The following is a 56,133-nucleotide window of genomic DNA, read 5'->3' on the forward strand; positions in this document are numbered from 1 at the left end:
CGGGTCGCGCCCGGAGCGCCGGCGTACGGCCACTTCAACACTACCCCGCCCGGCGGCAGTTCGAGCCCGGACGCCAGGCTCAGCCGCAGCTGTTTGCCGTCGCGGCGCAAGCGATAGCCCAACTCGCCGTAAGGCGTGCGCAGGCCCTCGACCGACACGCCCTCGCCCGCCAGCCATTCGCCGGGCACGCCGGCGCCGATCACCAGCGCGCGGTCGCGGTCGCGCGTGTATGCGAACAGGTCCAGCGCCGAGCGCACGTAATCCGATTCGACCCAGGCGTGCGGCAGATCGCCGACGAAGAACGGCGTGCGCGGCGTGCGCGAGACCACTTCCGCCCACTGGTTCCAGGCCCGCGGCTGCTGGTCCTTGAAGAAGAACGCCAGCGCCTCGTGCGCGCGCTCGCGCCAACCCAGGCGGACGAAGCTGCCGATGGTGCGCAACTCGTAGGGGGTGTAGTCCTTCCACTGCCGGCGGCCGTCGCGGCGTTCGACGAACTCCTTCCAGTAACGTTCGAAGGTGTTGTGCAGCAAGCGCTCCGGCAACAACCCCTGCTCGCCGCCCGGCGCCAGGGCGATGGTGGTCGAGGTCGCGTCGAAATCGCCGAGCTCGGCCGCGCCCGGCAGGTAGTCGATCTTGTGCGCCTGCGCCGCGGTTTCCAGCGAGCGGTACAGGTCGGCGCGGAACTCGTCGCGCGCCGCGGCGAAGGCGCGCGCCTGCTCGTCCTTGCCCAGCCACTGGGCGATGTCCGCCGCGTCCTTGTAGCCGCGCAAGGCCCAGAAATTGTCCCAGTACGAGTGCATCGGCTTGGCCGAATAGCCCTCGTGGCTGATCGAGGCCGGCATCATCCCGTAGAAGGCCGGGTTGCGCGCGCGGTTCGCCTCGGTGCGCTCGCTCAGGCGCAACTCGTCCATGTAGCGCACCGCGCCGGCCACGTGCGGCCACATCGCTTCGAGCAGGGCGCGGTCGCGGGTGTAGCGATAGATCTCGGCGACGGTGAAGATCAGTTCGCCGTGGCTGTCGTTCTCCGGCACCGGGTCGCTGCCGCGGTCGTCGACGCAGCACGGCACCTTGCCGTTGTCGAACTGGTACGGCGCGTACCAACGCAGGAATTCCTCGGCCACATCCTCGCGCCCCATGCGCAGCAGGCCTTCGCCGATCATCGCGCCGTCGCGCACCCAGGCGCGCGCGTAGGAACGCGTGCCCGGCTGCAGGCGCGGGCCGACCCGGCTGATCAGCATGTGCGCCAAGCCGGTGCGCAAGGTGTCGACCACGTGCTGCCCGGCCTTGGGCACACGCAGCCTGACCCGGTCCAGCTTGTCGCGCCACGCCGCCGCGGTGCGTTCCTGCCACTGCGCCGCCAACGCCGGATCGCGCACCGGCCAGAAGCCGTCGCCACGCCTGGGCATGACCAAGGCGACTTCGCGGGTTTCGCCCGGCGCCAGCCGCATCGGGTACAGCAGCACCGCCGAGCCCAGCCCGGTCGGGTCGGTGACCGCGTCCTGGTCCGGCCACGGCGCCGGCGAACGCAGCCGCTCGACCGCCTCGCCGCTGTGCAGCGCGGTGGCGAAGCCGGCCGACACCGGCGTCAGCGATTGCAGCGCCGGCCGGCCGTCCACCGTCAGCGTGCCCGCGGCCAGGTCGAGCTCGAGCGCGCCGATCGCGCCGACGCCGCCGGTGGTGCTGAGGAACTGGGTCGGCGGATTGACCTGCAAAGGCCGCACCGCCAGAGCCAGGGTGGCGTCGCGCGCCTGCGCGGCGTCGTTGCGCAGCCGGTAGCGGGCGACGATGCGCTGGCCATCGCCGGGTGCGCCGAGATCGCGGGGGTCGCTGGGATCGCTGGACTGGGGCGCGAACGCGACGATGTCCAGATGCAGTTCGTCGGCCTTCCACGACACCGCCGGTATCGGCAGATAGCCGTCCTGCAGGCTCTGGCCGAGCTCGGCATCGGCCCAGGTCAGCAGCCGGCCATGCGCCGAGGCGCCGGCGCCGCGATCGCTCAACAGGAACGGTTCGACGCTGAAGCCGCCCTTGTTCGGCTCGATCGCGCCGTCCTCGCCGATCAGGCTCTGCACCGCGCCGCCGTCGGTGCCGAACAGGGTCCAGTACGGTTGCTCGCCGCTGAAGCCGCGCGGATAGCTGCCGCGCGGCGCGCGCTGGGCCAGTTGCCTGACGTAATCGTTCGGCGTCGCCGCGAACGCCAGCGGCTGCACGCTGATCTCGGCCAGGCCGAAGCCCAGTCCGTTGCCGTGCAGCGGCAGCAGGCGCACATACCGCGCCTCGCTCTCCGGCAGCGGCAGCAGGTCGCTGCCGCCGTTGCCGCCGCTGACCGCATAGGCTTCGCGCCAGCGCCGGCCGTCGTCGGAGAGCTCGATCCGATAATCCGAGGCGAACTCGTCGTCGGCCCATCGCAGGGCCAGGCCGCCGAACTCGCGCACCCGGCCCAGGTCCAGGGTCAGCGCGGGATCGGGCGCGACCTGGAAACCGGCGCGCCAGGCGGTGGCCGGATCGCCGTCGGTCGCGAACGCGGCGCGGCTGCCGCTGGCGCTGGAGGTCGCCGCTACGCGCCCGGTCAAAGGCGCGCCGTCGTCCTTGGCCAGAGCCTGGAAGCGCAGTTCGTCGAAGCACACCGAGCCCTTGCCGCCGACGCTGTTGTAGACGGTGAATTCGAGCTTGGCGCTGCGGCGCAGGGCCGGATCCGGCGCCGGCCCCCAGGCGCGGCTGATGTGGCGCTGCTTGTAGGCCACCGGCGTCCATTGCCTGGGGTAGACGTAGCGCGGCTTGTTGACCCACCACACGTTGTCGCCGCTGGCGTCGACCAGCTTGAACTGCAGGTCGTTGTCCGGCGAATCGCCGCGCAGGCGGAAATCGAAACGGTAGTTGTCCGGATACTCGATCGGCAGTTCGCGCTGCAGCCCGGCGTAACCGGACACGCCGTTGAAGTCGTAGTCCAGGCACAGGCCGCGGCCCTGCGCGCCGTCGACCGGACGCAGGCTCGCCCGGACCTGGTTGGACGTCACCACCGTCCACGGCGCCGCCGATTCGAAGCCGTCGAGCAGGCGCGACGCCCCCTGCGCCGCGGCCGACGCCGGCAGGCCGATCGCGGCCAGCAGCGCCAGCGCGCCGATCCGCAGCGGCCGCGCCGCTTCCGAGCGCGCGGCGACCGCCGCGCTGCCTAGTGTCGCCATCATTCGCACCTCTGTGCCGCGCCGTGCGCGGCCTGTTCGCGCACGCGGCGCGGTCGCGGCGGCGTCGGCCTCAGCCCTTGACGCTGCCCACCAGCAGGCCCTGCAGGTAGTAACGCTGCAGGGCCAGGAACAGCAACAGTACCGGCACCACGGTCACCACCGAACCGGCCATCATCATTTCGTTGTCCTGCACGTGCTCGCGCGACAGCGAAGCCAGCGCCACCGGCAGGGTCTGTAGGCTGTCGTCGCTGAGCACGATCAGCGGCCACATGAAATCGTTCCAGGCGCCGAGGAAGCTGAAGATCGCCAGGGTCACCAGGATCGGCCGCAGCACCGGCAGCACGATCTGGAAGAAGATCCGCCACTCGCCGGCGCCGTCGATGCGCGGCGCCTCCAACAGCTCGTCCGGGATCGAGCGCGCGTACTGGCGCACCAGGAAGATGCCGAAGATCCCGGCCATGCCCGGCACCACCGCGCCGGCGTAGCTGTTGATCAGGCCCATCTGCTTGAGCATCAGGAACAGCGGCATCATCGATACTTGGGCCGGGATCACCAGCGCCGCCAGCAGCAGCCGGAACACCCGCTCGCGTCCGGCGAAGGCGAGCTTGGCGAAGGCGTAGCCGGCCAGGGTGTTGAGCAACACCGCGATCGCGGTGACCAGGGTCGAGATCAGGAAGCTGTTGAGCAGGTAGCGGCCCATGCCCATGCGCGAGAACAGCTCGGCGTAGTTGTGCAGGGTCGGCGCCGCCGGCAGCAGCGGCGGCGGGAACGCGCTGGCCTCGCCCGGCTGCATCAGCGACACCGCGAGCATCCACAGCAGCGGCGCCACGCTTAGCGCAGCCAGCGCGATCAGCAGGCCGTTGACGATGGCCCGGGCCAGCCAGGCCGGCATGCCCGCCTCGTTCATTCGACCCCCTTGCGGCGCGCGATCCACATCAGCGCGCTGGTGGTCGCGGTCATCAGCACGAACAACAGGAAGGCCACCGCCGAAGCGTTGCCCAGGTTCCACCACTTGAAGCCTTCTTCGTACATCAGGTACAGCACGCTGACCGTGCTCTGTAGCGGGCCGCCCTGGGTGATCACGTAAGGCTCGGCGAACAACTGGAAATAGCCGGCCAGGGTCAGGATGCTGACCATCAGCAGCACCGGGCCGAGGATCGGCAGGGTGATGTGGCGGAACTGCCGCGCCGGGCTGGCGCCGTCGATGCGCGCCGCCTCGTACAGGTCCTCCGGGATCGCCTGCAGGCCGGCGAGGAAGATGATCATGTTGTAGCCGAAGTTCTTCCACACCGCGAACAGGATGATCGCCGGCATCGCCCAGTCCGGATCGCCGAGCCAATCCACCGGATCGATGCCGAACCGGCCCAGGCCCCAGTTGATCAGGCCGTAGCGGGTGTGCAGCAGATAGCGCCAGATCACCGCCACCGCGACCACCGTGGTCACCACCGGGGCGAAGAACGCGGTGCGGAACAAGGGCTTGAACCAGGCCAGGCGCGAATGCAGCAGCAATGCCGCGCCCAGCGACACCGCGATCGACAGCGGCACGCCGACCGCGACGAAGTACAGGGTGTTGCCCAATGCGCTCCAGAACAACGGGTTGCGCAGCAGGTTCAGATAGTTGTCGAAGCCGACGAAGCGCAGGTTCTCGCTGTGCGCCAGGGCGTAGATGTCGAAGTCGGTCAGGCTCAGCGCCAGCGCCGCCAGCACCGGCACGGCGAAGAACACCCCGATCACGCTCAAGGCGGGCGCGGCGAACACCCAGCCGGCGGTGGACGGCTTCATCCGCCCTCCCCGGCCGCATCGGCCTCGGCGCCGATGGTGCGCTGGTCGAGCATCCAGCGCCGCTTCTCCAGGATCCGGTCGGCGCGGCGGTCGAGTTCGGCCGCGGCCTCGTCGACGCTGAGCCGGCCGTTGGCCAGTTGCTCGCCGACCAGCTTGATCTCCATCGCGATGCGCTCCCACTCCGGCACTTTCGGCGTCGGCCGCGCGCGTTCGAGCTGGTCGCGGAACGCGTGCGCGTACGGGTCGGCGAGCAGCGCCGGCGCATTCCACGAGGCGCGCCGCGGCGGCAGGTTGCCGCTCAGGCCGTGAAAGCGCACCTGCACCTCGGGCTCGGACAGATACGCGATCAGTTTCCAGGCCGCATCCGTCTGCCGCGAGCCGCGGAACAGCACGAAGCTGGCGCCGCCGGCCACCGACGCGCCCGGGCCGTGCTCGCCGGGCAAGGGCATGGTCATCCAGCGGTCCTGCAGGTTCGCCGGCAGGCGCTTCTTGAACTCGGCGATGTTCCAGGGGCCGTTGACGTAGAAGCTGAAATAGCCGCGGCCGAACTCGTTCCAGACATTGGCGATCTGAGTGTTGCTGGCCAGCGGCGCCCACTTGCGGTCGAAGGCCTCGCGGTAGAACGCCAGCGCGCGCTTGAAACCGGGGCTGCGGAAATTGCCGTAGCGGCCGTTGTCGCGCAGCAGCGGATCGGGCGACTGGATGCCCAGGTTGAGCAGCGGCTCGGGCTCGTTGAGCGGAAACAGCACTGCGTAACGGTCCGGCCCGACCTCGCGCTTGATCGCGGCCATCGCCTGCCGCCACTCGGCCCAGGTCGCCGGCGGCCGCTCGATCCCAGCCTGAGCGAGCAGATCCTTGCGGTAGTACGGCAGGCGGGTCTCGACGTACCACGGCACCGCGTAGGTGCGGCCGTCGATCACGCCGGTGTCCCAGGCGCCGGCGAAGTAGTCGTCGCCGCGCGGGCCCGAGCCGCCGGCCAGGCGCCGATCCAGCGGCTCCAGCGCGTCGAGCAAGGCGAACTCGGAAATCCAGGTATTGCCGATCGCGCCCACGTCCGGCAGCGAATCGCCGGCGAACGCGGTCAGCAGCTTCTCGTGCGCGGCGGTGATCGGCAGTTGCTGCACTTCGACCCGCAGCTGCGGATTGCGCCGTTCGAACTCGGGAATCAGGCGCTGCACGACTTCACCCTCGAAGCCCATCGCCCAGAACTTCACCACCGTGCGCTGATCGTCGCGGCTCGAGCAACTGCCCAGCAGCAACGTAAGCACCATCGCCGCGATAATCCGCCACACCCACGCTACCCGCCGACGCCGCCAAGTCCATTCCCCTCTTTGAAAAAGGGTGAGAGCGTGCGCTAGCGAACCGAAGGTTCGCGCATGATCGAACGCCAGCAGGCTGTGCCTGCTGGCCGGACGGGCCAGGGGGGATTTGCTTTTGCATGACGCGTCACACAGCCGCATCGGCACCGCAACGCGTGCGCCGCCCATACGCCTGATGCCTGGCGCGCCCGCCCTCACGCCCTCATTCCGGTTTCGGCGCATTCTGCTTCGCCGGCGCGTTGCCGCGGTTGGCGCGCGATTCCGCCTCGCCCAGCGCGCGCGCCGTGGCCGGGTCGATGGTGCCGGACGGCTTGGCCGCCGGCGCGGCCTTGGCTTCGCCCGGCTTGGCCCCGTCCTTGCCCGACGCGGCGTCCTTCGGCGCCAGCCAGCCGCCCTTGAACCCGGCGCGCTGCAGGCCGCTGCGGATGTAGGGATTGCGCTTCATCACGTTCCACACGAACTCGTTGCGGTAGTTCGTGATCATGGTCAGGATCGGCCCCTGGTCGATGCCGATGTAGTCGCTGGCCACCCAGCCCTGGTCCGGCACCAGCCGCCCGGTCTTGAACGGGATGTCGTACTTGAAGCTGGGATTGAACGAATCCAGGAAGCCGTAGCTGGAATAGATGAACTCGCCGTAGCGCTCGTGCATCGACACCGTGGTCGGGATCACGATCTCCGGCGCGAACGGCAGCGAGGCGATCGCCGCGGTCGGGGCGATGGTGCCGTCGTCGAAGTTCTCGCGCAGGCCGGCGCCGCGCGCCGAGTAATGGCGGAACTGGCGCTGCTCGCCGCGATACTCCTGCAAGGTCTGCTGCGGGCCGTCGCTGGCGGTCAACCCCCACAGCTCGGGGCCGTAGTCCTCCCACTTCATCGGGTTGGCGATCGCGTAGGCGCGCTGGGCGTAGGCGGCGCGGCGGCTGTTCTCGAAATAATCGATCCCGCGCTCGCGCATGTAGTCGTCCTGGATGCCGCGGAAATCGATCCAGACATGGCTGTACTGGTGGCCGAACAGCGGACCGAAGGCCAGGAACTCCTCGCCCTGGTACACGCCCCAGACATCGTTGTAGGTGCGCGTCCACACCGTCCAGGCTTCCGGCTCGACCGGATGGGTCGGCGAACCCAAGGCCAGCACGTACAGCAGCATGGCCTCGTTGTAGCCCGCCCAGTCGTGCTTGATGAAGCCCGACTCGGGGAACCAGCCCATCGAGATCAGCGGCTTGTTCTGCTGCAGCCACTGCCAGTCCACCCGCTTGTACAGGGTGTCGGCGATCTCGCGGATCTCCTTCTCGCGCGCGTCGTCGCGGTCGTAGTAGGACTGGGCGAACAGCACGCCCATCATCAGCAGGCCGGTGTCCACGCTCGACAGCTCGACCCAGCTGTCGTAACGCTGGCCCTTCTGCATGTCGAGGAAGTGGTAGTAGAAGCCCTTATAGCTGCCCTTGCCGCTGGCCTGCGGGCCGCTGGGCAGGTCGCGCAGGAACTTGAGCGTGGTCAGGGTGCGGTCGACCGCCTGGGTGCGGCTGACCCAGCCGCGCTCGATCCCGATCGGGTACGCGGTCAGGGCGAAGCCGACCGAGGCGATGCTGGCGAACGGCCGCGACGGATAACGGTCGGGCGTCAGGCCGTTCTGCTCGTTGCTGGTGTCCCAGAAGAACTGAAAGGTGCGCTTCTCGATGTCGCGGAACAGCGGCGGCAGTTCCATCCGCTCCTGCTTCAACGGTTCCACCGTCACCGGTTCCGGCGTCACGATCGGCTGGGTCTGCGATTGCGTCTCGGGCTTCTTGCAGGCCGACAGCGCCAGCAACAGCGCGCCCAGGACCGCGAAGGAAACTGCTCGTGTTGCCGGCTTGACGCGTCGCATGAAAAACCCAAGACCCCTGTCTTTGATTGAATCGAACTCGAGGAAGCGGCGCCGGCCGCGATCGCGGCCGGCGCGCGCGGCGTTACCAGCTGAAGCCCATCGACAGCTTGAACATGCGCGTCGGCAGGATGATGCCGTCCTGGTGCTCGCCGAACTTGGCGTTCGGCGCGCCCAGGCGCCCGGCATAGGTTTCGTACTGGTTGTAGTTGCGCTCGTTGGTGACGTTGAGCAGGTCGCCGCGGATGCGGAACTTGATCCCGGCGCCGGTATCGAACTCCTTGCTCACCGCCAGGTCGAGCTGCTTGAAGCCGATCGTGTCGTCGGGCTTGAACTGGTCGGTGAAGCACTGGCCGTCGTTGCCGGCCGGCGCCTGCGAGCAATTGACGAAGTAGTAGCCGGTCGGGCTGGCCACGGTCAGCTTGCCCGAGAACGTCAGCCCCCACGGACCGTCGTAGATGCCGGTGGCGACCAGGCGATGGCGCGGCACGCCCTTGGCGTCGTGCCAGCCGAAGCCGGCCAGGCTGGGATGGTCGAGCGAGAACGACTCGCCGTTCTCGCGATTCTCCTCGGCGTCGGTCAGCGTATAGGCCACGGTCACGCCCCAGCCCGACTCGCGGGTGTAGGGCTTGTCGATCTTGACCAGCAGCGAATTGGCGCGGGTCTCGATGCCGTTGACGCCGAGGATCAGCGCGCGGCCGAAGCCCGGGATGCCGTTGCCGAACGGTGCGCCCCACTGCGCGCCCGGCGGATAGAACGAACCGTCGGGACGGCGGTTGCCGAGCAGGAAGGCGAAGCCGTCCTTGCTGACGATGCGCGACAGGCCGACGTCGGTCTGCCATTCGGTCTCGCCGATGGTCAGCGCGTTGCGCATGCCGATGCTGAACTGATCCGAGTACGGGGTCTTCAGATCGTTGTTGAGCAGGAACACCTCGCGGCCGTTGTTCGGATCCGCCGCGACCAGGGCTTCCAGCGCCGCGCGGTCGAAGTAGCGCGGATCGAAGGCCAGGCAGTCGCCGACGCCCGGGGTGCAGGCGTGGCCGGGCTGGTTGAAGCGGAACGAATAGGTCGGGAAGGTGCCCTTGGTGGTTTCCAGCTGCAGGTTGTTGAAGATGTTGCGGTCGTAGGCGCGGCCGGCGCCGCCGTAGATCACGTGGCGCTGGTCGGCGTTGAGATCGTAGGAGAAGCCCAGGCGCGGCTGGAACGCGTCCTTGAAGTTGCTGCGCTCGCGGCCGGTACTGATGTAGTCGTTGAGATCGATGCCGCCCCGAGCCAGAGTCTGGCGATAGCTTTGCCCGGCCGGCGCGCGCGGGTCCTGGCTGTTGAGCGCGGCGACCACGTCGGCCGGGGTGCGGTAGTCGGTGTAGACGTCGCTGGTCTCGTAATCCCAGCGGATGCCGAGGTTCAGGGTCAGCTTGTCGTTGACCTCCCAGTCGTCCTGGATGTAGATGCCGAACTGCTTGTTGCGCGACTCGACGCTGCCGTCGGCGATCCCCGGCAGGCCGGCGCCGAAGCGGACCAGGTAGGGCGCGCCCAGGTCGCGGTCGATGTCGTAGAAGAACTGCGGGTTGTAGGGGATCTGCTCGGCGGCGCTGATGTCGATGCGCTTGTACTTCAGCCCCATCTTGACCGTGTGGTAGCCGTGCCACTGCAGGTCGGTCAGGGTCAGGTCGTCCTGGAACGAATAGCCCTTCTGCGCCTTGTTCTGGAAATTCTCGCCGGGGCCGGCGTTGAGCACGCGCTTGCCGCCGTTGGAATCGACGTCGGCGCGGGTCAGCACGTAGCCGTTGCCGAAGGCGTTGGCGCGCGGGTTGTAGCTGGCGTCCTCGTAGGTCAGGTGGGCGTCGTTGATCCAGCCCTGGCCGGTGTACTGGTAGCGCAGATCCAGGCGCTTGTCGCTATTGTCCTTGGCGGTGCCGAACGGCACGGTGTTGATGCCGTCGACGCCGGTGATCTCGGTCTCGTCGCGGTACTTGCCGGTCAGTTCGAAATAGTGGTTCTCGCCGAGCAGCCAGTCGATCTTGGCGAAGTACAGGTCTTCCTTGAACGGCGCGTTGACGCCGCCGACCAGCGACTGGAACTGCGCCGGCAGCTGGGCCACGCCGACGCCCTCGCCGGGCTTGATCGTGAACGGCGTGTTGTATTCCTTGGCCTCGTAGGCGACGAAGAAGTGCGCGCGGTCGCGCAGGATCGGGCCGCTGAAGGAAACGCCGTACTGCTCTTCCTTGGAGTCGGTCTTGCGCCCGGCCTTTTCTTCGGCCGGGGTCGGCGAGCGCCACTTCTCGGCGGTGTAGTCCCAGAAGAAGTCGCCGTGGAATTCGTTGCCGCCCGAGCGCGTCACCGCGGTGATCGCGGCGCTGCTGAGCTGGTCGAACTCGGCCTTGTAGTTGGAGGTGATGACCTTGTATTCGCCGATCGCCGACTGCGGGAACGGGTTGCCGCGGGTGTCGTCCTGGCCGCCGACGCCGCCGGGCAGGACGTAGTTCTTCTGGCCGACGCCGTCGATGTAGACGTTGACCCCGTTGGAGCTCTGCGCGCCGCTGCGGATCGAGGTCGAGCCGTTGCCGGACTGGACGAACTGCACGCCCGGCACGGTGTCGGCGAAGGCGAGGAAGTTGCGCGTGCCCTGCGGCAGCGATTCGATCTGCTTGGTGCTGATGTAGGTCGCGTTCTCCGAGGTGCGCACCTCGGCCAGCGCTTCGCTGGTCACGGTGACCTTGTCCAGCTCGGTTGCCTCGCCAGCCGGCGCGGTCTCGGCGACGCCGCCGGTGGAGACGTTGAGCGTGGCCGACTGGCCGACCGCGACGGTGACGTTGCGCGAATTGGTCTTGCCGCCCGCGTCCACGTCGATGCGATAAGTGCCCGGCGGCAGGCCGGCCAGGGTGTAGTTGCCGTCGGCGCTGGTCTGCACCTTGCGGCTCAGGCCGCTGGCCAGGTTGGTCGCGGTGACGTTGGCGTTGGCGGCCGGGCCGGCGTCGCCGCTGACCACGCCGCGGATGGTCGCAGCGGTGCTTTGCGCCAGCGCGGCCGGCGCGGCCATCGCCAGGCAGCCGGCCAGGGCGCAGGCCAACAGGCTGCGGCCGGGTCTTTGCATCGGGTTACGCGGGGTCGTTGGGTTCATATGCTTTCCTCCCTCCAAGGAGCACGTACAGCAAGTCGTTGCGGTGGAGCGGCGTTTGTGTAATCGCTTACAGCCGCAGCCAAATTTTTTTCCGCGCGGATCAGCCGTCGCCCCCTCGACGCATGCCCGATTCGCGAACGATCAGTTCCGGCTGCAGCAGTTGCGTTTGCCGCGGTTCGTCGGTGGTTGGCGCCGCGTCCTGCGGCGCCGGGTCGGCGGTGAGCTTGCTCAACAACAGGCGCGCCGCCCGCGCGCCCAATTCGGCGATATTGACCCGCATGGTCGTGAGCGTCGGGTGCACATAGCGGGCCAAGGGAATGTCGTCGAAGCCGGCCACGGCGACGTCGTCGGGCACCTTCAGTCCGGCTTGCGCGAACGCGAACAAGCAGCCCAAGGCCATCATGTCGTTGGCCGCGAACACCGCATCGGGGCGTTGCGGCGCCGCCAGCAGCGCCTGTCCGGCGCGATGGCCGGAGGCTTCGTCGAACTCGCCCGGCAGCACCCATTCGGCGGCCTTGGGCAGGCGCCGCGCCAGCGCTTCGCGATAGCCGCGCAGTCGCTCGTGGGCGTCGTAGTTGGCTTCGGGGCCGGCGATGAAAGCGATCCGGCGGTGGCCGCAGTCGATCAGGTAGTCGACCATCGCCTGGGCGCCGCCGTAGTTGTCGATGCTCAGCGACATCGGCCCCGGCACGGCGTCCTGCGAATTGATCAGCACCACCGGCAGCGCGCTGTCGAGTTCCTCGGCGACGGTGGTCTGCGCCTGCGCGTACGGCGACATCACCAGCAGGCCGTCGACCCGTCCGCGCATCGCGCGCAAGGCCGCGACCTGCTCTTCCGGGCAGCCGTGGTAGCTGGACACCAGCAGGTGCAGGCGGTGTTCGCGCGCGATCTGGTCGACGCCGCGCACCAGTTCGGAGAAGAATTCGCCGTGCAGGTCCGGCAGGACCACGCCCAGGGTCTGGGTACGCCGGCTGCTGAGGCTGCGCGCCGCGGCGTGCGGCGTGTAGCGCAGATCGCGGGCCACGGCGAGCACGCGCCGGCGCACCTCTTCGGCGACGTTGCCGTGGCCGTTCAAGGTACGCGACACGGTCGCTACCGACACCTGCGCCGCGCGGGCGACGTCTTTGATCGTCACGCTCACCACGTTCCTGGACCGCCCCTCTCGCGGTGGGAAAGTGGGCCGACTGTAAACGTTTTCAGCCACGAGTGTAAAGCGCGCGTTAGCCGCGCCCTTCCGGGGCCATTATGCTGCGTCGCGGCAAAACCGTCGACGCTTCGATGCGGCCGATGATCGAAACCGCGCAGCGCGGCGCAGCGGCGCGGCGTGCGCGATCAGCGCGAGGCTTCGGCGGGCGTGCGCGCGCTGATCGCCAGCGCGTGGATATCGGTGTTCATCAACTCGCCGACCGCGGCATAGACCGCGCGATGGCGCGCGATCGGGCTGAGGCCGGCGAAGGCCTCGCTGACCACCGCGACGCGGAAGTGGCCGCGCCCGTCCTGGGCGCCGGCGTGGCCGGCATGGCGGTGGCTTTCGTCCTCGATCTCCAGCGCCTGCGGCGCTAGCGCGGCCTCGATCGCGGCGCGGATCGCGGCGACGCGCTGCTCGCGCGGCAAGGGGCCGGCGCTCACGGCAGCACCTTGCGGAACGGCCGCACCTCGACCCGCGCGTAGACGCCGGCCTCCACGTACGGATCCGCGTCGGCCCAGGCGCGCGCCGCCTGCAACGATTCGAACTCGGCCACGATCAGGCTGCCGCTGAAACCGGCCGGGCCCGGATCTTCGGCGTCGATCGCCGGGCACGGCCCGGCCAGCAGCAGGCGGCCCTGGTCGCGCAGCGCTTCCAGCCGCGCCAGATGCGCCGGGCGCGCAGGACCGCGCTTGGGCAGCGCATCGGCGACGTCGTAACCCTCGATCAGATACCACATGGCGACCAGCGACCTCGTAAGCGGGCAAGGCCCGCATTCTAACGGCGCCGCGCGCGCGACCGGCGGTGCCGGATGCGGCGCGTCGATGCCCTGCCCTCATCCGCCCCTGCGGGGCACCTTCTCCCGCAAGCGGGAGAAGGGAGGCACCAGCCCTCTTCCGCTCGCCCAGAAAAGACGCAACCTCGCACCAACCCCTCTCCCGCTCGCGCGCCCCTCTCCCGCTTGCGGGGTGAGGGGCTGCGCTTGCCAGCCACTGGCTCGCGCGGCACCGAATGCCCGAACGCCGTGCGTTCGGGCCGGGATGGGGTTGGGGTGAGGGCCGCGGCCCCTTCCGCGCTCCACCTGCCGCCGTCTCGCCGCCTTTCTCCCGACCCCAAACGACACGGCCCGCATCGTCGCCGATGCGGGCCGCGCTTCACGCCGGGTGCGACGAACTCAGGCGGTCATCGGCCGCTGCGCCTGCGCCTGGCTCGGCTGGGCAGCCTGCGGCGCCATCGCCGGCACGTCCTGCTGCAGCTTCTGGGTCGACTGCTCGACGGTCTGCTGCACCGCCTGATCGCGGTCGGCGAAGGCGCGGCGGTGGCCGGGGTCGGTCGGCTCGCCCTGGACCGCGAACAGGCCGGTGCCGCTGGCGTTGGGCACGACGTGGTCGATCCGGTTCATGCCGCTGACCCGCGCGTCGTAGGTCAGCGTGGCCGCGGCGCGCTCCAGGTCCTGGTGATTGCGGAACCCGCCGAGCTTCTCCAGGCCGGTCACCGCTTGCCGATACATGGCGTTGTCGGGGTGGTTGGCGTCCGACAGCAGCGGCGAGCGCGCCGGGTCGGCCGAACGCGCCGGCGCATCGGCGCGCTGGGCGTTGCGCAAGGCGTTGAAGGTGTCGCGGCCGACGATGCCATCGTCTTCCAGGCCGTGCGCGCGCTGGAAGGCCTGCACGGCCTCCTTGGTGCGCTGGCCGAACTTGCCGTCGGCGGTCAGGGCGTGGCCGGCCGCATCGCGGAAGCCGAGCTGGTTGAGGCGGTCTTGCAGGTTCTGCACGTCCGGACCGCGTTCGTCCTTGCGCAGCACGCCGTCGGCCATCGCCTCCGGGCGCGGCTGCGAGCCGTTGCCGCCCGGGCTGTGCACGCTGCGGCCGTTGCCGGACACGTCGCTGACCCGGGCCGGGCCGGTCAGGTTGTCCTGCGCCGGCGGGCGCCGGTCGGTGGTGATCGCGCCGCTGTCCAGGTCGCGCACGTAGCGCTCCATCTGCGGCAGGTAGCTGGTGTTGATGTCGATGTGGACGTGCTTGCCGAACGCGCTGGGATTGCCGTTGTTGAAGCCGCCCTGGATGCCGACCGACTGGCCGTACTCGATCCGGTCGCCGGCCTGCAGGTGGGTGTTGCGCAGGTCCAGGTGACGGTACTGGGCGATCATCTCGCGGTTCGGATCGCTGGCCGGACGGTCGTAGATCTGGACGATGCCGTCGCTGGGGTCGATCCGGCCGATGTAGCCGCTGGCGACCGCGGGCACGGCCACCGAACTGGAGCCGCCGGCCTGCAGGACCAGGTCCTTGGACACGTAGTAGTCGCCGTCGCGCGAGACGGTCGGGGTGCCGCGGTAGTTGCCGAGCAGCTCTTCGCGCTCGCCGTTGACCGTGCCGTAGACGCGGCCGCGTTCGTTGCCGCGGCTGGGGTGATGGCGCTCGAGGTCTTCGTAATCGTGGACGTGTTCCACATTACGGCCGACCGATTCGACGATCGAATATTTGGGCATCGTAACTTCTCCTTGTCGTTGGTGGTTCCGGGCTTCCGCTGTCGTTGCCGGCGACAGCGGCGGCAGGCGTCAGCGCAGCTGTTGGCTCAGCTGCCAGCACCCTTGTTCGAACGTGAATACATAGGCTTCCGGCGCCCCCTTGGTGCTGGCGACGTCGTCGTCCGGGGTGAATTCGGCGCGGACGAAATCGACCCGCATGCGGTCGCCGTCGAGCTTGCGCCGGCTGTCGATGCGTTCGAGCTGGCCGGGGTCTTTGCCCGGCTCGTCGTAGACCCACTGGCTGTCGACCAGGGCGATCCGGAACGGATCGGCCTGTTCGCGCGGCACGCTGCGGCCGGGCTTGGCCGGATCGCGCAGGTCGCGGAGCTCGAGCTGGGCGGCGGTATAGCCGGCGCGCACCGCCGGGTCCTGGACGTAGCGTTCGAAGAAGGCGCCGAAGCCGTCTTCGCTGCGCTGGCAGGCTTCGGCCGGCAGCGCGGGACGCGCGGCGGGCGCCGCGGCCGGGGCGGTCGCCGGAGCGGCCGGGGTGGTGTCCGCCGCGGGTGCGGCGGCTGCCGTCGCGGGCGCGGAGGCTTGCGGGGCCGCGGCCCGATCGCAGGCGGCCAGGCCCAACGCCGCGGCCAGCGCCAGGGCGAGCGTGGTGGCTTCCTTCATCTCAATACCAGTCCGTAGGTTGTTCCCCGTGGCACAGTCTAATCGCAGTGCGGCATGCGCGGGAAACCCCGGCCCGCCTGGGCCGGCGCCGCCGGTCCGTGGCGGCGGCGTTCAGGCCGGACGCTGGACAGTGCCGGCCCCAGCCCTTACCCTAACTGTCAATTGCCCCAGGCCAGCTGCAGCGGCCCGTCGCGACCGGCCCCACCCCGTCGCCACGTTCAGCACCCGTACTCCCACGCACACCATCGGTGCGCCGGTACGCCGTGCCAAGCTGCAGTGCACCGGCCGGCGCCCGCAACCTCCTCCGCCTGAGACCGTCGCCCCGCGCGCCGGCAGGCCGGGACCGTTCGGGCCAAAGCACACGACTTTTGAGTGGCCCGTAGCACCCGTAGGGAACCCGATCCGGTCTTCGCACGACCCCGGGCGGCGTCCCGATGCGGCCCTGCGCCGCAAGCCTCGTCGCAACTGCAGTGCCCACGGCCCGGAGGGGCCGGCCTCGAATGACCAACGATTCCGCGCCCGCCGCGACCGAACCCACGCCAGCGCCGACGCCGCCGCAGCAGCAGGAAATGCCGCTGGCGGTGGTCCACGGCCAGCCGGTTCTGCAGATCCCGCAGGATCTGTATATCCCGCCGGACGCGCTGGAGGTCATCCTGGAGGCCTTCGAGGGCCCGCTCGACCTGTTGCTGTACCTGATCCGCCGGCAGAACCTGGACATCCTCGACATTCCGGTGGCGGACATCACCCGCCAGTACGTCGACTACATCCAGGCCATGCACGAGATGCGCTTCGAGCTGGCCGCCGACTATCTGGTCATGGCCGCGATGCTGGCCGAGATCAAGTCGCGCATGCTGCTGCCGCGCGCGCCCAACGAGGAAGGCCTGGAGGAGGACCCGCGCGCCGAACTGGTGCGCCGCCTGCAGGAGTACGAGCGGTTCAAGAAGGCGGCCGAGGACATCGACACCCTGCCCCGCCAGGACCGCGACACCGCGCCGGTGCAGGCCTTCGTGCCGGACCGGGCCGCGGTCAAGCTGCCGCCGCCGGTGGAGCTGCGCGAGATGCTGCTGGCCCTGCACGACGTGTTCAAGCGTGCCGAGCTGTACACCCAGCACGCGATCAAGCGCGACGCGCTGAGCGTGCGCCAGCGCATGGGCGAGCTGCTCACCCGCATGTCCGACGGCGTGTTCCATCGCTTCGAGACCTTGTTCACGGCCGAAGAGGGCCGGCTCGGGGTGGTGGTCACCTTCCTCGGCCTGCTGACCCTGGCCAAGGAACAATTGATCGAGATCGTCCAGGACGGGCCGCTGGCGCCGATCTACGTCAAGTCGCTGGCGCTGATGACCGACCCGGCGGAAATCGAACTCAGCAGCGAGTTCGACGACGCCGCCAACGACGAACAGGCGCCATGACCGCATCCGCGCCGACGCCCTCGGCTTCGACTTAAAGGCTTTATCGCTTTATCGCTTTCCCGATTCCCCATTCCCGACTTCCCCGGCCCGCATGGACCAACTTCTAGTCACCCGCATCGTCGAAGCCGCCCTGCTCGCGGCCAACCAGCCGTTGACGCTGGCGCAACTGCATGCGCTGTTTCCGGAAGACCAGCCGCCGCCGCCGGACAGCGTCGAGACCGCGCTGCAGACCCTGCGCGAAGGCTGCGCCGAACGCGGCGTGGAACTGGTCGAGGTCGCCTCCGGCTTCCGCTTCCAGGTCCAGGCCGACGTGCACGCCTGGGTCGCCCGGCTGTGGACCGAACGCCAGACCCGCTACACCCGCGCCACCCTGGAAACCCTGGCCCTGATCGCCTACCGCCAGCCGATCACCCGCGGCGAGATCGAACAGGTGCGCGGGGTCGCGGTCAGCAGCAACATCATCAAGGCGCTGGAAGAGCGCGAGTGGATCCGCGTCGTCGGCCACCGCGACGTGCCCGGCAAGCCGGCCCTGTTCGGCACCACCAAGGCCTTCCTCGACTATTTCGGCCTCAAGCGCCTGGACGACCTGCCGCCGCTGTCCGAACTCAAGGACATCGGCGAGCTCGAACCGCAGCTGCCGCTCGACGGCGCGCCGATCGCCGCCGGCGGCATCGCCACCGGCGACGGCGAAGCCGGCGCTGAGGGCGCCACCGGCGTCGGCGAGGCCGCCAACCAGGACCAGGCCGACAGCGACGACGACGCGGCCGCCGAAGACGACGCCGAAGCGGCGCCCGCGGCCGAAGCCGGCGAAACCGGCGCAGAACCCGAGCACGAAGCCGAAGGCGACTCCGCCGAGGCCACGCAAGACCCCGAACACACCGTCCTGTCGGACGACCCCGAAGCCGCGCCGGGCGAGCGCGCGGCGGACGCGAACGATCACGAGCAAGACCAACACGCCGTCGAGACGACGACCGTTCCGGAACTTGAGGCCGAGTCCGAAGACGACCGGCCGGAGCAAGAGAAATGACTGAAGAAACCCGCCGCAAGCTGTCCCTCAAGCGCGGCACCGACACCGTCGCCAGCGAAGCGCCGCGACTGGAAGAACGCCTGCACAAGGTGCTGGCTCAAGCGGGCCTGGGCTCGCGCCGCGCGCTCGAGCAGCGCATCGCCGACGGCCTGGTCAAGGTCAACGGCGAAGTCGCCCAGATCGGCGTCAGCATCAAGAGCGGCGACAAGGTCGAGCTGGACGGCCGCGGCTTCGTCGCCAGCGCGCTGACCGAGGCCTCGCGCGTGCTGATGTACAACAAGCCCGAAGGCGAAGTCACCACCCGCGAAGACCCCGAAGGCCGGCCGACCATCTTCGATTCGCTGCCCGCGCTCAAGGGCGCGCGCTGGATCGCGATCGGCCGCCTCGACATCAACACCACCGGTCTGCTGCTGCTGACCACCGACGGCGAACTCGCCAATGCGCTGATGCATCCCTCCTTCGAGGTCGAGCGCGAGTACGTCTGCCGGGTGCGCGCGCCGGAAGGCCAGGAAACGGTGCCGGACAACCTGGTCGACCGCCTCGCCCGCGGCGTGGCCCTCGACGACGGCCCGGCCAAGTTCGACGAGATCGAACGCATCGGCGGCAGCGATTCGCACGACTGGTTCCGGGTCGTGGTCAAGGAAGGCCGCAACCGCGAAGTGCGCCGGCTGTGGGAGTCGCAGGGCTGCCAGGTCAGCCGCCTCAAGCGCATCCGCTACGGCAAGGTCGCGCTGCCGCGCGAACTGCTGCGCGGCCACTCGCAGGAACTGGCGGCCGACAAGGTCGAAACCCTGCGCACCCAGCTCGGCCTGGAAGACGGCGCCCCGTCGGCGCTGACCCTGCAGCCGGTGATCGGCCAGCGCAAGGCGACCAAGTCGACCGTGCACCTGTCCGGCGGCGAGCGTTCGCACGGCTACGTCGGCGGCCACAACACCGCCGACGAGGGCCGCGAACTACGCCGCTTCGACCACGTGCGCGAAGACCGCGGCGGCCGCGGCGGCCCGCGCAAGCACGGCGGCCTGACGGTCAGCGGCGAAGCCGCGGCCAAGCAGTCGCACAAGCCGTTCAAGCAGCGCAAGGAAAAGGGTCCCAAGCCGCTGCCGGACGGCAACCCCGCCGCGTTCCGCACCTGGTACGTGCCGGAAGGCGTGGAAACCGGCCCCAGCGGTCACCGTAATCCCGACGGCCGCGGCAAGAAGCCTTATGGCGCCAAGGCCGGTGGCGGTGGCGGTGGCGGTGGTGGTCGCGGCCGCTCGGCCGGCGGCGCGGGCGGCTTCGGCGGCGAGCGCAGCGGCGGTCCCTACGGCGAACGCCGTGGCGGCGGCGGTGGCGGTGCCGGCGGCGAACGTCGCGGTGGCGGTGCTGGCGGCGGCGGTGGTTTCGGCGGCGAACGCCGCAGCGGCGGCGGTGGCGGCGCGGGCCAATCCCAGCGCAGCGCGCGTCCCTACGGTCACCCGGGCAACGCCCCGACCTCCTTCCCCTCCGACCACGCCAATCCGGGCGGTTTCAACCCTTACGGCGAACGCCCGCGCAGCAACGCGCGTCCGGGCGGCGGCAAGCCGGGCGGGCGCCCCGGCGGCGCCGGACGTCCCGGCAATGCCGCACGTCCGCAGGGCCCGCGGCCCGGCGGCCCGCGCGGCGGCGGCCGTCCCGGCGGCGGACGCGGCCCGCGCGGCTGAGTCCGTACCGGTCGATCACTACACGGGGCGCTAAGGCGCCCCGTGTCGTTTCTGCGCCTGCCTTGCGCTGTGCATTGCAGAAGCAGCGTCAACCGCGATAGCCACAGCGGTGTACGCGAGAGCGCACTACCCGGAAATCGAACTGCTCTGCAGCCGAACCGCTCCGAAAGCGAACCGATCCGAAAGCGAATGCGCTCAGCGCTTTCGTTTTCGACTCAACGCCCGGAATTCGGATGTTCCGCTTTCGAACGTCGCTTCGGTTGGTCGCGGCTCACGCCGCTCCTACAGGGGCGGCGTTTCGCGCAGTTCGGCGTGCGGCATCGCGGCAAACCGGCGCGGCGAAACTTTCACCCGCGGCTTGCGCCGTGCCGCAGGCCCCGTCGTTGCTCGACGCGCGATTTTCATGCCTGAGCACACATTGACGTCCGCCGGATCGGCCTGCGCGTAATCGGCGCGCGTCGCCGCGGCGGCAACAACGATGTCGCCGCCGCGGACCGCGCACCCGACCCGCACCGACCGGAGGAATCCATGCGCATCGCGAAATGGCTGTTGCTGTTGTTCTGCCTGGGATCGCACTCGACCGCCGGCGCGATCGTCGCCGGCGGCATGGTCGCGATCGACCGCACCTGGCCGGCGACCGCGTCGGGCTATGCCGATCGCGACATCTATCTGGCCGTCACCCAGGAGCCCGGCAACAGCGGCTACACCTACTGGGCGCACCAGTTCTACTTCAAGAACGGCGACGGCGGCTACATCGGTCTGCAGCAGCGCGCCGGCAGCGAGAAAGCGCTGAATTTCTCGATCTGGAAGGCCACCGGCTGGACCGCCGAGCCCGATGCGCAATGCGGCTATTTCGATCACGAAGGCAGCGGCGTGCAATGCTGGATCCCCTACGCCTGGGCCCAGGGCCGCAAGTACAAGCTGCGCCTGGTCAACGAATCGCAGGCGCGCTGGGCGGCCTACGTCACCGACACCGCCAGCGGCGCCAGCCGTAAGGTCGCGACCATCCAGGTGCCGACCGCCTGGGGCGGGCTCAACGAAACCACGGTCGAATTCTTGGAGAACTACGCCCAGGGCAGCGATCAATACGCCAGTTGCGCCCAGGTGCCGGCGACCAGCGCGGTGTTCTTCCGTCCGGCCTCGGCCAACGGCAGTGTCGCACCGACCTCCAGCACGTCGAAGAACTACGGCAACTGCGCCGCGATCGCGCGCTCGGCCTGCACCGATCAGCAGGACTGCATCGCCGCCGACAACAAGTACGGCACGCTCGGCTCGCCCAAGGTGCTGCTCAACACCTATAGCGGCCTGTGCCTGGACACCCTCGCCGGCGGCAACCGCGCCGGCCTGTGGAGCTGCGCCAGCAACAACGCCAACCAGTCGATGGAACGCGACGACGGTTTCCGCCTGTTGATGCGCAACCGCAGCCAGTGCCTGCAGGCCGCCGGCAACGGCGAAGTCGGCCTGGCCGCCTGCGACAACACTTCCGCGCAGCGTTGGATGCCGATGCCGGGCAGCGATGGCTTGTACAACGTCGGCAGCGGCACCTGCCTGGACCCGCTCGACAATGCCGCCCAGGGCGCCTACTTGCGCGTGTACGACTGCCTGGGCAACGGCTACCAGCGCTGGAAGCTCAATCCCTGAGCCCCTGGATGCAGCGCCTTCGCGGCGCTGCATCGCTTCGCCGGGTTTCGTCTCCAGGACAGGCCGCCGCGATTCGTCGCGGCGGCGTCGGAGGCCGTTCGGGATGTCGGTTCGGAAGCCGAGCCGCGGCGCGAGGTCGGCTCGCGTCCGCTTACAGGCCCAGTTCGCTGAGTCCCGGGTGCGCGTCCGGCCGGCGCCCCTGCGGCCAATCGAACAGGCGTTCGTCGGCGGCGATCGGACGGTCGTTGATGCTGGCCACCCGCACCGCCATCAATCCGTCGTCGCCGAACTCCCAGTTCTCGTTGCCGTAGCTGCGGTACCACTGCCCGGCATCGTCGCGCCATTCGTAGGCGAAACGCACCGCGATGCGATGGCCCTCGAAAGCCCACAACTCCTTGATCAGCCGGTACTCCAGTTCGCGGTCCCACTTGCGGCGCAGGAACGCCACCGCGGCCTCGCGCCCCTGCAGGAACTCGGCGCGATTGCGCCAGCGCGTATCGACGCTGTAGGCCTGGCCGATCCGCTCGGGATCGCGCGAGTTCCAGGCATCCTCGGCCAGACGGACTTTTTCGATCGCGCTTTCGCGGCTGAACGGCGGCAACGGGGGGCGAGTGTTCACAGCAAGCTCCAGGCATGTAGACAGAATTGTCTACATGGGCAATCTAGATCATGTAGGACGATCTGTCTACATCAACTGGCGCAACGTGGACCGGTCGGTCTACCATGCGTCCATGAGCCGTACTTCCGCCCCCGACACCGCCGCCCTGCCGGCGCGCGAACGCATCCTGCGCACCGCCCACGATCTGTTCTACCTGGAAGGCATCCGCGCCACCGGCATCGACCGGGTGATCGCCGAATCCGGCGTCACCAAGGTCACCCTGTACCGGCATTTTCCGAGCAAGAACGAACTGATCCTGGCGTTCCTGAACTATCGCCACGAACGCTGGATGAGCTGGTTCGACGCCGCGTTGCAGCGTCACGGCCAGGCCCATCCCGGCACGCAAGCGCTGGTGCCGGCCTTGGCCGAATGGTTCGCCCATCCGCACTACCGCGGTTGCGCCTTCATCAACGCGGTGGCCGAAATCGGCCCTGCCCTGCCCGAGGCCGTGGTCTGCGCGCAACAGCACAAGCAGGCCCTGGCCGAACGCATCGCCGCCTTGCTGCCGGCGGACGCGCCGCAGCGCGAGCTGCGCGCACGCGCGCTGGCTCAGGCGGTCGACGGCGCGATCGTGCGCGCGGCCAGCGGGCCGGATCCAGTGCCCGCTTTGGACGCGCTGGCGTTCTCGGTTCGAGCGCTTAGCCCGTCACAGCCCTGAACGGCCGGGTCAGCGACTTCACACTGACGCCATCGAGTCTTCGCCGGCGCGGTCCAGACTGGTCCCGCACTCCCCCTGCGAGACCCGGTCATGAATCACGATTCCCGTTCCTACGACTGCGACCTGGTCGTGGTCGGCGCCAGCTTCGCCGGCGCCGCCTGCGCCCTCGCCGCCGCGCGCGCCGGCCTGCGCGTGGTCGTGCTCGAACGCAAGCGCGACCCGGGCGAAAAACTGCGCACCACCGGCATCGTGGTCAAGGAAGCCGCGGAACAGACCTGGCTCAGCCGCGCCCCGGCCGGCTGTCTGCACCGGGTCGAACGGGTGCGCCTGTATTCGCCCAAGCTGCGCAGCATGGCGCTGAGCGCGCCCGGCTATTACTTCCTCACCACCGACACGCCGCGGCTGATGCGCTGGCTGGCCCAGGACCTGGTCCGGCACGGCGTCGATCTGCGCCTGGGCGCCTCCTTCACCCAGGCCGAGCGCGACGGCGAGGGCTGGCTGATCGAAGGCGTGGGCCGCGCCCGCTTCCTGGTCGGCGCCGACGGCGCCAAGTCGCGCGTCGCCGAACGCACCGGCCTGGGCCGCACCCACGAGTTCCTGTACGGGATCGAGTACGAGTTCCCCGGCGCCAGCCTGCCCGAATCCGGCGCCCTGCACTGCTTCGTCAGCAAGCGCTATGCGCCGGGCTACATCGGCTGGGTCGCGCAGAACCCGACCGGCGTGCAGGCCGGCCTGGCGCTGCGTCACGACCCCGAGCATGCGCGGGTGCCGGATATCGACGGTTTTCTGCAGCGGGTGCGCGACGTGGTCGGACTCGATCCGGCGATCGCGCCGACCGCGACCCGCGCCGGCCTGATCCCCTGCGGCGGCCCGGTGTTTCCGCTGGCGCGCGACGGGGTGATGCTGACCGGCGACGCCGCCGGCATCGTCTCGCCGGTCACCGCCGGCGGCATCCACTCGGCCTGGGCGCACGGCGAAACCCTCGGCCAGGCCATCGCCCTGCACGCGTTGGGCCAGGGCCCGGCGCCGGAAACCATCGCCCGCGACGCCGCCCCGCGCTTCCGCCGCAAGCGCGCGCTGCGCTGGGCTTTCGACCATTTCCAGTTCGACTGGCCGTTCGATCTGCTGCTGCACTCCACGCCGCTGCGCTGGGCCGCCGAACAGGTGTATTTCCACAAGCGCGGGTTGCGCGGCGCAGACGCGCCGGACAGCAACGGCGAATTGGACCGCAGTTGGCCGCGCGGCGGCTGAGCGTCGTGTTCGAACGGCCCTGCCGCGGCTGGGGGCTGCGGGTTGCGGCGCGGTCCCGGGTCGCGGCTCACGCCGCTCCTACAGGGGCTGCTGCTTTTGTAGGAGCGGCGTCAGCCGCGACCATGGGACGCGCAGAAACCGCAGCCACGGCGCTACCTATCGAAGCCGCCCACCCCACCCAGGGTAGGAGCGACGCAAGTCGCGACCGCGGGAGTGCAGATCGCTGCGCGGCCGCGTGCGGTTCGATGTCGCGACTTGCGTCGCTCCTACCCCAAAGCGTGAGGCGGGTTCTTGTAGGAGCAGCGTCCCACAGGGATTTCCTCCGGTCATCAGCCGCGACAGGGACGCGCAGAAACCGACGCCGCTTCGGCCTCAGACCAGCTCGAACCGGTCCCCGTCCAGCATCGCCGGGAAGCGCTCGCGGTGCGCGGCCAGTTCCGCCGCCTGCAGAGTGGTCGTGACCACCACTTCCTCGTCGGTGCATTCGCTGACCGGATGGCCGAGGAAATCGATCACCGCGCTGTCGCCGGAGTAATGCAGGCCGTTGCCGTCGGTGCCGACCCGGTTCAGGCCAGCGACGTAGCACAGGTTCTCGATCGCCCGCGCGCGCAGCAGGGTCTTCCACGGATAGGCCCGCGCCGACGGCCAGTTGGCGACGTACAGCAGCAGGTCGTAGTCCAGCGCGCCGGGGCGCTCGACGTCGTAGCGGTTGCGCGAGAACACCGGGAAGCGCAGGTCGTAACAGACCATCGGGCAGATCCGCCAGCCCTTCCACTCCACGCTCAGGCGTTCGCGGCCCGCGGCGTAGCGCTCGTGCTCCTTGGCGTAGCGGAACAGATGGCGCTTGTCGTAGGTCGACAAGGCCCCGTCCGGGGTCGCGAACAGCAGGCGGTTGAACACCCCCGCGTCGGTACGCAACTGCACGCTGCCGGTGACTGCCGCATCGAGCCGGGCCGCCTGCTCGCGGATCCAGCTCACGGTCGGTCCGTCCATGGTCTCGGCGTTGCCGATGGCGTCGTTGCTGAAACCGCTGGTGAAGGTCTCCGGCAACACCACCAGGTCGCTGAGGCCGCGCAACGAACCGATCAGATGGCCGTAGTACTCGCGGTTGCCGGCCGGGTCGTGCCAATGGGTGGCGCCTTGCACCAGGGATACGCGCAGATCGTTCATGCGGAAGCGAACGCCGTGTGGGGATGGCCCCATTATGGCCCGGGAGGACGCCCGATGGCGTACGCCCTCCCTGCAGGAACGGCGTAGGCCGCGACCCATCCAAGCAACGCCCGCGAGCACCCTCGGCCGATGCCCGCTGCAACGAAAGCTGCCTGGCCAATCGGGACGATTCGAAGCTTCGGACACGGTCGCGGTGTTTCGCCGCTTCGGTCGTCGCGGCTCACGGCCGGAGGAAATCCCTGTGGGACGCCGCTCCTACGCTTCGGGTATCGCCAGGACGGAAACGAAAACGCCGCCGGTCTCCCGGCGGCGTCCAATCGCGTCCGGCGATGCCGGCCGGCTCAACCGACCTTGATGTCGAGCACCGGCACGACCGCCTTGGGCAGCAGGCGCTGGGTGAACAGCTTGTCCTGGTAGTACTTGATCTTGTCGCACTTCACCGGGTGCGGGATGCCCTCGTACAGGAACACCTCGGAGTCGAAGCCCATCGCCTTGAGTTCCTGCGGCAGCATCAGCGCGCGGCGCTCTTCCGACTCGCTGCGCGAGACTTCCTTGCCGCGAGTGACGTTGGTCTTGCGCACGGTGGTGTAGCCGAGCATTTCGGAGTAATCGTTGGCGTCCTGCTGCTCGCGCGGCGCGTAGATGATCTGCAGCGCGTGGTTGGTGATGATGGTGCGCGAGACGTCCTTGCCGTAGGTCGCGTCCAGCTGCGACATGCTCTGGATGATCGGCAGCAGGCGGATGTTGTAGCCGGCCATGTACGACACCGCCGAGGCGATGATGTCGACCTTGCCGATCGAGGTGAACTCGTCCATCAGCAGCAGGCACTGATGCTTGAGTTCGGGGTTGTTCTGCGGCAACTCGCGGGTGTTGAGGTTGATGATCTGGCTGAAGAACAAGTTCACGATCAAGCGGCTCTCGGCCAGCTTGTTCGGCTGGATGCCGACGTAGATCGTCATCTTCTTCTTGCGCAGGTCGGTCAGCAGGAAGTCGTCGGTCGCGGTGGCCGCGTCCAGGACCGGGTTGATCCAGGGGTTCAGCGGTTCCTTGAACGTGCCCAGGATCGAGGCGAAGGTCTCGTCGGCCTGCGACAGCATGTTGGCGAACGCCGATTTGGCGTTGCTGCTCAGGAACGGCCGCTCCGACAGGCCCTTCAGGAACGGCTTGAGCTCGCTCTTGCCGTCGCCGGAGGACAGCCGGTAGACCGCGCCCAGGGTCGGCGCGGTGGCGAACGGGAAGCCCACCTTCTGCGCGTCGTCGTAGGCCTCGAACAGGTACAAGGTGAAGGCCATGAAGGCGTTGCGCGCCTGGCTGACCCAGAACTTCTGGTCGTCCGAGCCGTCCGGATACAGCATCGCGGCGATGCTCATCAGGTCGGAGACGCGGAACGCCGGATCGTTGGAGACGTAGGTCAGCGGGTTCCAGCGATGGGTGCGGCGGTCTTCGGCGAAGGGGTTGAACAGGAAGATCTCCTGGCCCTGCTGCGAACGCCAGCCGCTGGTCAGGTCGAAGTTTTCCTGCTTGATGTCCAGCACCACCATCGAACCCTGGTAGTTCAGCAGGTTCGGAATGACGATGCCCACGCCCTTGCCCGAGCGGGTCGGCGCGGCCAGGATCACGAACTGCTGGCCGCTGAGCTGGACCAGCTGGCCGTTGAACTTGCCGACCACGATGCTGGTCGGGCTCGGCTTGAACATGCCCTTGGCCGCCAGGTCGCCGGCCTTGGCGAAGCGCGCGTCGCCGTGCATCGACTTCTTCTGCGGCTTCAGCATCAGCGCGACCAGCACCAGGTAGCCGATCAGCGGCGCGCCGTAGCCGATGAAGCCGCCGGCCTTGATCTTGCCCGCGTAAGGCTTGTACTGCGGCAGGTCCAGGACCTTGAGGTAATCGATATAGGTGCTCCACTTGAGCGCCGCGGTATCGATCTTCATCAACATCAGCGTCACGTATCCCGACAGATACGTCCCCGCGGCCAGTACGAGTACCAGTATCGCCAGGGCGAAAATTAGCTTCCCTTTCACGTAATGTTTCCTGCTTGGAATCCCCGAACCCGCTGTCGGTCAGCGTCGCCTCCGTCCGGGCCGCGCGCTGGGCGGCGCCGGCGGGCGCGATGCGGCCATGATATCCGGCGCAGGGGCTCCGCTGGAGGCCAGTTCGCGCTCCCATTGCTCCAGCCACAGCCGGGCGTCGCTGAGGGTCAGTTCCTGACGCAGTTTGAGCCCGGACGAGGACAGCACCGCATAGGCGTAGATGTCGTCCTCCTCGTAGTCGGAGTCGCGGGTCAGGGCCACAATCTGGTAGTGGCCGCGGGTCTGGATGTGGTGTCGGTACTCGTTCATTCGGCCTCCTGGCCTGCGCGCGCGGGGGCGCGTCCGGCGCGGTGTCAGTCGCGGTCCTTGAACAGACTGCGCATCGGCGAGGGCTCGCGGCGCTCCTCGCGGTTCTCGTCCTGGCGCTGGTCGCGGTCGCCGGGCTGGCGCTGCGCGTCGCGCTGCAGCTCCTGCAACTGGCGCTCGCGCTCCAACTGCACGAACTGCTGGGTGGTGCGTTCCATCGACTGGGCCGCGGCCTGGGCGGTGTCGACGTGGGCGATCCGCCGCCCCGGCGCGTCCGGCTCGCCCTCGATGGCGAAGCTGCGCGCGCCGTCGCGGCTCATGGCCACGTGGTCGACGCTGCGCAGACCGCCGGCGCGCGCTTCCAGGGCCAGCGCGGCGGCCAGGTTGTCGCGCTGCTCGGTCGGGAAGCTGCGCAGCGCGTCCTGCTTGTCCAAGCAGACCCGGACCTGGGCGAAGAAATCGTGGTGCGGGTGGCTGGGGCTGCTGAGCAGGTTGCGCTGCTCGGCCCGGCGCAGATCGTCGAGGGTTTGCGTGCCTGCGCCTTCCGGCACGGTCAGGCGCGGTTCCTGAGCGTTCGCGTTCATCGCCGAACCTCCGCTGGCTGGCGCCCGCGCTCGCCGTGGCGGACGCGGTCGATGAGGGGGTATCCCGCAGGCCGATGCTCGCGCAAGCGCCGCGGGGGTTCAAGCCGCCCGCGCCGCGCGACGGCCGGAGCCGGCGCGCGGCGGAACGTGGCAGCGACAGGCCCGACCTCCCTAGCGGTCGGACCTGCCCTGCCGCCTCCGCCCTCCCTGGCGGAGTCGACCTCCCTGTCGCGGACATCGCTTCCCTGGTCGACGCATTCCCTTGCGCCTGCGATGCCTGTCCCGAACCGGTCGCACGCCCGCCCTCCACCGGGATCACGGGCCTGCGGCCGAACCGAGCCTGGACGACCGCGGCGATGCGCCGCCGCGATCGGGTCCTGCGCCGGCGCCCCGTGCCGCGGGCGCCGGCCTCATTTCATGCGATCACCATCCGCGGCCCGCTGTGCTGGCGCGCTTCCAGGCTCTGCTGCGGATCGGCCTGGACCTGCGCCTGGGCCTGGGCCGGCGCGTCCTGCTGCAGGCGCTGGCTGGACTGTTCGACGCTCTGCGCCACGGCCTGGCCGCGGTCGGCGAAGACGCGGTGGTGGGCCGGGTCCTGCAGCCCGCCCTGGACCGCGAACAGGCCGCTGCCGTTGAGATTCGGCACCACGTGGTCGATCCGGTTCATGCCGGCCACGCGCGCCTCGTAGGTGAGCGTGCCGGCGGCGCGCTCGAGCTCCTCGCGGTTGCGCAGGCCGGCCTGCGGACCGAGCCGCTCCAGGCCGTCGACCGCCTGGCGGTACATGGCGTAATTCGGATGGGCCGGATTCGACAGCAGCGGCGCCGACTCGGCGCGGCCGAGCTGGGCCAGGGTGTTGCGTCCGGCGATGCCGTCGGCCTCGAGCCCGTGCGCGCGCTGGAAGGCCAGCAAGGCCTGGCGGGTGCGGTCGCCGAACTCGCCGTCGGCCTGCAAAGGCCGGCCCTGATCGTCGCGGAAACCGAGCCGGTTGAGGTTCTCCTGCAGCGCCAGCACCTGTTCGCCGCGCTCGCCGCGATGCAGCACGCCGTCGTCGCGCTGCGCGCTGCGGGCGTGGCCGCGGTCGTGATCGTGGCCGTCGTGGCCGTGATCGCGCGCGCCGACGCTCTGGCGCCGGTTCCAGAAATCTTCGGGGTTGAGGTTGCGCCCCTGCGCGTCCTTCATCTGGTAGTGCACGTGCTGGGCGTACTGATCGGCGCCGCGCGGGCCGCGCCCGCCCATGGTGCCGATCTCGGTGCCGGGCTCGACGTGCTGGCCGACCACCACCGACTGGCGGTCGGTGTGCAGCAACTGGTGCAGGTTGCCCTCGCCGTCGCGGATGCCGATCGTGCCGAAGCGGCCGCCGACGAACTCGACCGTGCCGGCGACCGGCGAGTGGATCCGCGGATGGGTCAGGTTCACCCCGCTCTGGCCGCCGACGTAATTGAAGTCGGAGCCGCCGTGCGGGCCGCCGTCGCGGTGCTCGCCGTAGTGGCCGGTGATGTGCGGCGAACGGCCCTGCTGCGGCGGCAGGATCGTGTTCATGGCGTCTTGGTAAGACATGGAAGTCCTCGGGGCAGGTTCGTTGGCGCCGGTCACAGCGAGTCGTCGCGCATGCGGTACAAGGTCCAGCAATCGCCCTTACGGAAGAAGTACGACAGCTGGTAGTCGGTGTCGGGCTTGGCCAGCATCACTTCCTTGTCGCCGTTCGACTCGCTCTGGCTCAACGCCAGTCCGTCCTGCTTTTGCCTGGCCGTGCTCGGCATCAGCGGGAACTCCAGTTTTTCGCCGTCGAGCAGCGCCGTCACCGGCTTGGGCTCCGGCATCGCGTCGGCATCCACGGTTTCGCTCTGCAGCGGGCGCTTGGTGAACGCCTTCTGCACCGCCGGGTCGTCCATGAACGCGACCAGGAAGGCATCGAAATCCTGCGACGGGCAAGCGACGCCGGCGCCCTGGGCGAGTGCCGGCTTGACCGCCGCCGGCTGGCTCTTGGACTCGACCTCGCAGCCGCCCAGGGCGAACAGCGCGGACAACAACAACACGGACTGGATGCGTTTCATCACTCGACTCTCCGAATACTGCGGACGATCGCGGCGGAGCTTCGACTCCGCCGCCTGCGGCGACGAGCTTAACCGTCGCCGGCGGCCGGCTCGCGGCACCGCTTCACGCTTGCCGGGTCGCGATCACGGTTGCAGATCCCCGTTCAAGCGCAGCCGGAACGGTTGCGGACGGTCGCGATCGCCGCCATTGGCGAACTGCCCGCCGACCTCCAGGCCGCCGTCGCGCCAGGCGAAGCCGGCCGGGTCCTCCCCGACCCAGGCCGACGCCGCCCCGCTCGCGCCGGGCACGCGCAGTTGCGCCTGGGCCACGGTCGCGCCGTCGCGCGGGTCCAGCTTCAGCGCGTGCAGCACGGTCTGCGACAGGCTCTGTTGCGACTGGGTGTCGGTCTGCAGCAGCACGTACAACGCCCCGTCCTGGCCCAGGCAATGGGTGGCGCGTCCCTGATGCATGTCCGCCGGCAACGCCAGGCTGCGCACCCAGACCGGCCGGCCCGAGGCTTCGGCCAGGTAGACCACCGGCCGCTGGTTCATGCCGTCCTCGTCGGTCGCCGCACCCACCATGCACTGCCGATGACCGCCGATCGATGCGCTGGCGTAGGACGAAAAACCCGCCGGAATCTGCGCCGGCGCGGGCCGGGTCCGCACGGCGGCAGCGTCGGGGGACTGCGCTGCCTGGCTCGCTGCGGACACGGCGGCCACGCGCTCGCCGGCGGGTTCCGCCGCGCAGGCCGTCAGCGCCCACCCCAGGGCAGCCAGCGCCAGCGGCGGAACCAGTGCATCGATCTTCATTGCCTTGCCATCCTGTGACTGTGACTCGCCAACCGCACTCGCATCCGCATCGATTCTGCGAGCCGGAATGGCGCGTCCGCCGTATCGGCGGCGAACGCGCCAGACCGGACCGCACCGACCGCTCCCGCCTCCCCGCGTGAGCGACCGGCTACCTCTGGTCGTCCCTGACCATCCATCCTTGGCCGTCGTCCTTGACCGACAACCCCTGCTGCGCGCCGGCGTCGCCGCCGGCGCCTGGACCTCAGACCATCACCGGCCGCTGCTGCTGACGCTCCTGCTGCTGTTGCTGCTGGGCCTGCTGCGGCACGTCCTGCTGCAACTGCTGGCTGGTCTGCTGCACGGTCTGCGCGACGGCCTGGCCGCGGTCGACGTGAACGCGATGGTGCGCCGGGTCGTTGACCTCGCCCTGCACCGCGAACAGGCCGGTGCCGCTGGCGTTGGGCACCACGTGGTCGATCTTGTTCAGACCGCTGACGCGCGCTTCGTAGGTCAGGGTGGCGGCGGCGCGCTCCATGTCCTCGCGGTTGCGGAAGCCGCCGTTCGGGCCCAGTCGCTCCAGGCCTTCCACGGCCTGGCGGTACATCGGATTGTCGCGGTTGGCCGGATCGGCCAGCGAACCGGTGCGCGCCGGCTCGGCCTGGGCCGGCTGCTGGCGTTCGGCCGGCTGCTGGTCGCGCTGCGGCTGCGCGTTGCGCAGGGCGTTGAGCGTGTCGCGGCCGGCGATGCCGTCGTCGGTGAGGCCGTTGGCGCGCTGGAACGCCTTCAGCGCTTCCTCGGTGCGGCGGCCGAAATGACCGTCCGGATTGATCTCGCCGCCGGCGGCATCGCGATAGCCCAGGCGCTTGAGCGTTTCCTGCATGTCCTGCACCGCCTGGCCGCGCTCGTTGAGCTTGAGCACGCCGTCGGCCATCGCATCGCGGCCGCCCCGGCCCTGCGTCTCGGGCAGATTCACCTGGCCGCGCGCCAGGCCCTGCATCACTTCCGGCGACAGCATGCGCTCCCACTCGGCGACCGCGGCGCGGCGCTCGGGCAGGTGGTTGCTGCCGCCGTTGATGTCGCGGGTGGCCGCGCGCACGTCGAACTGGTGGCCGTGCGGCACCACCCGGCTCTGCCAGTAGTGCACGGCGATGTTGGCGGCGTTGGTGCGGTCGGCGGCCAGGTCCGGGTTGCGGGTCAGGTCCATGCCGAGTTCGCGCGCGGCGCGCTCGTAGTTGTCGCGGCCGGTCAGCTGCACGTAGCCGCGACCGTGGAAACGCCAGCCGTCGCCCGGCTCGGTGTTGCCGAGATTGTCGCGGCCCCAGCGGCCGCCGTAGATCTGGTCGGCGATCTGCTCGCGGCCGCCGTTCACGGCGGCGCGCGCCTCGGCGAGGGTGTCCATGCCGTTGCGGCCCGGGAACACTTCCAGCAGGCGCTCGGCGCTGTAGCCCAGGCCTTCGTGCATGCTGCGGAAGCGGCCCGACTCGACCTGCATCTGGCCCATGAACGCGGCCAGTTCGCGCGGATCGCGGATGCCGGCGTTATAGGCGTGTTGCAGCAGGAAATCGCGATTGCTCGGGTTCGACATGGTGTACTCCTCCTTGATGAAATCGTGGCGACGGCCGGACCGTTCCGGCCGTGGAATCAACTCTTGGCCGGCAGGCCGCTGCGATCGATGGCGTCGTCGCGGCCCCAGCTACGGGTGAACTTGAACAGCGCGTCGTCGATGTCGTCGACCACGCTGCCCGACTCGCAGGCCTGCACTTTGTCGGCCTTGGCCGCGCCGGCGGCGACGGTCATCAGGCCTTGCTCCTGCAGTCCGGCTTCGCCGGAAATCGAATAGAAAATGCGCTTGCTGCCGGCGTCCTCGAACGAGTACGCGTAGCCGCCGCTGTTGCCGGCGAAGCCCAGTTGGGTGCGCTTGAAGCGGCCCGCCGGGGCGGCGTTGTCGGCCGGAAAGCGGTACTCGGCGCGGCCGGCGCCCTGGGCGAAATAGACATAGCCCGACTGTTCGCTGGCGCCCTTGGAGGCGCAGATCGAGGCCAGTTGGCCGCCGTCGAGCTTGCAGGCGAACACGACGTCCTCGTTGGCCGCGCACAGCGAACGGCCGTCGCCGGCCGGCGCGGCAGTCGCTTCGCTCGCTGCGGGCTCAGCCGCTGCAGCCGGCGCGGCTTCGGCCGCCGGCGCAGCCGCCTCGGTCGCGGCCGGCGCGGGCGCCGCTGCGTTCTCGCCGCCCGGCGCGCTGGCCGAATTGCAGCCGGCGAGCGCGGTCAACAACGCAAGGCCCAACAGGTTCGAAGCTTTCATGGCAGTTCCTTGATGATCGAGGTACGGAAAGACGCCGGGATCGGCGGATTCGTTCGCAGGACGCAAGCGTCCCGGGGCGCGGGCACGGCGCCGGTTCGGATCGGGCGAAAGTCGTGGCGCGCGGCGACGGCCGACGCGCAGGCGGCGACGGAGCGGACCGATTCGAACCGGACGAGTCCGGGCACCCCGATCGCGCAAGCGAACGAGGCGCCGTCGGCTCAGACCGTATGGCTCTTCGGCTTCTGCTCCGGCGTCTGCGCTGCGAGCTGCGGCGCGTCCTGCCCGGTCTGGAAAGTCGACCGCTCGATCGGCTGCTGCGCCGCATGGGCCTTGTCGACGTGCACGCGCTGGTGACCGGGGTCGGTCAAGGCGCCCTGCACGGCGAACAGGCCGCCGCCGTTGGCGGTCGGCACCACGTGGTCGATGCGGCTGAGCCCGCTGACCTTGGCCTCGTAGGTCAAGGTCGCGGCGGTGCGTTCGAGTTCGGCGTGGCTCTTGAACGCCTGCGGGCCGAGCTTCTCCAAGCCGTCGACCGCGTTCTTGAACATCGCGTGGTCGGGATGGGACGCATGCGACAGCAAGGGCGCGCGTTCGGCCTGCTTCAGCGCTTCCAGGGTCTTGGGGCCGGCGATGCCGTCGTCCTTGAGCCCGTGGGCGCGCTGGAAGGCCTGCAGCGCTTCCTTGGTGCGCTCGCCGAAATCGCCGTCGGCGCGCAGCGCCTGGCCGCGCGCGTCGTGATAACCGAGCTTGTTGAGCGACTCCTGCATGCCGCGCACGGCCGGGCCGCGTTCGTCCTGCTTGAGCAGCCCGTCGGCCAGCGCATTGCGCGCCGCGGCCGGTTCGCGGGCAGGCGCCCGCGTATCGGCATGTCCGATCGACACGCCGTTCTTCTTGATGTCTTCGATGATCCCGGGAAGCTTGCGCTCCCAGGCCTCGGCGTAATTCTCGCAGTCCTTGGCCGCTTTCACGGTCCAGGCCTTGGCCGGGGTGACGCCGTTGACGGTGCGACGCGCGTTGTACAGATCGTGCGAGTCTTCGTCGATGTAGCGGTCCAGACGCTTGCCGGTGAACAGACCGTCGCGCATGCCGACCACCAGGATCTTGGCGGCCAGTTCGGGGTCTTTGGCGAGATCAGGATTCTTGACCAGCTGCCCGTTGAGGCCCAGCAGCTTGTCGAAAGTCTTGTAGTTGTAGTCGTGGGTCAGGTGCACGTACCCGCGACCATAGAAATCTTCCCCGCCGCTGTAGCCCAGCTTGCGCGCTTGCGACCGGCCGAAATCCTCTTCCGGGGCGCTGAAATTGCGGGTTTCGTGCTGCGCCGTCGCCAGCATGTAGGCGATCTGGCGCGTATCGGTGACGCCGTTTTCGAGCGCGGTCTTGACGATGAGGTTGACCGACGAATTGCGGTCTATCCCAAAGCCGTCCGTGCTCCGGCCGTGGCCGTTGCTCATGGTGCTATCTCCTGTACGTGCATGTCATTGGAATTTGTTGTATCGCCGGATCCATCGAGGGACCCGTGCGTTGCATGTACCAGCGTTGTGTGTGGCTGAAGATCAGCCGCGCCCTGTTCGCATCAGGGCTGGTGAAGCACCTCCTTCATCTCGCCGTCGACGAGCTTCTCGGTGCGAACCTTAACCTTATCCTGGCCCTCGGTCGAGTCCTGGGTGACACGTTCGACCAGCTTCGGCCGCCCACCTTCGATGGCGTATGTTTCGATCACGTGCAGGCAGCAGCCGTCGGTGGAGGTCGAAACAAGACGTCCGTCACGAACGGCGAACAGGCCGTTGCTGCCGATGCCGATGTCGGAGAACTCCTGGTCGAACTCGAAGCTGCGCCGCGCCGCGTCGTACAGGAACACGTCGTAGGAAGCGGCGCCGTGCGCGCCTTCCTTGCCGGTCCACAGCAGCAGGTCGTCGTGGCCGTCGCCGTCGACGTCGGCCAGCACCAGCGACACCCCCTGCGGGAAGCGCTCGTCGAGCGGGCCGCGGTACACGGTCTTGACGCTGTCCAGGTACAAGGCGTCGGGTTTGAGGGTCTGGCGCAGACTGCCGTCGCGCCGGCTCAGGCTCAGCTCGACGCCGCGGTTGCACAGGCTCAGGGTATCGCTCTGCTCGATGCAGGCGGGCGCGGTAAGGCTCAGGCTCAGGTCGCCGGCCTCGGCCTGCAAGGTGCCGGCGGCGCTGAGCTGGGCGGAAACAGAGATCGGCATGGACACTCCTGTGTTCGCCTGGCCGGCCTGCGCTTGCTTCGCCGCGGGGGCGGCGGGCTCGGGCGCAGGCGTGCCGCGGTCTGGCGCTTTGCACGCCGCCAGGCCGCAGATCACGAACAGACAGACGGACTGAAATCGTTTCATCGCATGGTGACCGGTCTTGGGGCAAGTGTACGTCATGCGCGCGACGCGGGCCGTCGATCGCCAATCCACGCAAAAAGGCAGGATCCGGCGACGCAGCGCCAGCCCGATGCCGGTCCGCCTGCGCACGCAAGCGCGGCGCAGGCATCGGCACGCTGCCCGATTCGCAGCGCCGCCGGTATTGTACGAACGGCCGCAGCCAGGCTCCGTCCGCGCCGCACTGCCCCGCCCCGCTCCACCCTGCCCAGGATCAGGCCATCGCCGGCCGGGGCCCCTGCCGCTCGGGCGGTGCCTGCGCCGGCTGCATCTGCGCCGCATCCTGCTGCAACTGCTGGCTGGTCTGCTGCACCGACTGGCTCGTCGCCTGGCCCTTGTCCACGTGCGCGCGCAGGTGCGCCGGGTCGTTCAGCGCGCCCTGCACCGCGAACACGCCGCTGCCGCTGGCGTTGGCCACGACATGATCGATCCGGCTCAGGCCGCCGGCCTTGGCCTCGTAGGCCATCGTCGCCGCTGCTCGCTCGCGGTCCTCGCGATTGGGATAACCCTGCGCGCCGAGCTTCTCCAGGCCGTCGAAAGCCTGCTTGTACAGCGCGTGATTCGGATGCGCCGGATCCGACAGCAACGGCCCCTGGCTGCGGGCCTCGTTCTGGCCCTGCGCCGGCGCTGCGTTCTTGAGCGCGTTCAAGGTATCGCGCCCGGCCTTGCCGTCGTCGTCCAGGCCGTGCGCGCGCTGGAAGGCTTGCACCGCTTCCTGGGTGTGCTTGCCGAAGTGGCCGTCGGCCGACAGCGGATTGCCCTGCGCGTCGCGGAAACCCAGGCGGTTGAGGTTTTCCTGCAACTCGCGCACCGCCGGCCCGCGCTCTTCGAGCTTGAGCACGCCGTCGGCCATCGCGTCGCGGCTCGGCGCCGGGCGCGGCGCGGCATCGTGCGAACGGCTGCCCGGCGCCAGCGATACCGGCGGCACCTCGATGCCGTTCTTCTTCAGCAGCTCTTCCTGGTTGGCCAGTTGCACCAGCGAGTCTTTCTCGTTGTTGGCGCGCTTGAGCAGCCCCGGCCACCAGTCCGGCGAGCTTTTGAACAAGGTGTTGTTGTGGGCGATCTTGTAGTCCTGCACCGCCTCGACGATCTGCTTGTCGCTCAGTTCCGACAGCTTGTAGTCCTTGCCGAAGGCTTCCTTCATCCCCTTGTCGAAGATGTCCGGGGTCAGGCCGCGGAACTGCACCGAGGTGCTCCACAAGGCGTCGTGCACCGCACGGCCGCGGTCGGACAGGTCGATGCCGCGCGCCTTCAGCGCATCGTTCTGCTTGTCGAAATGCGAGCGGCCGATGAAGTCGTGCTGATCCTTGCCGAAGCCGGGATCGGAGGCGGCCAGTTGCTTCCATTTGGCGTTGAACTCGGGCGTGGCCGGGGTCAGCCCCTTGAACTGATCGCCGTAGCGCGACTGTTCCAGGTACTCCTGCACCGTGCCCTTCTTGCTCGACAGCTGGTACTCGCCGTACGACACGCCGCCGGCGTCGCCGACGCCGGTCGAAATCGTCCCGGCGCCCTTGCCCGAGGACTCGTAGCCCGCCGAGGTCTGGCCGATGTGCCAGCCGTTGACGGCCCGTTTGGCCTTCTCGATATCGTCTGCCATTGCATTCACTCCATTGATTGTCGTGGGGCTTCCTAGGCGGCGGATCAGCGCTGGCGCGCGACCATCGCCTCCAGTTCGACCGCGCGCTCGGCGGTCATCTTCAACGCGCAACTGTTGGCTTCGATGCGCTGGGCCTGGCCTTCGGTCTCGGCGTCCCAGGCGCAGGCCTTGTCTTTCTCGGCGATCCACTTGCGCTGCGCGTCGCGCAGCACCGCCATCTCGGCGGCCGGCACCAGCGTCTGCAGACGCTTGTAGGCGGCGTTGAGGCGATCGTCCTGGTAGACGAACTCCTGCTCGATGCAGTTCTGGATCTCGAACGTGACGCCGTCGGTGGCTTCGGCGCACTTGCTGTAGGACTCGCGGAACATGCTGGCTTCCTTGTCGGTGGCGGGTTCGTCCTTGGACGCGGCCGCGGCTGCGGGTGGCGCCGCGTCGGCTGGGGCGGGAACGCTCGCGGGTTCGGCGATCGGTGCGGGCGCCTCAGGCGCGGGCGCGGCTGCAGGCGCGGGCGCCGGCGCGGTGTCGGCGGCAGGCGCCTGGGCCTGGCACGCGACCGTCAATGCCAGCAGCGCGGCCAGGCCGCAGGAACGAATGGCTTGCATAGGGTTACCGTCTCTCCATGACCTACGGGGTGCGCGAAAGCCGCGCATCGATGCCCTGTTCCAGGCCGTAAGCCATCCTAGCAAAGGCCGTCGCCACGCCACAGTCGCCGACCGGCGCGTGGCTGAACGGCGTTCGACTTATGGACTCGAACGCGGCCGGCCGTTGCGCCGGCGCCGCTACCGTCCCGCGAAGCGACAACCGATCCGCCTGCGGCTCAATAGACCGGAACAGGGTATGCGCAATCGGTGTAGGCGATCTCGCAGTCGGCGGCGGACCGGGTGCATTGTTCCAGCGCCAGGTCGGACGCTCCCGGCACGTCGGGGCCGCGCGCCGACGCATAGACATCGCCGCCCCGGGCCAGCACCCCGCACTGATCGCGGTAGACCAGCACGATCTTGCACCCGCCCCCGCCCTCGCGGGCGCAGAGCTGCAAGGCTTCAAGCTCCGCCTCCGACTGGCTCGCCACCTGCGTCGAAGTGCCGACGCTGCGACTGCCTTCGTCGACCGCGATCGCGCCCCATTGCGTCAGCCAGTCGCGGGGAGCGACCGGCGGCGGCTCGGGATAGATCACTTCCGCGGGTGGCGCCCGCCCCCAGGCGTTGAACAACACCCACTCGAAATGCCCGCCCGAGGGAACCGCGAACGGGAAGTGCGCGGCGGCCGGCCCGGCGAACCCGAGCATTGCGATGAGGCTGAGCGCGATGGGTTTCATCGCCCGCTCCTTCGGCATTGGAGCCTGCGGACACTATACGCCGCTCCTCAAAGCGGCGCCGGAAACGTCACTGTTCGAGTTCCGGCCGGCGCCGGTTCAGCCGGATCGCACCGCAATCACCAGGGCGTCTCACTGAACAGGGACTGCGTGCGCGCAATCCGAATAAAAGACCTTGCAGTTCGAGGACGACTGCTCGCAGCGCGCCATCGCCAGTACGGATGCCTCGGGAACCGATGCCGCATGCGCCGTCGCGTAGAAATTATCGCCCCAGACCACTACGCCGCATTGATCGCGATAAGTCAGGCTGACTTTGCAGCCGCCGCCGCCCTTGGAGCCGCAGAGATCCATGGCCTCGAATTCGGCTTCGCGCTGGCTCGAAGCCTCCGAGGAGACGCCGATTGCGTTGTTGTTGCTGTCGATGGCCACCGCACCCCAACGCGATGCCCATTTCACGGGCTTCGGGCGAGGAGTCGGCCGCGGCTGACTCTCTTCATGCGCGCCGTTGGGCCACCCGGCGGCATTGGGAGGAACGCACTGCGGATTGCCCGCGGACGGGATGCCTGCCGGACATTGGGCGTAAACCGTTCCCACCAACCCCATCAGACAACCAACCAACATGATGCGCATCAAATCATCCTCTCAACTGCTGGGTAGCATCCGTAGCCCGACTACAGGCAAACCTCATCCGGCGTTGAGGCTACTGCTTGACCGCCTCCGACACTCAAGACGAGCGACGACGACAGATGGCACCGCTGCTCGAAGTATCATCGGGGCGAATCATCGCAATGTTAGTAAACCGCTGTAGGCAAGGCGCAGTCCGAGTAGGCGACCTTGCAGTCCTTGGTGGACTTGCTGCATTCGGAGACCGCCATCTCCGAGGCCTTGTCCACCGAGGGCGCGCGAGCGGTCGCGTAATAGTCGTAACCCCACGCCAGGACGCCGCATTGGTCGTGATACGCCAGCACGACCCGGCACCCGCCTCCGCCGTTGTCCACGCAGCGATCGATCGCTTCCTGTTCGGCGTCCTGCTTGCTCGTCGACTGGGTCGAGGTGCCGACGCTGTTGGTGCCGTCGTCGACCGCGATCGCGCCCCAACGGGACAACCACTGCTTGGGGGCGCGCGGCCTGGCTTCGTCGGCAGGTGCGGGCATGTTGTGCCGCCAGCCCGGACCGTCGGGAGGAATGCAACCGGGCGTGTTCGGCATGCCCGCCGGGCATTGGGCGTGCGCACCGCCCACCACCCCAAGCAGCAATACAACCGTCAACGAGCGCATCGAGAGACTCCTTGTCCTGGCGATGACAGAAAAAACAGCACTACGACTACGACCTAGACTCGTCCGGCCTGCCCCTGAAAAGCGCCAGACATCGAAGTCGCCCTCTTTTCCAGCTCTTTGGCTCGACACGCCCCAAAAAAAACGACGCCCGAAGGCGTCGCTTTGTTTTGTACTGCAGCTTCAGCGAGCGGCCACCCATCACGTGCCCAAATCGCTCTGCTTACTGCACCCTTATCGGCGCAGTGCAGTTCGAGTAGTAGACGCGGCAATTCGTGTCCTTGGCGTTGCATTTCTGCATTCCCACCTCGGTCGCTCTCTCGATCGAAACTGCCGTTTGCACCAGATAACGCTTGTCGCCGGTAACGAGCACCGCACACTGGTCGTAATAGGAGACATCCAGCACGCAATCCTTGCCACCGCGCTCGCTGCACTCCATCAATGCAATCTGTTCGGCGGACTCTCTGCTGTCGATACCCGAAGCAGTGCCTAGAGCGGCACTGACGCCATCGGCGGCGATCGCGCCCCAAGTGCGCTTCCAAACGGGCTCCGGTCGGGCGGGCTCGCCGGAAGACGAGTTGTGCCCCCAACCCGGAGCGTTCGGCGGAACGCATTGCGGGTTCCCGGCAGACGGAATACCCGCCGGACATTGCGCGTAGGCACCGCCGGCCCAGAATGCCAACGCCAGAACAACCAAGCAGAGGCGAGCTTTCATATGACCCCTTCAGCGTGTCTAACGGAACTATTCCCTAGCTCGCCGCGTATCGACTTTCATCGTATCGGAATGCGCGGGACCGGCGTTGTTGTACGTGCCGGTAGCGTGAGTGTTGCTGGGTGAACCGCCACTGAAACTGCTGGCTCTGTCAGCGGAACCGACTTCACGCGTATTTTGCGTCTGAGGCGCATAACCGCCGCCGTAACCGCCGCCCTCGTAGCCGCGATTATGGCTCGGCGGCTGGCCGGCGCCAGGCGAAGCCTGTCCGCCGCCGAAGCTGTTGAAGGTGCTGAACTGACCCATCACGCCCTGGAAGAACACCGCGGCCATCGGCGGCGCGCTGATGATCAGCACCGACAGGATCAGGCCCAGGCCGCCCTGCTGCAGGGCCTGGCTCGACATGCCGTCGGACGTGTCCAGGCCGGTCAGGGCGCCTGCAATGGCGGTCCCCCACAGAGCCAGGGCGACCTTGGTGACCATCTTCAGCGAGATCGAGATCATCGCGCTGAGCACCGCCATCGAGAACATCGTGCCTATGCCGTAGAACAGCCATTTACTGAACAACTGTTTGGTCTGGTCGAACAGCAAACACAAGATGAATATCGGCCCGAACCCGACGAACAAGGCCATCGCGATTTCGTACAGCAGCAACGAAATGCCGGCGGTGACCGCCGGGCCGCCGGCGCCGACGCCGACGAACCACATCGCCCGGGTCTTCTTGGCGTCGAGGACGTTGTCGTCCATCGCGTCGAGCATATCGATGCTCGACCAGGCCAGCTGCATGTAGCCCAGGTTCTTGTCGATCTCGCTCTCCGGATCGGTGTCCTCGCCGGTGATGACCCAGTGGATCTCCTTCTTGACGTCCTTGGTCAGGAACTGGTGCATCGGAGTGCCGAACATGGCCATGGTCGTGGCCACGCCGACGATCAACGTCGCACGCAGGGAGTTGGTCACCAGGGCCATCATCGAGTCGCGCGACTGGCCGGTGGCGATGCGATAGCCCTGAATCATGATCCACAGGGTCAGCAAGGTCAGGGCGATGCCGCCGGCCCACTGCATCGCGTTGCCGAGGATCTCGATGCCGAACTTCTCGATCTCCTTGCGCAGATATTTCAGGATCAAGCGGAAGAAGATGAAGTCGCCCGCCGAGTCGATGCTGGGGCTCAACCAATCGGTCAAGCCGCTCGCCGATCCGCCAACGAGGTTGAATGCCTTACTCATACCGCCACCACGCCCTCTGGGGCTCATGCCCCTGATTTAGTGAATCCCTTGCTCATCGCGGGAACTCCGTCCCGCGTCGTCCTTTCGCCCGCTATCCGACGCTCAGTTATCGAGCGCCATCTTCAACGCGGTGGTCTTGAACACCGAGCCGAGGATGCCGGCGCGACCGTTCATCGCCGTTTCCACTAGCTGGCGCTGGTTGTCTTCCATCGCCGCGATGTAGCTGTCGTAAGCCTGCATCTGCCCCTCGTAGTTGGCGAACTTGGCCGACATGCCGTTCGCCAGGCGCGCGGAGTCGTTGGCGACCGCCTCCATCGTGCCCTGCTTGAGGTCGCTGTTGCGCTTCTTTTCCAGCTCCTTCATCTGACGCTCCATTTCGGGCAGCGTGTCGCGCGCGAAACGGACGGTGTAGTTGTACTTGTCCACCTTGGCGCTGACGATGTTGGCGCAGATCTGGCGCTGCTGCTTGGCGACGTCGCCGCCGAGATCAAGCTTGAACGCGCCGGTCAACGCGCCGATGATCGGAAGACCGCCGCCGCCGCCGCCGCTGGAGGCGCACTTGGCTGCGACTTCTTCCGACTTGTTCAGCTCCTTCCATTGCTCCTGCGCCGGCATGCCGATCGTGCTCAGCATGCTCTGCAGCTTGACCACCTGCTGCTGGAAGTGCTGAACCTGCTGCTGCAGCTTGGTGTATTCCTTGATGTGCTGGCCGTAACGCTCGGCGAAGCCCTTGATCTGGGTGACGATGTTCTGGATGGTGTGGCCCGGGTCGGTCACCACCCACTGGGCGTTGGCGCTGCCGACGCCGAAAACGCAGGCAGCCGCGAGGGCCGCAACGGCCAGGTTCTTCTTGATCGCCTGCTTGGCATTCATGGTCTTCATCTTCCTTTTCTCCTGATCTCGTAAGTCGCGCTTGACGTTGCGGTTCAAGGTGATCGCGTGATTAAGCGGCGGACCGGCTGGGCGAGGCGCTCTTGGCGCCGCCCTTGCCCGAGCCCTTGCGGTTGTCGTAGAAATCCTGCAGCCAGGCGTCGGGACTGAGATCGTCCGCGGCCACGCCGGCCTTGTGCGCTGCTTTCTCCACCACCTGGTGCATGATCTCGATGTTGTCGGTCGACGAGGAGATCACCGCCAGCGCGTCGTCCATGCCGCGCAGGTTCAACTGGCAGACGGTCGCGGCATGGCCCTGCTTGACCAGGAAGCAACGCGAACGCTCGTCCAGGCTCTTGACCACCTGGTACTCGGCATCGGTGAGCTTGAGGCCTTCGATGTAGTCCTCGCGGCTCGCGTTCGGGTTGGGCAGCAGGATCAGGGTCGCGGTCTGCTCGATCAGCGAGGCCGAGATGTCGCTGGCCAGCGCGTCTTCCGGGCTCTGGGTGGCGAAGATGCCCAGGCCGTTCTGCTTACGGATGGTCTTCTGCTTGTTCTTGGCGAATTCCTTCAGCGCGCCGCCGCCGTCGAGGATCTTCCAGAACTCGTCCATGACGTAGATCAGCGGACGGCCGTCGATCAGCTCTTCCAGGCGATGCAGCAGGTAGTTGATCACCGGCACGCGCACTTCGACGTTGTCGATCACGTCGGTGTAGTCGAAACCGATGATGCTGGCCTTCTCGAGGTTGATCGTGTCGACCGGATTGTCGAACACCCAACCCAGCGAATTGCCCGCGGTCCACTTGCGCAGGCGCGCATAGAGGCCGTCGTCGCCCATGTTGGGCAGGCTCTTCTGCAGGTTGGTCATGCTGCGCAGGTGCATGGGCGTGTCGAGGATGTTCTCGACCGCGCGGAAGATGTCCTCTTCCTCGCGCGCCGAGTACACCGACTTGCCGGCCAGCACCTTGATCAGGTCCGACAGGAACTGGACGTTGGTTTCGTTGTTCTCGCACTGGAACGGGTTGAAGCCGGTCGGCTGGCCGTTCTCGAGCGCGAGGTAGTTGCCGCCGCAGGCGCGGACGAAGATCTCGGCGCCGCGGTCCTTGTCGAAGAAGAAAATCGTCGGCGTCGGCTTGAGCTTCTGCACCTGGCTGAGCAGGAAGTTGATCAGCGCGGTCTTACCGGTACCGGACTTGCCGATCACCATGGTGTTGGCGATCGCCTTCTCGCCGAGCGAGTTCTCGGCCGGATGGGTGGCGTGGAAATTGAAGAAATACGGCTGGCCGTTGGTGGTCTGCAGCGTGGTGACGCAGTCGCCCCAGGGGTTGTTTTCCTTCTTGCCGGTGGCGAAGTTGTGCAGCGGCGACAGGCCGAGGAAGTTCAGCGAACTGACGTTGGCCAGGCGCGTGCGGTACTTCCAGTTGGCCGGGAACTGGGCGTAATAGGCCGCGGTCACGGCCAGGTCTTCCTTGACCGAGACGAAGCCGGCGTTGGACAGCTCGGCGCGGGTCATGGCGATGTTCTGCGCCAGCGCTTCCTGGCTGTCGGCGTACACCGCGAAGCTGAAGTGGTACTCGCCGAGCACGAAGTTGCCCGAGGCGAGCTGGTCCATCGCATAGTCGAGCTCGGCGATCTGGCTGACCGCCTTGTCGCCGGAGGAGATCATCATGCCCTTGGTGCGGTCGAGCACCTTGAGCGCGTCCTGGCGCCCCATCGGGCTGAAGGAATGGCTCACCACGTACTCGAAATCCAGGTACTTCAGGCCGTTGAGGATGCCCGGATAGGTGGCGTCGGTGTATTCCTTGACGTTGAGGATCGCGCCGAAATGGTTCTGCCCGGTCGGCGTGGTGACCACGAAGTCGCCGGTCTTGCTGGCGAAAGTATGGCGGCTGACCGGCAGATAGTTGTAGACCGGCGCGGGCAGCACCGGCACCGGCTCGTCGATCCGGTTGAGCACGTAGCCGAAGAACTCCAGCGCCTCGGAGAAGACGACGCCGTTCTTGGCCTCGTACATGCCCAGGCGGTACGGCGCATAGTCCTTCAGCACCGCCTCGACGTTGCTGGCCAGTTCCAGCACCTTGGCGATGGCCTGGTCCTGCTGTTCCTGCAGCTGCTGGACGTTCGAGGACTTCTCGGTCAGCCGCTTGCCCGACACGATCGGGCGGTAAATCATCGTCAGGTACAGCTCGTTCTGCATCAGCTTCTGCCCGGACAGCGAGGCGAAATAGCCGTCGGAGAGCTGCTGGTTGAAAGTCTGGCCGAACTTGCTGTCGGTCTTGATCCGGCGCTTGCGGCGCACGTCGTGGACCCAGAACGCAACGTTGGTGAAATCCGGCGCCCGCAGCGTCTGCAGCATGCGGTTGAAGGTGTTGTGGCGGTGCTCCAGCTCCCACTCCTCGCGACCGACGAACGGCAGGCCGCCCAGGTGCCACACCAGCATGTAGTCGCCGCCGGTGGTCTTGATCACCGTCGGAGAAACATGGGTGGACAGCGGGATGAATTCGCTGATGGGGGCGTCTGGACTCAGCATGTGGCGGCGTTGGTATCTGCTGTGGGATGTGGGCGGAACCCGCGCCGGCCTCGGCCGTCGCAGGTTCCGAACCTGACTGCGGTACTGCGCCGAACGCCATTGCGGCCTGACCGCAATGGCGTCCGGTTACGGCACTATGCCTTGCTCTTTTCGCCAGGATTGCGATAGAGGTTCGGCGAGAAAACCCACATGCTCGCGTTCTTCTGCAGGTTGCGGACCCGCATGCGGAACTGCAGCCGCAGGCCGAGCAGACGGAAGATCATTTCGTCGCGCCGGGCCATCTGCCGCATGATGAAAATCACGATCGGCAGCAGCAGGATGCAGAACATGTCGATGTAGAACGTCAGCAGCAGGCTGGTGCCCGCGCCGATCGCGAACGGCACGTACGGCACGCCGAGGAACATCGGCGGGCGGGTGCAGCCGCGAAACAGTACGTTCTTATGCATACAGCGACAGAGCGGACAGGATCATGCCCGGGTCGGCGCCGACGTCTTCCGGAATCACCATCTTGGCCAGCTGGGCCGCGGCGCCGATCAGGAAGCCGCCGAGCAGGACCGGAGCGACGTCGGCGATGCGCTTGTGGGCGAAGGCGATCTGGTAGCCGGCGAAGATCACGGCGATGGTCACGATGGCGACCGAAGCGATGTTCAGCAGGCCGTTCAGGTTGTCGAGGAAGCCCTTGACGCGGCCTTCGGCCGGGTTCTGGGCGAAGGCCAGCTCGGGCAGGGCCAGCAGGGCGACGAACATGACGGCCATGGCGAAGGCCGAGGCGAAGTTCTTGAGGACGATGGTATTCATGAAGAAATCCCTTCTTTTTAGCGAGTGGTCAGTGGTGGTCGAGGAAAACGGAATCGCTTACGGGGTCGGTGGAGGACATCAACAATCAAAAGACGAAGGCCTGGTCTCCCGGGGAAACCGCCGTTGCCGGCGCGGGAGCGACAGGCGCAGCCGCCGTGGCCGCGTTCATCGGCATCACCTTGACCGGCTGGAGCGGTTGCGGCTGGACCGCAGCCGTACCGGCCGGAGCAAGTCGGACCGCCGCGGCAAGGGGCTGCGGCCCCACCACCACTGGCGTAGGTAACGGCATCGGGGCCGCGACCGCGGCCATCGCCGGCGCGGCGGCGACCGGCGCGGACGCCGGGTCGAGCGCGGCGGCCAGGCGCTGCGGGCCCGACTGACGGCCGGGGGCATAGACCCCGCGCGCGGTCGCGGTCGCCGCGGCCGCCGACATCGGCGCGCTGCCGACCCGGCGCTGGGCCGGCGCGGCGAGGCCGGCCAGGGCGATGGCCTGGCCGTCGGACTCGGCCGCGGCGGCCTTGTTGATCGACGCGTAGATCTTCTGCACGTAGCCGTGACGGAAACCGGTGACGAAGTTTCCGGAGTAGTAGCAGCTGAAGGACTTGCCCCAGTTCGAGCCGGAGCGGCCATAGCATTCGGCCAGGATCTTCGAGCCGGCCTGCAGGTTCGGGCAGACTTCGAACGCCTTTTCGTACGACGGCAGGCCGTACTTCTCCAGGTTGTAACGATTGACCTGGGCGACGCCGAGCGAAAAGTTGTAGCCGCGGCGCTCGAGCATGCGCGCGGTGGCCACCGCCTCGGACAGGTTCTTGGGCTGGCGCACCAGGCGGCCGCCGACCACGCCGATGGCGTAGGGATTGAACGAGGACTCCACGCGCACGACGTGTTGCATCACTTCGTTCGGGACAGCCAGGCCCGTGCAATTCGTCAACTCAATTCCGGGCAACATTCCTTGATCCCCCCGTGCCGACCTTGGCGCCGACCCCCTGCAAACATTCCAGAAATGAAGGACTTATCGAAAGTCGCATTGACGCAGCAATGATTCATTCTGGAGCCAGCAATGTCAATGGCCGTGCACAACTGCGTCACAGTTCAGGCTATTCAGCACCCTCGCCTCACTCGGCGAAGGCGCGCTCCGGGTTGAAGTCGATGCCGGTGATGTATCGCTGGCCCGCGTGGGCCTTGATATGCACCAGGATATCGATGGTCATCATCAACAAGCGCTTGATGACCGAGAACTCCAGCCCCGACCCTTCGTTGGACGCCTTCACCATCAGCGCGAGCTGATCCCAGGTCTGCGCGGTACTGCCGGCGTGACAGCTGGTGATCGATCCCGGGTGGCCCGAGGCGCAGTTACGAATGAAATAGAACGATTCGTCGCCGCGCAGCTCGGCCAGGATGATCCGGTCCGGCTTCATTCGCAGACAGGCCTCCATGCAGCTCTTGGCCGTGACATTGCTGGTGCTTTGTCCACCTTTTGAGTAGAGCAAGTGCACCACATTCGGCTGTTCGATGAAGAGTTCGCGCGCGTCCTCGATCGTCACCAGCCGTTCGTAGTTCGGAATGTGACCGACCAGCGACTTCATGAAGGTGGTCTTGCCGCTGCCGGTGGCGCCGGCGACCACGATGTTCTTCTTGTACTGCACCGCCTTGCGGAAGAAGTCGGCGTAGTTGCGCTGCGCGCGCAGCTCCAGCAGCTCCCGGTCGTGGTCGCTGATGGTGTGCGCGCCTTCCAGGATCTGGTTGAAGAAACCGTCTTCCTGGTACTGGGCCAGGGTCTTGCTGTGCTTGGACGGCAAGCGGATCGTGATCGACACCTTGCCCGAGTCGCAGGCCGGCGGGATCACGAACTGGGCGCGCTGCCCGGTCGGGAAGGTCAACGAGACCACCGGGTCGGCATCGGTGATGCGCTGGCCGGTATTGCTCTCGTTGACCACCGCGGTGCAGAACTGCCGGGCCCGCTCGAACGTCAGGCTCGGCACTTCGATCCGGTTCCAGCCGGAGCGAGTCTCCAGATAGAGCTCGCCCGGCCGGTTGATGCAGATTTCGGTGACGTCCGGGGAGCTCATGTATTCCAGGATGCCGAGCACCTGGTACTGATACTCCAAGAACGCGTTGGAAACCTGCGCTATCGGTGAATTGTCTGCGTCCATCGTGACTGCCGCCGAGGCCGGCTTACCTCATGACCGAGGAGAAGTCGACGTCCTTGGCGACGTAGACATTGACGATCGTGCCCTGGTTGATGGTCACGGTCGCCGGGCGGTTGATGCTCTTGTCCAGGGCCTGGTTGGCCAGACGCTCCATCGCTTCGGCGGTGTTGCTCTCGTACGGGGTCTCCACCACGTTGCCGCTGTTGGTGACTTCGGTCGAGCGCGGGCCGTTCTTGGCCGCGGCGTACTTGAACGCATCGCTGATCAGGCTGATCAGCAGGGCCGAGGCGATGCGGCTGCCCCAGTGCGCGTTGTAGTCGCCCGGATGGCCGGCGCCGCCGAGGTTGTCGACGCCCGGGCTGGCCATGCTCACGTCGATGCCGGTCGGCGTGGTGATGCGGTCCCAGATCACCGAAACGCGCGGTCCGTTGATGTTGTCGGACTGGTAGCGGCCGGAGATCTTCGAGCCCTTCGGCAGCAACAGGCGGCGCCCGTTCACCGAATAGGTCGGCTCGGTCACGATGCAGGAGGTGAAGCCCGGGATATCGGTGATGATCCGGGTTTCCATCACGCAGCGGATGTAGGTGCCGCGCAGCAGCAAGGTGTCCGGGTTGTACAGCGGCTGGGCGCTGGTCGGCATGTCGCGCTCGTCGCGCGGCTTGGCGCCGCCGCCCGGCGAGTTGGCCTGCACCGCCGCGGCCATGGCCGCCGCGTACGGGTCGTTGCCGCTGCCGTCGGAGCCGGCGCCGGAGCTGGCGTAACCGCCGCCTTCGGCCATGCCCATGCGTCGCTCGAGCAGCGACGGCGGGCGCGGGCCCTGCTCTTCCGGCGGCGGCGCTTCGCGCTCGGCCAGTTCCTGCGGGGAGGGTTCGGGCACCATCGGCAGCGGCGGCATTTCCTGCACCTGCTCCACCGGCGGCAACGGCGGCGCATTGTCGGTAGCGGCCTTCGGCAGCTCCGGAATGTTGACCACCTCTTCCTCGACCGGCTTCTTGTCCTCGTCGCCCGAGGTCGCGCTCTTGAACATCCAAATCGCGGCGACGATCAACAGCAGCACGATGCCGCCGAGGAACAGCATCGCCTTGCGGTTGAGCTTCTGTACGTCGGCCGACTTCAACATCGGCGCGCCGGCGTCCAGGTTCGGCGCCGCGGCCGCCTGCTGCTGGCCGTAATAGGGGTTGGCGCCGGCGCCGGCATAGCCGTAGGCGCCCTGCTGGCCGTTGTTGTCGTCCGGCTGGCCGGGCGTGTTGGGCGGAATGTTCTGGCTCATTTCTGCTTCTTCCTGCGCAGACCGACGACGTTATTGCCGTGCCGGATGATCAAGTAGGGATAGGTCCCGTGCACCACGATCGTGTTGTCCTGGACCGTGGAATTGACGACGAAATCTTCGCTGCCTTCGCGTTCGCGGGCGAACACCGCGGGAAAGTTGCCGGTCGGCAGAGACTTCAGCCCACTGATCTTGATGTAAGTGAATTGGCCGTCGTCGTAGACGTTGGTCGGCACCAGCCAGGACTGCTTCTTGCGGCTCGAGTACTGGTATTCGAAGTTGTAGACCCGGTTCTTGTCGAGCGAGGTGTTCAGCTCCGGGGTCGGCTCCTCGGCCTTCGCCTCTTTCGCGTTCGAGAACTCGGTGTCGTTCGGGTAGACGAACTTGATCTTGTACTGCACGCCGGCCTGCTTGGCCTGTTCCAGCACGCGCCAGTCGGTGGCGACGACCTTCAACTCGAAGATGTACGAGTGGGTGCTCGTACGGATCATCATGTTGGTGTCGACGTCGACGTTCTTGGGCTTGATGTAGAACACGTTGTCGCGGCGGCTCAGGTCCCAGCCGGAGCTGAAACCGGTGCTGTAGTCGAGGATGTTCTCGCTCGGGCTGAGCTCGATCTGGGTGGTGATGCCCAGGCCGGTGCGCACCGTGTAGATACGATTGGCCTCGTATTCGTACTCCTGGATGACCTGGGCCGAAACGGGTTGCGCGAGGCCGGAAACCGCCAGGAACATCAGGGCGGCCAGGCGATGTTTACGCAGGCAGTTCATCGGGTGCTGACTCCATTCGCATTGCCAGTCGGTGCAGCTTGGGCGGCCGCCGGCGTCATTGCCGGATTGGCGGCGGGGTTGGTGGGAAGCGGTGCGCCAGGCTGGCCCGGCTGCGGCGGCGCGGCGCCGGGCGGATAGCCCGCCGGCGCGGCGCCGGGCTGCGCGGGAGCGGCGCCGGGCTGGCCGGGCGCGCCAGGCTGCTGCGGATAGCCCTGCGGATACGCCTGCTGCGGGTAGGCCTGCTGCTGCGGCGCCTGCTGCTGCGGCGGGGCGCTGGGATCGTAGTTTTCGGTAGCGATCGGCGGCGAGGCGGCGTAGTCGTTGTCGACGCGGTAGCCGGTGACCTGGAAGCCGAGCGGATTGGCCAAGCGGTTGAGCTCGTCCATCTTCAGGTTCGACTTGTACAGGTACTCGATCGTGGCGATCTTGCTGTCGAGCGGGGTCGAGCCGCCGGAGTCCTTGTTGTAGACGCTGCGCTGGAAGCGCACCGTCGCCACCTTGGCCTTCGAATCGACGTTCTTGTCGCCCTGCAGCTGGATGCTGAGGATCTTGACCCGCAAGGTCTTGGTCTTGCCGTAGATGGTGATCGGGTTGTTCGGGTTGTCGTTCTTGAACAACGTCGAGTAGCCGCTGGTGACCTGCGGGGTGGCCATCGCGAACACCGTGCCCCAGTCCTTCTGGCCGATCTGCGAGTAGTCGTACGACTCGCGGGCCATGATGAACTGGGAAATATTGGCCTTGTTGATCGCCTCGCTGGTGGCGATGGAAGGATTGGTGAAGTCGTTGGCCAGGCGGGCCACGGTCGCGGTGCCGTTATAGGCGTCGGCCAGCACCACGTACGGCACCTTCTCCTTCAGCGGCAGGAAATAGAAGTAACCGCCGGCCAGGATCAGCGACATGACGATCGCGCACCAGGCGACGATCCAGGCGCGGCGCTCGCTCTTGCGGGCGATGTCGGCGACGGTGACTTCGTAGTTGGCCGCCTTGGCGACCGCGTTTTCGATTTGCGGGGTTACGGGCTTTTTTCCGAACATCTGGGCTGCATCCATCACTATGCGATCGTCGCCGGCAAGGCGGAACGGCATCCGAACCGTTCCGCCGCCGGTACCTGGGGCCTAGGGGCCCGTCGCTGGATCAGGGCGTCGGACCGGCCGCCTCGCCGCCGCCGGAGGCCGCAGGCGCGGAAGGCGCCGTACGCACCACGATGCGGTCGCCCTCGCGCGCGATCACCACGCCCTGCGCCGCGTAGGCCGCGTTCAACTGGCCGATCGCGTCCGGCAGGCTGGTGCTGTTGATCGTCGACACGCCCTGGTGCAGGGTGAAATCGGAGTAGTGCTGGTAATCCAGCTGCATGCTCGTGTCCTGGGCCCAGCGGCCGAGCATGGTCTTGAGCGTCCCGTCCATCGGAGAGGGATAGAACACGTAGGACTGGTGCAGCGGAATTTCGCTCGGAGCCTCGGAATACCGGTTGACCGGCTTCCAGCGACCGCCGAAATCCGGCGCGGGCCTTGTGGCGCACCCGGCCAGCGCGGTCGCCAGCAGAATCGCGGTCCACAAACGAGGGCTGGTTGCAGTTGTATGTCTCACGCTTTCCCCGGCTAGGTAATGAGCTGACGCACGAGTTAGTCCGCGGTGGCGCCGGCCGCGCCTGGCCGATCCAGGCGCTGCGACGGCGTCGCCGCGGTCATTGTTGGAGTTGGGTTGTCCGGACAGATGCGGACGGAATTGCGACCGAGAACACATTTTCCGCAGCGACGCGAACGGCGTCGGCCGCGGATGGCCCGGTTCGGAAAATACGGGCTGCGCGCGACGCGCAGCGGATGACGATCGTTCTGTCCATGAACTCCCCCTTGCTAGACGGCCACGCCGTCGTTCGAGCGTCTACCGACACTCGTAAGCGAAGGTTAGACCGAAGTCAAAGCAGTGTGCAAGTGGTCACGTAGATTTTGTGCAATCTAGAGTTGCGACTCAAAGTCGGGCCAGGCGCTCGATCGCCGCATCCAGGGTGGCCGGATTCTTGGCGAAGCACAGCCGCGCCAGGCGCTGTCCGGCCGGCGCGCTTTCGTAGAACGGCGACAGCGGAATCGCCGCGACGCCCTTCTCGATCGTCAGCCAGCGGCAGAACGCGACGTCGTCCAGATCGCTGACCTGCGAGTAGTCGACCAGTTGGAAGTAGCCGCCCGGCACCGGCAACGGCCGCAGCCGCGTGCCCAACAGCTGATCGCGGAAGGCGTCGCGCTTGGCCTGGTAGAAGGCGCCGAGCTGTTCGTAGTGCTCCGGCTCGGCCTGGATCATCTCGGCGAACGCCCATTGCGCCGGGGCGAAGCTGCAGAAGCTGTTGTACTGGTGCACCTTGCGCAGCTCGGCCGACAGCGCCGGCGGCGCGATGCAGTAGCCGATCTTCCAGCCGGTGCAGTGATAGGTCTTGCCGAAGCTGGACACCACGAAGGCGCGCTCGCGCAGTTCGGGGTAGCGCAGCACCGATTCGTGGCGGCGGCCGTCGAACACGATGTGCTCGTAGACCTCGTCGGAGAGCAGATAGATGCCGGTGTCGCGCAGCAGCTCGCTCAGCCGGGCGATGTCGCCTTCGTCGAACATGGCCCCGGAGGGATTGTGCGGCGAGTTGATCATCAGCATGCGGGTCTTGGGCGTGACCGCGGCGCGCACCCGGTCCCAGTCGACCGCGAAGGTCTGCGGGTCCAGCGGCACGTGCACGGCGCGGCCGCCGGCCAGGTCGATCGCCGGCTCGTAGCTGTCGTAGCAGGGATCGAGCACGATCACCTCCTCGCCCGGCCGCACCACCGCCTGCACCGCGTCGAAGATCGCCTCGCTGGCGCCGGAAACCACGGTGATCTCGGCGTCGGCGTCGGGCCGGTGGCCGTAGCAACGCTCGGTCTTCGCCGCGATGGCCTGGCGCAACGCCGGGATGCCGGTCATCGGCGCGTACTGGTTCTTGCCCTCGGCCATCGCCCGTGCGAGCGCGTCGACCAGGCGCGCGGGCACGTCGAAGTCCGGGAAGCCCTGGCCGAGATTGACCGCCTGGTGCTCGAGAGCGAGCTGCGACATCACGGTGAAGATGGTGGTACCGACCTTGGGCAGCTTGGTTTCGGGCGTCATGGGCCTGACTGGGATCGCGCGGGGAAACCGCGAGTGTACGGAATCGGAGTTGCGCGACGTGAGACCGCTGTGGGCGGCAGCGATTCCGCGCGCTCATATCGGTATGCCGCGCCCGCCTTGGACCAGGCCGGCGGAACCGGGCCGGCGCGCGCCGCCCGTCGGCCGGATTTGCGCCGCACGGCACGCCGGCCGACACTGGCTCCATGCGCGAATTGCAGGTCGTCAATGCCGCCGAACTGGCGCTCGCCTATGCCGCCGCCGAGTACGCGGTGGCGCTGGACGGCGACGCCCTGCCGCTGCGGGTCGGGCGCCCGGCGGGCGACCTGGAAGCCTACTGGCCGGCCTCGCGTTACCTGTTCGTCAGCGCCTGGAACCCGGCCTCCGAACCGCACTCGGAAAGCGCCAACCGCGCCGCCGACGAACGCCTGATCGCCCGCCTGGAGGCCGCCGGCATCCCGCGCCATGCCGCCTGGGCCCAGGACTGCGCCGGCGAATGGCGCGAGCCGGGCTGGCTGCTGGCCGATCTCGACGACCTCGCCGCCAACGCCCTGGCGCGCGATTTCGGCCAGGCCGGCGTGCTGGCCTGGAGCCGCGGCGAGCCGGTCCGGCTGCGGATGCTGATCGCCCGCCCGCTCGACGCCGAGGGCTCCGACTACACCGACTGGATCGGCGCCTGAGCCATCCCGGCGCCGCCTCCTGCTGAGCGGGGCGCCGACTCGCATAAACTGCGCGATCCGCGGCCCCGACGGCCGCCCGCTCGCCGCCGATGACGTCCACGCCCGCTTCCGCCCCGCCGCTGCTGCAATCCCGCGCCCTGCGCTTCACGCGCAACGACGAACCCGTGTTCGGCCCGCTGGATTTTTCGGTGGCCGCCGGCGAGGCCTTGCTGGTCCAGGGCGACAACGGCGCCGGCAAGACCACCTTGCTGCGGGTGCTGGCCGGGCTGCTGCGCGCCGACGCCGGCGAGATCGAACTCGACGGCCGCCTGGCCGACGCCGCTCACCGCGCCCGCGCCATCGCCTACCTCGGCCATCTGCCGGGCTTCAAGGCCGACCTCAGCGCGCTGGAGAACCTGCGCTTCCTGTGCGGCCTGCAGGGCCGCCGCCCCGGCCAGTCGCTGGAGCACGCGCTGGCCATCGTCGGCCTGGCCGGCTACGAGGACGCGCCGGCGCGCCAGCTCTCGGCCGGGCAGAAGAAGCGCCTGTCGCTGGCCCGGCTGTGGCTGTCGCCCGCGCCGTTGTGGCTGCTCGACGAACCCTATGCCAACCTCGACCTGGACGGGATCGAACTGGTCAACCGGATGGTCCAGGCGCACCTGGGCGAAGGCGGCGCGGCCCTGGTCACCACCCACGGCGCCTATGCCGCACCGCCGGTGCGGACCCGGATGCTGATCCTGGAGAAGGCCGCATGACCGCCCCGGCTCCACCCGAGCACGTTCCACACGAACACGCTCCACCCCAACACGCTCCGCCCGCGCACGACGGCGCCCTGCCCGGCCTGGCCGGCGCGGCGCGCGCCCTGCTGGCGCGCGATCTGCGCCTGCTTTGGCGGCGCCGCGGCGACGCGGCGCAACCGGCGCTGCTGGCGTTGTTGGTGGTGACCCTGTTCGCCCTGGCCCTGGGCGGCGAGAAGCAGGCCCTGGCGCGGGTCGCCGCGGCGGTGCTGTGGCTGGCGGTGCTGCTGGCCGGCCTGCTGTCGCTGGACACGCTGTTCCGCGGCGACGCCGAGGACGGCTCGCTGGAACAATGGATGCTGGCGCCGGTGCCGCTGGGCTGGCTGGTCGCGGTGCGCACGTTCATGCATTGGGCCACCACCGCCCTGCCGCTGCTGCTGGCGACGCCGCTGCTGGCCCAGTTGCTGTACCTGCCGCCGGAGCAATTACCGGTGCTGATGGCCTCGCTGGCTCTGGGCACGCCCCTGCTGAGCCTGCTCGGCGCGGTGGTCGCGGCGCTGACGGTCGGCATGCGCCGCTCTGGTATTCTCCTGGCCTTGTTGGCGTTGCCGTTGTACGTTCCCGTGCTGGTGTTCGGCGCCGGCAGCGTGGCCGCCTCGGCCCAGGGATTGGACCCGGTCGGCGCCTTGCTGATCCTGGCCGCCGGCCTGGCGGTGGCGCTGCTGCTGGCGCCGCTGGCCGCGGCGGCCGCGATCCGCATCGCGCTGAGCTGATGCCCCGACCCGACCCCGCGCGCCGGCCCGGCCGCCGCGCCCCAACCGTCCGGCCCGCAAGGGCGGGCCCCGGACGTCGAAACCGCTGAATGAATCCCATCGTCCGCTGGTTCCACCAACTCGGTTCGCCGCCTTACTTCGACCGCTTCGCCGCGCGCTGGGCGCCGTGGGCCTACGGCCTGGGCCTGCTGGTCATGGCCTGGGGCCTGTACGGCGCGCTGTTCCAGGTGCCGGCCGACTACCAGCAGAAAGACAGCTTCCGCATTCTCTATATCCACGTGCCCAGCGCCTGGATGAGCATGGCGGTGTTCGCGCTGATGGCGCTGTACGCCGGCATCGCCCTGGTCTGGCGGATCAAGCTGTGCGAGATCCTGGCCATGGCCTGCGCGCCGATCGGCGCCGGCTTCACCGTCATCACCCTGGCCACCGGCTCGATCTGGGGCCGGCCGATGTGGGGCACCTGGTGGGACTGGGACCCGCGCCTGACCAGCGAACTGATCCTGCTGTTCCTGTACCTGGGCGTGATCGGCCTGTACCAGGCCATCGACGATCGCCGCGCCGCCGCGCGCGCCGCCGGCCTGCTGGCGATCGTCGGCGTCGCCCTGCTGCCGGTGATCCGCTACTCGGTGGAATGGTGGAATTCGCTGCACCAGGGCCAGACCATCCGTCTGCTCGGCAAGTCGAGCATGGACCCGAGCATGATGCTGCCGCTGGTGCTGATGCTGATCGGCACCAAGCTGTGGTTCATCGGCGCGTTGCTGACCCGCGCCCGCGCCGACAATCTGCGCCGCGAGCGCGGCAAGGCCTGGGTCGCCGAACTGGCCGGC

Annotated in this window: 51 protein-coding genes (2 of these 51 only partly in view); 10 read left to right on the top strand and 41 right to left on the bottom strand. The window is 68.2% G+C overall.

Translation table 11 applies throughout. The features are described from left to right. The 11 genes from K4L06_RS18885 to K4L06_RS18935 all read right to left on the bottom strand — a co-directional run. Positions 1–3,185: the 5' portion of a discoidin domain-containing protein gene (locus tag K4L06_RS18885; protein WP_221673690.1), read on the bottom strand. 85 nt of this gene lie to the left of the window's left edge; the window shows 3,185 of its 3,270 coding nt (coding positions 1–3,185); its start codon is at positions 3,183–3,185; its stop codon lies off the left edge, out of view. A gap of 70 nt (positions 3,186–3,255) precedes the next feature. Next, a complete protein-coding gene (locus K4L06_RS18890) occupies positions 3,256–4,092 on the bottom strand; it encodes a carbohydrate ABC transporter permease (RefSeq protein WP_255595254.1) in 837 nt (278 codons plus the stop codon). Next, a complete protein-coding gene (locus K4L06_RS18895; protein ID WP_221672866.1) occupies positions 4,089–4,967 on the bottom strand; it encodes a sugar ABC transporter permease in 879 nt (292 codons plus the stop codon). The genes K4L06_RS18890 and K4L06_RS18895 overlap by 4 nt, the downstream gene beginning before the upstream one ends. Further along, complete coding sequence (locus K4L06_RS18900) at positions 4,964–6,238, bottom strand: sugar ABC transporter substrate-binding protein (RefSeq protein WP_221672867.1); 1,275 nt, start codon at positions 6,236–6,238, stop codon at positions 4,964–4,966. Before K4L06_RS18900 ends, K4L06_RS18895 begins: the two co-directional genes overlap by 4 nt. Positions 6,239–6,488: 250 nt before the next feature. Continuing rightward, complete coding sequence (locus K4L06_RS18905; protein ID WP_221672868.1) at positions 6,489–8,147, bottom strand: glucoamylase family protein; 1,659 nt, start codon at positions 8,145–8,147, stop codon at positions 6,489–6,491. Between the two features lie 82 nt (positions 8,148–8,229). After that, complete coding sequence (locus tag K4L06_RS18910) at positions 8,230–11,238, bottom strand: TonB-dependent receptor (RefSeq protein ID WP_255595258.1); 3,009 nt, start codon at positions 11,236–11,238, stop codon at positions 8,230–8,232. Between the two features lie 127 nt (positions 11,239–11,365). Then, entirely contained in the window at positions 11,366–12,406 is a 1,041-nt protein-coding gene (locus tag K4L06_RS18915) for a LacI family DNA-binding transcriptional regulator (protein WP_343225784.1), read from the bottom strand. Between the two features lie 191 nt (positions 12,407–12,597). After that, positions 12,598–12,894, bottom strand: coding sequence for a BolA family protein (locus K4L06_RS18920; RefSeq protein WP_343225785.1), 297 nt, complete (start codon positions 12,892–12,894; stop codon positions 12,598–12,600). Then, complete coding sequence (locus tag K4L06_RS18925) at positions 12,891–13,190, bottom strand: YciI family protein (RefSeq protein ID WP_221672870.1); 300 nt, start codon at positions 13,188–13,190, stop codon at positions 12,891–12,893. Before K4L06_RS18925 ends, K4L06_RS18920 begins: the two co-directional genes overlap by 4 nt. A gap of 435 nt (positions 13,191–13,625) precedes the next feature. Continuing rightward, positions 13,626–14,939: a peptidoglycan-binding protein gene (locus K4L06_RS18930; RefSeq protein WP_221672871.1), complete on the bottom strand. Its 1,314-nt coding sequence runs from the start codon at positions 14,937–14,939 to the stop codon at positions 13,626–13,628. Positions 14,940–15,008: 69 nt separating this feature from the next. Beyond that, the gene (locus K4L06_RS18935; protein WP_221672872.1) at positions 15,009–15,593 is read right to left on the bottom strand and encodes a hypothetical protein; all 585 of its coding nucleotides are present in this window, start codon (positions 15,591–15,593) and stop codon (positions 15,009–15,011) included. 500 nt (positions 15,594–16,093) lie between these two features. On the opposite strand from K4L06_RS18935, the gene K4L06_RS18940 reads away from it, so the two are divergent. The 4 genes from K4L06_RS18940 (at position 16,094) to K4L06_RS18955 (ending at position 21,349) form a co-directional block, all read left to right on the top strand. Next, positions 16,094–17,002, top strand: coding sequence for a ScpA family protein (locus K4L06_RS18940; RefSeq protein WP_255595260.1), 909 nt, complete (start codon positions 16,094–16,096; stop codon positions 17,000–17,002). Between the two features lie 91 nt (positions 17,003–17,093). Further along, positions 17,094–18,029, top strand: a complete 936-nt coding sequence (gene scpB / locus K4L06_RS18945) for an SMC-Scp complex subunit ScpB (RefSeq protein ID WP_221672874.1) — start codon at positions 17,094–17,096, stop codon at positions 18,027–18,029. Further along, complete coding sequence (locus K4L06_RS18950; protein WP_221672875.1) at positions 18,026–19,708, top strand: pseudouridine synthase; 1,683 nt, start codon at positions 18,026–18,028, stop codon at positions 19,706–19,708. The genes scpB and K4L06_RS18950 overlap by 4 nt, the downstream gene beginning before the upstream one ends. A gap of 528 nt (positions 19,709–20,236) precedes the next feature. Continuing rightward, positions 20,237–21,349 carry a ricin-type beta-trefoil lectin domain protein gene (locus K4L06_RS18955; protein WP_221672876.1) on the top strand — a complete coding sequence of 371 codons (1,113 nt, stop codon included), beginning with the start codon at positions 20,237–20,239 and terminating at the stop codon, positions 21,347–21,349. 151 nt (positions 21,350–21,500) lie between these two features. On the opposite strand, the gene K4L06_RS18960 is transcribed toward K4L06_RS18955, so the two are convergent. Continuing rightward, positions 21,501–21,968, bottom strand: a complete 468-nt coding sequence (locus K4L06_RS18960) for a nuclear transport factor 2 family protein (RefSeq protein ID WP_221672877.1) — start codon at positions 21,966–21,968, stop codon at positions 21,501–21,503. A 112-nt stretch (positions 21,969–22,080) separates the two neighbouring features. On the opposite strand from K4L06_RS18960, the gene K4L06_RS18965 reads away from it, so the two are divergent. Further along, complete coding sequence (locus K4L06_RS18965) at positions 22,081–22,665, top strand: TetR/AcrR family transcriptional regulator (protein WP_221672878.1); 585 nt, start codon at positions 22,081–22,083, stop codon at positions 22,663–22,665. Positions 22,666–22,755: 90 nt separating this feature from the next. After that, positions 22,756–23,916, top strand: a complete 1,161-nt coding sequence (locus tag K4L06_RS18970) for an NAD(P)/FAD-dependent oxidoreductase (protein ID WP_221672879.1) — start codon at positions 22,756–22,758, stop codon at positions 23,914–23,916. A gap of 372 nt (positions 23,917–24,288) precedes the next feature. Here the strand turns inward: K4L06_RS18970 and K4L06_RS18975 are convergent, their stop codons facing one another. From K4L06_RS18975 to K4L06_RS19115, 29 genes are all read right to left on the bottom strand, one after another. After that, positions 24,289–25,086, bottom strand: coding sequence for an amidohydrolase (locus K4L06_RS18975; RefSeq protein ID WP_221672880.1), 798 nt, complete (start codon positions 25,084–25,086; stop codon positions 24,289–24,291). Positions 25,087–25,427: 341 nt separating this feature from the next. Then, positions 25,428–27,107 (bottom strand): type IV secretory system conjugative DNA transfer family protein, encoded by a 1,680-nt coding sequence (locus K4L06_RS18980; protein WP_343225786.1) that lies wholly within the window; start codon positions 27,105–27,107, stop codon positions 25,428–25,430. Positions 27,108–27,146: 39 nt separating this feature from the next. Beyond that, the gene (locus tag K4L06_RS18985; protein WP_221672881.1) at positions 27,147–27,425 is read right to left on the bottom strand and encodes a hypothetical protein; all 279 of its coding nucleotides are present in this window, start codon (positions 27,423–27,425) and stop codon (positions 27,147–27,149) included. 44 nt (positions 27,426–27,469) lie between these two features. Continuing rightward, complete coding sequence (locus K4L06_RS18990) at positions 27,470–28,006, bottom strand: XVIPCD domain-containing protein (protein WP_221672882.1); 537 nt, start codon at positions 28,004–28,006, stop codon at positions 27,470–27,472. Positions 28,007–28,421: 415 nt separating this feature from the next. Next, positions 28,422–29,564 (bottom strand): XVIPCD domain-containing protein, encoded by a 1,143-nt coding sequence (locus K4L06_RS18995; protein ID WP_221672883.1) that lies wholly within the window; start codon positions 29,562–29,564, stop codon positions 28,422–28,424. Positions 29,565–29,596: 32 nt separating this feature from the next. Next, a complete protein-coding gene (locus K4L06_RS19000) occupies positions 29,597–30,061 on the bottom strand; it encodes a hypothetical protein (RefSeq protein WP_221672884.1) in 465 nt (154 codons plus the stop codon). 123 nt (positions 30,062–30,184) lie between these two features. Then, positions 30,185–30,850 carry a hypothetical protein gene (locus K4L06_RS19005; RefSeq protein WP_221672885.1) on the bottom strand — a complete coding sequence of 222 codons (666 nt, stop codon included), beginning with the start codon at positions 30,848–30,850 and terminating at the stop codon, positions 30,185–30,187. Positions 30,851–31,091: 241 nt separating this feature from the next. Next, on the bottom strand, positions 31,092–32,414 hold the full coding sequence (locus K4L06_RS19010; protein ID WP_221672886.1) for an XVIPCD domain-containing protein: 1,323 nt from the start codon (positions 32,412–32,414) through the stop codon (positions 31,092–31,094). A gap of 56 nt (positions 32,415–32,470) precedes the next feature. Further along, positions 32,471–33,133: a hypothetical protein gene (locus K4L06_RS19015; RefSeq protein WP_221672887.1), complete on the bottom strand. Its 663-nt coding sequence runs from the start codon at positions 33,131–33,133 to the stop codon at positions 32,471–32,473. Positions 33,134–33,351: 218 nt separating this feature from the next. Further along, complete coding sequence (locus K4L06_RS19020) at positions 33,352–34,584, bottom strand: peptidoglycan-binding protein (protein ID WP_221672888.1); 1,233 nt, start codon at positions 34,582–34,584, stop codon at positions 33,352–33,354. Between the two features lie 122 nt (positions 34,585–34,706). Beyond that, positions 34,707–35,342: a hypothetical protein gene (locus K4L06_RS19025; protein WP_221672889.1), complete on the bottom strand. Its 636-nt coding sequence runs from the start codon at positions 35,340–35,342 to the stop codon at positions 34,707–34,709. 391 nt (positions 35,343–35,733) lie between these two features. Further along, positions 35,734–37,116: an XVIPCD domain-containing protein gene (locus K4L06_RS19030; protein WP_255595266.1), complete on the bottom strand. Its 1,383-nt coding sequence runs from the start codon at positions 37,114–37,116 to the stop codon at positions 35,734–35,736. A gap of 44 nt (positions 37,117–37,160) precedes the next feature. Beyond that, positions 37,161–37,718: a lysozyme inhibitor LprI family protein gene (locus K4L06_RS22665; RefSeq protein ID WP_255595267.1), complete on the bottom strand. Its 558-nt coding sequence runs from the start codon at positions 37,716–37,718 to the stop codon at positions 37,161–37,163. A 215-nt stretch (positions 37,719–37,933) separates the two neighbouring features. Next, positions 37,934–38,431, bottom strand: a complete 498-nt coding sequence (locus K4L06_RS19040; protein WP_221672890.1) for a DUF4189 domain-containing protein — start codon at positions 38,429–38,431, stop codon at positions 37,934–37,936. A gap of 129 nt (positions 38,432–38,560) precedes the next feature. Then, positions 38,561–39,058, bottom strand: a complete 498-nt coding sequence (locus K4L06_RS19045; RefSeq protein WP_221672891.1) for a DUF4189 domain-containing protein — start codon at positions 39,056–39,058, stop codon at positions 38,561–38,563. A gap of 161 nt (positions 39,059–39,219) precedes the next feature. Further along, positions 39,220–39,582 (bottom strand): DUF4189 domain-containing protein, encoded by a 363-nt coding sequence (locus K4L06_RS19050; protein ID WP_221672892.1) that lies wholly within the window; start codon positions 39,580–39,582, stop codon positions 39,220–39,222. Positions 39,583–39,925: 343 nt separating this feature from the next. Next, positions 39,926–40,417: a DUF4189 domain-containing protein gene (locus tag K4L06_RS19055; protein ID WP_221672893.1), complete on the bottom strand. Its 492-nt coding sequence runs from the start codon at positions 40,415–40,417 to the stop codon at positions 39,926–39,928. A gap of 27 nt (positions 40,418–40,444) precedes the next feature. Continuing rightward, positions 40,445–41,596, bottom strand: coding sequence for a type IV secretion system protein (locus K4L06_RS19060; protein WP_255595268.1), 1,152 nt, complete (start codon positions 41,594–41,596; stop codon positions 40,445–40,447). Positions 41,597–41,740: 144 nt separating this feature from the next. Beyond that, positions 41,741–42,520, bottom strand: a complete 780-nt coding sequence (locus K4L06_RS19065) for a DUF4141 domain-containing protein (RefSeq protein ID WP_221672895.1) — start codon at positions 42,518–42,520, stop codon at positions 41,741–41,743. A gap of 61 nt (positions 42,521–42,581) precedes the next feature. Beyond that, positions 42,582–45,038, bottom strand: a complete 2,457-nt coding sequence (locus K4L06_RS19070; RefSeq protein WP_221672896.1) for a VirB4 family type IV secretion/conjugal transfer ATPase — start codon at positions 45,036–45,038, stop codon at positions 42,582–42,584. Between the two features lie 134 nt (positions 45,039–45,172). Next, positions 45,173–45,484, bottom strand: coding sequence for a VirB3 family type IV secretion system protein (locus K4L06_RS19075; RefSeq protein ID WP_221672897.1), 312 nt, complete (start codon positions 45,482–45,484; stop codon positions 45,173–45,175). Then, a complete protein-coding gene (locus K4L06_RS19080) occupies positions 45,477–45,836 on the bottom strand; it encodes a TrbC/VirB2 family protein (RefSeq protein ID WP_221672898.1) in 360 nt (119 codons plus the stop codon). Before K4L06_RS19080 ends, K4L06_RS19075 begins: the two co-directional genes overlap by 8 nt. Positions 45,837–45,921: 85 nt before the next feature. Continuing rightward, complete coding sequence (locus K4L06_RS22805; protein ID WP_221672899.1) at positions 45,922–46,785, bottom strand: lytic transglycosylase domain-containing protein; 864 nt, start codon at positions 46,783–46,785, stop codon at positions 45,922–45,924. A gap of 166 nt (positions 46,786–46,951) precedes the next feature. Further along, a complete protein-coding gene (gene virB11 / locus K4L06_RS19090; protein WP_221672900.1) occupies positions 46,952–47,989 on the bottom strand; it encodes a P-type DNA transfer ATPase VirB11 in 1,038 nt (345 codons plus the stop codon). A gap of 22 nt (positions 47,990–48,011) precedes the next feature. Further along, positions 48,012–49,256, bottom strand: a complete 1,245-nt coding sequence (locus tag K4L06_RS19095; protein WP_221672901.1) for a TrbI/VirB10 family protein — start codon at positions 49,254–49,256, stop codon at positions 48,012–48,014. Then, the gene (locus K4L06_RS19100; RefSeq protein ID WP_255595730.1) at positions 49,253–49,987 is read right to left on the bottom strand and encodes a TrbG/VirB9 family P-type conjugative transfer protein; all 735 of its coding nucleotides are present in this window, start codon (positions 49,985–49,987) and stop codon (positions 49,253–49,255) included. The genes K4L06_RS19095 and K4L06_RS19100 overlap by 4 nt, the downstream gene beginning before the upstream one ends. A 32-nt stretch (positions 49,988–50,019) precedes the next feature. After that, on the bottom strand, positions 50,020–51,072 hold the full coding sequence (locus tag K4L06_RS19105; RefSeq protein ID WP_255595272.1) for a type IV secretion system protein: 1,053 nt from the start codon (positions 51,070–51,072) through the stop codon (positions 50,020–50,022). Positions 51,073–51,157: 85 nt separating this feature from the next. Then, a complete protein-coding gene (locus K4L06_RS19110) occupies positions 51,158–51,580 on the bottom strand; it encodes a hypothetical protein (protein WP_221672903.1) in 423 nt (140 codons plus the stop codon). 411 nt (positions 51,581–51,991) lie between these two features. Further along, the gene (locus K4L06_RS19115) at positions 51,992–53,140 is read right to left on the bottom strand and encodes a pyridoxal phosphate-dependent aminotransferase (protein WP_221672904.1); all 1,149 of its coding nucleotides are present in this window, start codon (positions 53,138–53,140) and stop codon (positions 51,992–51,994) included. A 203-nt stretch (positions 53,141–53,343) separates the two neighbouring features. Between K4L06_RS19115 and K4L06_RS19120 the strand changes: the two genes are divergently transcribed. The 4 genes from K4L06_RS19120 to ccmC all read left to right on the top strand — a co-directional run. Further along, positions 53,344–53,817, top strand: coding sequence for a DUF3293 domain-containing protein (locus K4L06_RS19120; RefSeq protein WP_221672905.1), 474 nt, complete (start codon positions 53,344–53,346; stop codon positions 53,815–53,817). 89 nt (positions 53,818–53,906) lie between these two features. Beyond that, positions 53,907–54,551, top strand: coding sequence for a heme ABC exporter ATP-binding protein CcmA (gene ccmA / locus K4L06_RS19125; RefSeq protein WP_221672906.1), 645 nt, complete (start codon positions 53,907–53,909; stop codon positions 54,549–54,551). Next, positions 54,548–55,306 (top strand): heme exporter protein CcmB, encoded by a 759-nt coding sequence (gene ccmB, locus K4L06_RS19130; RefSeq protein WP_221672907.1) that lies wholly within the window; start codon positions 54,548–54,550, stop codon positions 55,304–55,306. Before ccmA ends, ccmB begins: the two co-directional genes overlap by 4 nt. 89 nt (positions 55,307–55,395) lie before the next feature. Continuing rightward, positions 55,396–56,133, top strand: the 5' portion of a protein-coding gene (gene ccmC, locus K4L06_RS19135) for a heme ABC transporter permease CcmC (protein WP_221672908.1). It continues 21 nt past the right edge of the window; only the first 738 of its 759 coding nucleotides appear in the window; its start codon is at positions 55,396–55,398; its stop codon lies off the right edge, out of view.

This window comes from Lysobacter sp. BMK333-48F3 (genome assembly GCF_019733395.1).
Classification (GTDB): Bacteria; Pseudomonadota; Gammaproteobacteria; order Xanthomonadales; family Xanthomonadaceae; genus Lysobacter.

What these genes read in the sequence shown, in the direction of transcription:
- K4L06_RS19075 (WP_221672897.1), bottom strand. Translation starts at nt 45,484, where the DNA reads ATGCATAAGAACGTACTGTTTCGCGGCTGCACCCGCCCGCCGATGTTC.
- ccmA (WP_221672906.1), top strand. Translation starts at nt 53,907, where the DNA reads ATGACGTCCACGCCCGCTTCCGCCCCGCCGCTGCTGCAATCCCGCGCC.
- K4L06_RS18930 (WP_221672871.1), bottom strand. Translation starts at nt 14,939, where the DNA reads ATGCCCAAATATTCGATCGTCGAATCGGTCGGCCGTAATGTGGAACAC.
- K4L06_RS18965 (WP_221672878.1), top strand. Translation starts at nt 22,081, where the DNA reads ATGAGCCGTACTTCCGCCCCCGACACCGCCGCCCTGCCGGCGCGCGAA.
- K4L06_RS19105 (WP_255595272.1), bottom strand. Translation starts at nt 51,072, where the DNA reads ATGGATGCAGCCCAGATGTTCGGAAAAAAGCCCGTAACCCCGCAAATC.
- K4L06_RS19055 (WP_221672893.1), bottom strand. Translation starts at nt 40,417, where the DNA reads ATGAAAGCTCGCCTCTGCTTGGTTGTTCTGGCGTTGGCATTCTGGGCC.
- K4L06_RS19015 (WP_221672887.1), bottom strand. Translation starts at nt 33,133, where the DNA reads ATGAAAGCTTCGAACCTGTTGGGCCTTGCGTTGTTGACCGCGCTCGCC.
- K4L06_RS19115 (WP_221672904.1), bottom strand. Translation starts at nt 53,140, where the DNA reads ATGACGCCCGAAACCAAGCTGCCCAAGGTCGGTACCACCATCTTCACC.
- K4L06_RS19100 (WP_255595730.1), bottom strand. Translation starts at nt 49,987, where the DNA reads ATGTTCCTGGCGGTTTCCGGCCTCGCGCAACCCGTTTCGGCCCAGGTC.
- K4L06_RS19070 (WP_221672896.1), bottom strand. Translation starts at nt 45,038, where the DNA reads ATGCTGAGTCCAGACGCCCCCATCAGCGAATTCATCCCGCTGTCCACC.
- K4L06_RS19005 (WP_221672885.1), bottom strand. Translation starts at nt 30,850, where the DNA reads ATGAAGATCGATGCACTGGTTCCGCCGCTGGCGCTGGCTGCCCTGGGG.
- K4L06_RS18925 (WP_221672870.1), bottom strand. Translation starts at nt 13,190, where the DNA reads ATGTGGTATCTGATCGAGGGTTACGACGTCGCCGATGCGCTGCCCAAG.
- K4L06_RS19065 (WP_221672895.1), bottom strand. Translation starts at nt 42,520, where the DNA reads ATGAAGACCATGAATGCCAAGCAGGCGATCAAGAAGAACCTGGCCGTT.
- K4L06_RS19050 (WP_221672892.1), bottom strand. Translation starts at nt 39,582, where the DNA reads ATGCCCGCACCTGCCGACGAAGCCAGGCCGCGCGCCCCCAAGCAGTGG.
- virB11 (WP_221672900.1), bottom strand. Translation starts at nt 47,989, where the DNA reads ATGGACGCAGACAATTCACCGATAGCGCAGGTTTCCAACGCGTTCTTG.
- K4L06_RS19010 (WP_221672886.1), bottom strand. Translation starts at nt 32,414, where the DNA reads ATGTCGAACCCGAGCAATCGCGATTTCCTGCTGCAACACGCCTATAAC.
- K4L06_RS18895 (WP_221672866.1), bottom strand. Translation starts at nt 4,967, where the DNA reads ATGAAGCCGTCCACCGCCGGCTGGGTGTTCGCCGCGCCCGCCTTGAGC.
- K4L06_RS19025 (WP_221672889.1), bottom strand. Translation starts at nt 35,342, where the DNA reads ATGCCGATCTCTGTTTCCGCCCAGCTCAGCGCCGCCGGCACCTTGCAG.
- K4L06_RS18990 (WP_221672882.1), bottom strand. Translation starts at nt 28,006, where the DNA reads ATGAACGCGAACGCTCAGGAACCGCGCCTGACCGTGCCGGAAGGCGCA.
- ccmB (WP_221672907.1), top strand. Translation starts at nt 54,548, where the DNA reads ATGACCGCCCCGGCTCCACCCGAGCACGTTCCACACGAACACGCTCCA.
- K4L06_RS18900 (WP_221672867.1), bottom strand. Translation starts at nt 6,238, where the DNA reads ATGGTGCTTACGTTGCTGCTGGGCAGTTGCTCGAGCCGCGACGATCAG.
- K4L06_RS18935 (WP_221672872.1), bottom strand. Translation starts at nt 15,593, where the DNA reads ATGAAGGAAGCCACCACGCTCGCCCTGGCGCTGGCCGCGGCGTTGGGC.
- K4L06_RS19030 (WP_255595266.1), bottom strand. Translation starts at nt 37,116, where the DNA reads ATGGCAGACGATATCGAGAAGGCCAAACGGGCCGTCAACGGCTGGCAC.
- K4L06_RS22805 (WP_221672899.1), bottom strand. Translation starts at nt 46,785, where the DNA reads ATGTTGCCCGGAATTGAGTTGACGAATTGCACGGGCCTGGCTGTCCCG.
- K4L06_RS19045 (WP_221672891.1), bottom strand. Translation starts at nt 39,058, where the DNA reads ATGCGCATCATGTTGGTTGGTTGTCTGATGGGGTTGGTGGGAACGGTT.
- K4L06_RS19095 (WP_221672901.1), bottom strand. Translation starts at nt 49,256, where the DNA reads ATGAGCCAGAACATTCCGCCCAACACGCCCGGCCAGCCGGACGACAAC.
- K4L06_RS19080 (WP_221672898.1), bottom strand. Translation starts at nt 45,836, where the DNA reads ATGAATACCATCGTCCTCAAGAACTTCGCCTCGGCCTTCGCCATGGCC.
- K4L06_RS18985 (WP_221672881.1), bottom strand. Translation starts at nt 27,425, where the DNA reads ATGAACGAGTACCGACACCACATCCAGACCCGCGGCCACTACCAGATT.
- K4L06_RS19000 (WP_221672884.1), bottom strand. Translation starts at nt 30,061, where the DNA reads ATGAAACGCATCCAGTCCGTGTTGTTGTTGTCCGCGCTGTTCGCCCTG.
- K4L06_RS18955 (WP_221672876.1), top strand. Translation starts at nt 20,237, where the DNA reads ATGCGCATCGCGAAATGGCTGTTGCTGTTGTTCTGCCTGGGATCGCAC.
- K4L06_RS18890 (WP_255595254.1), bottom strand. Translation starts at nt 4,092, where the DNA reads ATGAACGAGGCGGGCATGCCGGCCTGGCTGGCCCGGGCCATCGTCAAC.
- K4L06_RS19020 (WP_221672888.1), bottom strand. Translation starts at nt 34,584, where the DNA reads ATGAGCAACGGCCACGGCCGGAGCACGGACGGCTTTGGGATAGACCGC.
- scpB (WP_221672874.1), top strand. Translation starts at nt 17,094, where the DNA reads ATGGACCAACTTCTAGTCACCCGCATCGTCGAAGCCGCCCTGCTCGCG.
- K4L06_RS18940 (WP_255595260.1), top strand. Translation starts at nt 16,094, where the DNA reads ATGACCAACGATTCCGCGCCCGCCGCGACCGAACCCACGCCAGCGCCG.
- K4L06_RS19040 (WP_221672890.1), bottom strand. Translation starts at nt 38,431, where the DNA reads ATGAAACCCATCGCGCTCAGCCTCATCGCAATGCTCGGGTTCGCCGGG.
- K4L06_RS18910 (WP_255595258.1), bottom strand. Translation starts at nt 11,238, where the DNA reads ATGCAAAGACCCGGCCGCAGCCTGTTGGCCTGCGCCCTGGCCGGCTGC.
- K4L06_RS19120 (WP_221672905.1), top strand. Translation starts at nt 53,344, where the DNA reads ATGCGCGAATTGCAGGTCGTCAATGCCGCCGAACTGGCGCTCGCCTAT.
- K4L06_RS18970 (WP_221672879.1), top strand. Translation starts at nt 22,756, where the DNA reads ATGAATCACGATTCCCGTTCCTACGACTGCGACCTGGTCGTGGTCGGC.
- K4L06_RS22665 (WP_255595267.1), bottom strand. Translation starts at nt 37,718, where the DNA reads ATGCAAGCCATTCGTTCCTGCGGCCTGGCCGCGCTGCTGGCATTGACG.
- K4L06_RS18995 (WP_221672883.1), bottom strand. Translation starts at nt 29,564, where the DNA reads ATGTCTTACCAAGACGCCATGAACACGATCCTGCCGCCGCAGCAGGGC.
- K4L06_RS18905 (WP_221672868.1), bottom strand. Translation starts at nt 8,147, where the DNA reads ATGCGACGCGTCAAGCCGGCAACACGAGCAGTTTCCTTCGCGGTCCTG.
- K4L06_RS18950 (WP_221672875.1), top strand. Translation starts at nt 18,026, where the DNA reads ATGACTGAAGAAACCCGCCGCAAGCTGTCCCTCAAGCGCGGCACCGAC.
- K4L06_RS18975 (WP_221672880.1), bottom strand. Translation starts at nt 25,086, where the DNA reads ATGAACGATCTGCGCGTATCCCTGGTGCAAGGCGCCACCCATTGGCAC.